46 protein-coding genes, 1 tRNA gene and 3 pseudogenes (1 of these 50 cut by a window edge) are annotated in these 57,266 nt (G+C 70.4%); 28 read left to right on the forward strand and 22 right to left on the reverse strand.

The genetic code is table 11. The annotated features are described in order from the left end of the window. The first annotated feature begins 4 nt into the window (after nucleotides 1-4). The gene (locus BTZ20_RS03525; protein WP_077043459.1) at nucleotides 5-766 is read left to right on the forward strand and encodes an SDR family oxidoreductase; all 762 of its coding nucleotides are present in this window, start codon (nucleotides 5-7) and stop codon (nucleotides 764-766) included. 62 nt (nucleotides 767-828) lie between these two features. On the opposite strand, the gene BTZ20_RS03530 is transcribed toward BTZ20_RS03525, so the two are convergent. Together BTZ20_RS03530 and BTZ20_RS03535 are read right to left on the reverse strand one after the other, a co-directional pair. Continuing rightward, on the reverse strand, nucleotides 829-1,758 hold the full coding sequence (locus BTZ20_RS03530) for a TIGR01777 family oxidoreductase (protein WP_223263612.1): 930 nt from the start codon (nucleotides 1,756-1,758) through the stop codon (nucleotides 829-831). Next, the gene (locus BTZ20_RS03535) at nucleotides 1,755-2,432 is read right to left on the reverse strand and encodes a TetR family transcriptional regulator (protein ID WP_077040397.1); all 678 of its coding nucleotides are present in this window, start codon (nucleotides 2,430-2,432) and stop codon (nucleotides 1,755-1,757) included. Before BTZ20_RS03535 ends, BTZ20_RS03530 begins: the two co-directional genes overlap by 4 nt. Nucleotides 2,433-3,478: 1,046 nt before the next feature. Between BTZ20_RS03535 and BTZ20_RS27085 the strand changes: the two genes are divergently transcribed. The 3 genes from BTZ20_RS27085 to BTZ20_RS03560 all read left to right on the forward strand — a co-directional run bounded on the left by BTZ20_RS27085 (nucleotide 3,479) and on the right by BTZ20_RS03560 (nucleotide 6,174). Continuing rightward, nucleotides 3,479-4,663 carry a hypothetical protein gene (locus BTZ20_RS27085; protein ID WP_077040400.1) on the forward strand — a complete coding sequence of 395 codons (1,185 nt, stop codon included), beginning with the start codon at nucleotides 3,479-3,481 and terminating at the stop codon, nucleotides 4,661-4,663. A gap of 74 nt (nucleotides 4,664-4,737) precedes the next feature. Then, nucleotides 4,738-5,337, forward strand: coding sequence for a DUF6226 family protein (locus BTZ20_RS03555; RefSeq protein ID WP_223263613.1), 600 nt, complete (start codon nucleotides 4,738-4,740; stop codon nucleotides 5,335-5,337). 237 nt (nucleotides 5,338-5,574) lie between these two features. Beyond that, entirely contained in the window at nucleotides 5,575-6,174 is a 600-nt protein-coding gene (locus BTZ20_RS03560; protein ID WP_145982197.1) for a hypothetical protein, read from the forward strand. 249 nt (nucleotides 6,175-6,423) lie between these two features. On the opposite strand, the gene BTZ20_RS03565 is transcribed toward BTZ20_RS03560, so the two are convergent. Further along, a tRNA-Gly gene (locus tag BTZ20_RS03565) sits at nucleotides 6,424-6,494 on the reverse strand. Between the two features lie 77 nt (nucleotides 6,495-6,571). On the opposite strand from BTZ20_RS03565, the gene dcd reads away from it, so the two are divergent. Continuing rightward, complete coding sequence (dcd, locus tag BTZ20_RS03570; RefSeq protein ID WP_077040403.1) at nucleotides 6,572-7,150, forward strand: dCTP deaminase; 579 nt, start codon at nucleotides 6,572-6,574, stop codon at nucleotides 7,148-7,150. 51 nt (nucleotides 7,151-7,201) lie between these two features. On the opposite strand, the gene BTZ20_RS03575 is transcribed toward dcd, so the two are convergent. After that, on the reverse strand, nucleotides 7,202-8,491 hold the full coding sequence (locus BTZ20_RS03575) for an acyl-CoA dehydrogenase family protein (protein ID WP_223263614.1): 1,290 nt from the start codon (nucleotides 8,489-8,491) through the stop codon (nucleotides 7,202-7,204). A 195-nt stretch (nucleotides 8,492-8,686) separates the two neighbouring features. Here BTZ20_RS03575 and BTZ20_RS03580 point away from each other — a divergent pair, with 195 nt between their 5' ends. The 6 genes from BTZ20_RS03580 to BTZ20_RS27640 all read left to right on the forward strand — a co-directional run bounded on the left by BTZ20_RS03580 (nucleotide 8,687) and on the right by BTZ20_RS27640 (nucleotide 14,160). After that, on the forward strand, nucleotides 8,687-9,019 hold the full coding sequence (locus tag BTZ20_RS03580) for a hypothetical protein (RefSeq protein WP_145982198.1): 333 nt from the start codon (nucleotides 8,687-8,689) through the stop codon (nucleotides 9,017-9,019). Further along, nucleotides 9,019-10,737, forward strand: a complete 1,719-nt coding sequence (locus BTZ20_RS03585; RefSeq protein WP_077040405.1) for an alpha/beta hydrolase — start codon at nucleotides 9,019-9,021, stop codon at nucleotides 10,735-10,737. Before BTZ20_RS03580 ends, BTZ20_RS03585 begins: the two co-directional genes overlap by 1 nt. Beyond that, nucleotides 10,734-11,306 (forward strand): hypothetical protein, encoded by a 573-nt coding sequence (locus BTZ20_RS03590; RefSeq protein WP_077040406.1) that lies wholly within the window; start codon nucleotides 10,734-10,736, stop codon nucleotides 11,304-11,306. Before BTZ20_RS03585 ends, BTZ20_RS03590 begins: the two co-directional genes overlap by 4 nt. Before the next feature lie 100 nt (nucleotides 11,307-11,406). Beyond that, nucleotides 11,407-12,729, forward strand: a complete 1,323-nt coding sequence (locus BTZ20_RS03595; RefSeq protein WP_077040407.1) for a UDP-glucose dehydrogenase family protein — start codon at nucleotides 11,407-11,409, stop codon at nucleotides 12,727-12,729. Between the two features lie 148 nt (nucleotides 12,730-12,877). Next, nucleotides 12,878-13,345 carry a hypothetical protein gene (locus BTZ20_RS27635; protein ID WP_223263615.1) on the forward strand — a complete coding sequence of 156 codons (468 nt, stop codon included), beginning with the start codon at nucleotides 12,878-12,880 and terminating at the stop codon, nucleotides 13,343-13,345. Continuing rightward, entirely contained in the window at nucleotides 13,291-14,160 is an 870-nt protein-coding gene (locus tag BTZ20_RS27640; RefSeq protein ID WP_223263616.1) for an Hsp70 family protein, read from the forward strand. The genes BTZ20_RS27635 and BTZ20_RS27640 overlap by 55 nt, the downstream gene beginning before the upstream one ends. A 45-nt stretch (nucleotides 14,161-14,205) precedes the next feature. Here BTZ20_RS27640 and BTZ20_RS03605 read toward each other — a convergent pair whose 3' ends face one another. Further along, nucleotides 14,206-15,495, reverse strand: coding sequence for a YibE/F family protein (locus BTZ20_RS03605; protein WP_077043462.1), 1,290 nt, complete (start codon nucleotides 15,493-15,495; stop codon nucleotides 14,206-14,208). 184 nt (nucleotides 15,496-15,679) lie between these two features. Between BTZ20_RS03605 and BTZ20_RS03610 the strand changes: the two genes are divergently transcribed. The 4 genes from BTZ20_RS03610 (at nucleotide 15,680) to BTZ20_RS03625 (ending at nucleotide 19,855) form a co-directional block, all read left to right on the forward strand. Further along, nucleotides 15,680-16,330, forward strand: a complete 651-nt coding sequence (locus tag BTZ20_RS03610; protein ID WP_223263617.1) for a hypothetical protein — start codon at nucleotides 15,680-15,682, stop codon at nucleotides 16,328-16,330. A 356-nt stretch (nucleotides 16,331-16,686) separates the two neighbouring features. Further along, on the forward strand, nucleotides 16,687-17,211 hold the full coding sequence (locus BTZ20_RS03615) for a hypothetical protein (protein ID WP_083742502.1): 525 nt from the start codon (nucleotides 16,687-16,689) through the stop codon (nucleotides 17,209-17,211). Between the two features lie 8 nt (nucleotides 17,212-17,219). Further along, on the forward strand, nucleotides 17,220-18,443 hold the full coding sequence (locus BTZ20_RS03620) for an MAB_1171c family putative transporter (protein WP_077040409.1): 1,224 nt from the start codon (nucleotides 17,220-17,222) through the stop codon (nucleotides 18,441-18,443). Then, nucleotides 18,443-19,855, forward strand: coding sequence for a cytochrome P450 (locus BTZ20_RS03625; protein WP_077040410.1), 1,413 nt, complete (start codon nucleotides 18,443-18,445; stop codon nucleotides 19,853-19,855). The genes BTZ20_RS03620 and BTZ20_RS03625 overlap by 1 nt, the downstream gene beginning before the upstream one ends. Here BTZ20_RS03625 and BTZ20_RS03630 read toward each other — a convergent pair. The 4 genes and pseudogenes from BTZ20_RS03630 to BTZ20_RS03645 form a co-directional block, all read right to left on the reverse strand. Further along, nucleotides 19,845-20,267 (reverse strand): hypothetical protein, encoded by a 423-nt coding sequence (locus tag BTZ20_RS03630; protein WP_077040411.1) that lies wholly within the window; start codon nucleotides 20,265-20,267, stop codon nucleotides 19,845-19,847. The genes BTZ20_RS03625 and BTZ20_RS03630 overlap by 11 nt on opposite strands. Continuing rightward, nucleotides 20,264-20,944, reverse strand: coding sequence for a helix-turn-helix domain-containing protein (locus tag BTZ20_RS03635; protein WP_077040412.1), 681 nt, complete (start codon nucleotides 20,942-20,944; stop codon nucleotides 20,264-20,266). Before BTZ20_RS03635 ends, BTZ20_RS03630 begins: the two co-directional genes overlap by 4 nt. An 84-nt stretch (nucleotides 20,945-21,028) precedes the next feature. Further along, nucleotides 21,029-21,658, reverse strand: a complete 630-nt coding sequence (bluB, locus tag BTZ20_RS03640; RefSeq protein WP_077040413.1) for a 5,6-dimethylbenzimidazole synthase — start codon at nucleotides 21,656-21,658, stop codon at nucleotides 21,029-21,031. 187 nt (nucleotides 21,659-21,845) lie between these two features. Beyond that, a pseudogene (locus BTZ20_RS03645) lies at nucleotides 21,846-23,152 on the reverse strand (pyridoxal phosphate-dependent aminotransferase). Between the two features lie 116 nt (nucleotides 23,153-23,268). Here BTZ20_RS03645 and BTZ20_RS03650 point away from each other — a divergent pair. Beyond that, nucleotides 23,269-24,663 carry a carotenoid oxygenase family protein gene (locus BTZ20_RS03650; protein WP_077040414.1) on the forward strand — a complete coding sequence of 465 codons (1,395 nt, stop codon included), beginning with the start codon at nucleotides 23,269-23,271 and terminating at the stop codon, nucleotides 24,661-24,663. A 54-nt stretch (nucleotides 24,664-24,717) separates the two neighbouring features. Continuing rightward, complete coding sequence (locus tag BTZ20_RS03655) at nucleotides 24,718-26,667, forward strand: prolyl oligopeptidase family serine peptidase (RefSeq protein ID WP_077040415.1); 1,950 nt, start codon at nucleotides 24,718-24,720, stop codon at nucleotides 26,665-26,667. 108 nt (nucleotides 26,668-26,775) lie between these two features. On the opposite strand, the gene BTZ20_RS03660 is transcribed toward BTZ20_RS03655, so the two are convergent. Together BTZ20_RS03660 and BTZ20_RS03665 are read right to left on the reverse strand one after the other, a co-directional pair. Then, complete coding sequence (locus BTZ20_RS03660) at nucleotides 26,776-27,735, reverse strand: hypothetical protein (protein WP_077040416.1); 960 nt, start codon at nucleotides 27,733-27,735, stop codon at nucleotides 26,776-26,778. Nucleotides 27,736-27,971: 236 nt separating this feature from the next. Further along, on the reverse strand, nucleotides 27,972-31,151 hold the full coding sequence (locus BTZ20_RS03665) for a (Fe-S)-binding protein (protein WP_077040417.1): 3,180 nt from the start codon (nucleotides 31,149-31,151) through the stop codon (nucleotides 27,972-27,974). Between the two features lie 328 nt (nucleotides 31,152-31,479). On the opposite strand from BTZ20_RS03665, the gene BTZ20_RS03670 reads away from it, so the two are divergent. Beyond that, a complete protein-coding gene (locus BTZ20_RS03670) occupies nucleotides 31,480-32,172 on the forward strand; it encodes a hypothetical protein (RefSeq protein ID WP_077040418.1) in 693 nt (230 codons plus the stop codon). 452 nt (nucleotides 32,173-32,624) lie between these two features. Here the strand turns inward: BTZ20_RS03670 and BTZ20_RS03675 are convergent, their stop codons facing one another. The 5 genes from BTZ20_RS03675 to BTZ20_RS03690 form a co-directional block, all read right to left on the reverse strand. Beyond that, nucleotides 32,625-33,923 carry a S1 family peptidase gene (locus BTZ20_RS03675; RefSeq protein WP_077040419.1) on the reverse strand — a complete coding sequence of 433 codons (1,299 nt, stop codon included), beginning with the start codon at nucleotides 33,921-33,923 and terminating at the stop codon, nucleotides 32,625-32,627. A gap of 141 nt (nucleotides 33,924-34,064) precedes the next feature. After that, a complete protein-coding gene (locus tag BTZ20_RS03680) occupies nucleotides 34,065-35,414 on the reverse strand; it encodes a S1 family peptidase (RefSeq protein WP_077040420.1) in 1,350 nt (449 codons plus the stop codon). Nucleotides 35,415-35,514: 100 nt separating this feature from the next. Further along, entirely contained in the window at nucleotides 35,515-36,267 is a 753-nt protein-coding gene (locus BTZ20_RS03685) for a DMT family transporter (RefSeq protein WP_223263881.1), read from the reverse strand. Further along, nucleotides 36,261-36,434 carry a hypothetical protein gene (locus BTZ20_RS27645; RefSeq protein WP_223263892.1) on the reverse strand — a complete coding sequence of 58 codons (174 nt, stop codon included), beginning with the start codon at nucleotides 36,432-36,434 and terminating at the stop codon, nucleotides 36,261-36,263. Before BTZ20_RS27645 ends, BTZ20_RS03685 begins: the two co-directional genes overlap by 7 nt. 32 nt (nucleotides 36,435-36,466) lie before the next feature. Beyond that, the gene (locus tag BTZ20_RS03690; RefSeq protein ID WP_077040421.1) at nucleotides 36,467-38,212 is read right to left on the reverse strand and encodes an Hsp70 family protein; all 1,746 of its coding nucleotides are present in this window, start codon (nucleotides 38,210-38,212) and stop codon (nucleotides 36,467-36,469) included. Nucleotides 38,213-38,382: 170 nt separating this feature from the next. Here BTZ20_RS03690 and BTZ20_RS03695 point away from each other — a divergent pair. The 3 genes and pseudogenes from BTZ20_RS03695 (at nucleotide 38,383) to BTZ20_RS03705 (ending at nucleotide 40,738) form a co-directional block, all read left to right on the forward strand. Beyond that, nucleotides 38,383-39,422 (forward strand): annotated as a pseudogene (locus BTZ20_RS03695) (Dyp-type peroxidase). Further along, entirely contained in the window at nucleotides 39,419-40,222 is an 804-nt protein-coding gene (locus tag BTZ20_RS03700; RefSeq protein ID WP_077040422.1) for a family 1 encapsulin nanocompartment shell protein, read from the forward strand. The pseudogene BTZ20_RS03695 and the gene BTZ20_RS03700 overlap by 4 nt, the downstream one beginning before the upstream one ends. A 3-nt stretch (nucleotides 40,223-40,225) precedes the next feature. Next, a complete protein-coding gene (locus BTZ20_RS03705) occupies nucleotides 40,226-40,738 on the forward strand; it encodes a nitroreductase/quinone reductase family protein (protein ID WP_145982199.1) in 513 nt (170 codons plus the stop codon). 25 nt (nucleotides 40,739-40,763) lie between these two features. Here BTZ20_RS03705 and BTZ20_RS03710 read toward each other — a convergent pair whose 3' ends face one another. The 4 genes from BTZ20_RS03710 to BTZ20_RS03725 form a co-directional block, all read right to left on the reverse strand. Then, nucleotides 40,764-41,231, reverse strand: a complete 468-nt coding sequence (locus BTZ20_RS03710; RefSeq protein ID WP_077040423.1) for an RDD family protein — start codon at nucleotides 41,229-41,231, stop codon at nucleotides 40,764-40,766. Next, complete coding sequence (locus BTZ20_RS03715) at nucleotides 41,228-42,004, reverse strand: hypothetical protein (protein WP_223263618.1); 777 nt, start codon at nucleotides 42,002-42,004, stop codon at nucleotides 41,228-41,230. Before BTZ20_RS03715 ends, BTZ20_RS03710 begins: the two co-directional genes overlap by 4 nt. 106 nt (nucleotides 42,005-42,110) lie before the next feature. After that, a complete protein-coding gene (locus BTZ20_RS03720; protein ID WP_077043466.1) occupies nucleotides 42,111-44,564 on the reverse strand; it encodes a LuxR family transcriptional regulator in 2,454 nt (817 codons plus the stop codon). 617 nt (nucleotides 44,565-45,181) lie between these two features. After that, nucleotides 45,182-46,471, reverse strand: a complete 1,290-nt coding sequence (locus BTZ20_RS03725) for an Hsp70 family protein (protein WP_262982541.1) — start codon at nucleotides 46,469-46,471, stop codon at nucleotides 45,182-45,184. A gap of 367 nt (nucleotides 46,472-46,838) precedes the next feature. Here BTZ20_RS03725 and BTZ20_RS03730 point away from each other — a divergent pair, with 367 nt between their 5' ends. From BTZ20_RS03730 to BTZ20_RS03745, 4 genes and pseudogenes are all read left to right on the forward strand, one after another. Continuing rightward, nucleotides 46,839-48,806, forward strand: coding sequence for an IniB N-terminal domain-containing protein (locus tag BTZ20_RS03730; protein ID WP_077040424.1), 1,968 nt, complete (start codon nucleotides 46,839-46,841; stop codon nucleotides 48,804-48,806). Next, nucleotides 48,773-49,609: a hypothetical protein gene (locus tag BTZ20_RS27650; RefSeq protein ID WP_077040425.1), complete on the forward strand. Its 837-nt coding sequence runs from the start codon at nucleotides 48,773-48,775 to the stop codon at nucleotides 49,607-49,609. The genes BTZ20_RS03730 and BTZ20_RS27650 overlap by 34 nt, the downstream gene beginning before the upstream one ends. A gap of 133 nt (nucleotides 49,610-49,742) precedes the next feature. After that, nucleotides 49,743-51,596 (forward strand): dynamin family protein, encoded by a 1,854-nt coding sequence (locus BTZ20_RS03740; protein WP_077043467.1) that lies wholly within the window; start codon nucleotides 49,743-49,745, stop codon nucleotides 51,594-51,596. Further along, nucleotides 51,593-53,064, forward strand: a pseudogene (locus BTZ20_RS03745) (dynamin family protein). Before BTZ20_RS03740 ends, BTZ20_RS03745 begins: the two are co-directional and overlap by 4 nt. A gap of 25 nt (nucleotides 53,065-53,089) precedes the next feature. Here the strand turns inward: BTZ20_RS03745 and BTZ20_RS03750 are convergent. Beyond that, nucleotides 53,090-53,674: a hypothetical protein gene (locus BTZ20_RS03750; protein WP_077040426.1), complete on the reverse strand. Its 585-nt coding sequence runs from the start codon at nucleotides 53,672-53,674 to the stop codon at nucleotides 53,090-53,092. Between the two features lie 45 nt (nucleotides 53,675-53,719). Then, entirely contained in the window at nucleotides 53,720-54,094 is a 375-nt protein-coding gene (locus tag BTZ20_RS03755) for a hypothetical protein (RefSeq protein WP_077040427.1), read from the reverse strand. A gap of 334 nt (nucleotides 54,095-54,428) precedes the next feature. Between BTZ20_RS03755 and dnaK the strand changes: the two genes are divergently transcribed. The 3 genes in view from dnaK to dnaJ are tightly spaced (at most 34 nt apart) and all read left to right on the forward strand, a layout consistent with a single transcriptional unit that may run on beyond the window. Continuing rightward, nucleotides 54,429-56,273 carry a molecular chaperone DnaK gene (gene dnaK, locus BTZ20_RS03760; protein ID WP_077040428.1) on the forward strand — a complete coding sequence of 615 codons (1,845 nt, stop codon included), beginning with the start codon at nucleotides 54,429-54,431 and terminating at the stop codon, nucleotides 56,271-56,273. Further along, nucleotides 56,270-56,824, forward strand: a complete 555-nt coding sequence (grpE, locus tag BTZ20_RS03765) for a nucleotide exchange factor GrpE (RefSeq protein WP_077040429.1) — start codon at nucleotides 56,270-56,272, stop codon at nucleotides 56,822-56,824. The genes dnaK and grpE overlap by 4 nt, the downstream gene beginning before the upstream one ends. A 34-nt stretch (nucleotides 56,825-56,858) precedes the next feature. Next, on the forward strand, nucleotides 56,859-57,266 hold the beginning of the coding sequence (gene dnaJ, locus BTZ20_RS03770) for a molecular chaperone DnaJ (RefSeq protein ID WP_077040430.1). 795 nt of this gene lie beyond the right edge of the window; the window shows 408 of its 1,203 coding nt (coding positions 1-408); the start codon lies at nucleotides 56,859-56,861; its stop codon lies off the right edge, out of view.

A 57,266-nucleotide genomic window follows, 5' to 3' on the forward strand; every position in this document is an offset into this window, starting at 1 on the left:
TGGCATGAGTGAGGTCGTGGACGTTGATGGTCGGCGGGTTGTCCTGGTCACGGGGGCATCGCGCGGGATTGGCGCCGAGACCGGGCGGGCGCTTGGGGTGGGCGGCGATCACGTGATCATCAACTATCGGGAGAAGTTGAAGCGTGCGCAGGCCGTCGCTGACAGCATCACTCAAGCAGGAGGGACTGCATCGGTCGCCGGTGCTGACATATCAGACGAGGTGGCGGCGAACGGCTTGATCACCGAGGTTGCCGAGGAGTTCGGGCGCGTGGATGTGCTCGTCCTCAACGCGTCTGGTGGCCTCGAACTCGGTGCGGAGCCGGACTATCCGATGAAGATCAACCGCGACGCGCAGCTCAGGCTCGTCCAGTTGGCGTTGCCGCTCATGCCATCTGGGTCTCGGATCGTGTTCGTCACCAGCCATCAGGCGCATTTTCACGGTCGCAAACCTGTGCCGGCCGAGTATGCACCCATCGCGGAGAGCAAGCGGGCAGGAGAAGATGCGCTGCGGAACATGATCCCTCAGCTCTCCGATCACGGAATCACGCTCACCGTTGTGTCGGGCGACATGATCGACGGCACGATCATCGTGCGACTACTCGAACGCCGAAACAGTGACGCAGTTGAAGCGCGTCGAGATCAAGGACCACTGCCAACGGTCGAGGAGTTCGCCCGCGCAGTCGCCGATGCCACTCGCAGCAACGACGCTACGGGTCACACGGTATACGTCGGCGGGCTGGATTACCTCGCGACAATAACCCCATGACCTGTTGCTACCGATCGGCAGCGACATTGGGTCTGTGAAGGTTGATCCGGGCGTGCTGTCGTTCAGCCGAGCGCCACGGGAAGTAGGCCGCGCGGAGTCTCCTGAGCGATCTGGTTCAACGCCGACTCCAGCGTCGGATACTTGAACCGAAAGCCGTTGTCTGCGAGCACACCCGGGGCGACCCAACGACTCTTGAGCACCAGCTCGGCCTCGGTGCGGATGATCCGTGCACCGAGTTCCAGCACCCAGCCGGGTGTCGGCAACCCGCGCTGTCGACCCAGAGCCGTTCGCATCTCACGCATCATCTGGTCGTTGGTCACGGGGAACGGCGCAGCGATGTTGACCGGCCCGGAGATGTCCTGGTGTTCGAAGAGATGGGTGATCGAGCGAACGACATCCTCAATGTGCACCCAACTGAACATCTGCCGGCCGTCGCCCATCTTGCCGCCGAAGCCCAGGCGGGTCAGATTGATGACGGGATTGATCGCGCCGCCGCCGGCGCCGAGCACGATCGACATCCGGAGCGCGACCTTGCGGATGGGTGTCGGTGCTTCGAATAGCTCGTGCTCCCAGGCTCGTGCGACGGCCACGGAGAATCCTGTGCCCAGTTCGCCGGTTATCTCGTCCATCGGTCGATCACGCGCGTCTCGGTAGATCGTGCCGGTGCTGGCGTTTGCCCATAGCGACGGAGGCTGCGGCGTACGGGCTAGGGCGCGACCCAGTAGGGCGGTGGTTTCCACCCGTGAGGAGAAGATCTCATCGGCATTGCGTTTGTTGTATCGGCAGCTCACCGAACGGCCAGCGAGGTTGACGACCAGATCTGCGCCGCTGAGAACATCGACGACCCCTTGCTCATCGGACCAGGTCGCATCGCTCACGCCTCCACGGCCGATTGTCCGCACCGCGACCTTGTCCGCTTCGAGCGAGCGGCGGAGGTACTGCCCGATGTAGCCTGACGCGCCACAGATGACGACGCTGTTCATGGTGCTCATCGCGTTGTGACTCCTTCTCTGGTGCTGACTTTGGCCATCAACTTGGCGACGTCGCCGACCATGCTCCGGGCAACCGGCAATCGGGCGAGCTTGACTGCCTTGGCGACCACAGGGGAAAGGCCGTCGATCAGCGCGCGGGTGCGTGTCTGCTCGGGAGACGAATCGGTGACCCAGTGCAAGGTCACGCCGAGATACGCGAGCCACAGAAGTGTGGGGAGCTCTTTCTCCAATGACGGCGGCGTCTTCTGCCGCGAGGCCACCAGCACATCGCGCATCAGATCGATTGCCATCGCTCGCGCGTCAGTCGACTCGACCGAAAACGGGCTCGATCGCGATGTGGTCGGCAGGGCACTCTGCAGAAATGTGCCGCCGAAGCCGTGATAGGGAGCCATGACATCGAGTCCGGAGTGCAGGACCGTCGTCAGGTTCTCCTCGAGCGAGCCACCCTCACGCAGGAGTGGAAGCGCCCGATCGCGGTGATCGCGCTGGATCACCAGATACAGCTCATGAACGAGCTCGTCCTTGCTGGCGAAGTAGTAGTAGGCATTACCGAGCGAGACGCCTGCCTCCTTCGCGATCCGGCGCATGGTCGTTGGCTGGAAGCCCTCGTCACGAAAGAGCCGCAACGCGGTCTCCACCAGCTTCTCTCGAGTCTCGGTCCCGCGATCGCTCATGGCATCTCCCTATTTGAACGTGTTCAACTTGAGCGTACGCCAGAGTTGAACACGTTCAAATAGGGCGGTCGGTGCTCGCTCGCCAAGCTTGTCGGCTCGCTGGCGGGTGACATGTCGGCCGAATTCGGCGGCCCGCCCTAGATGGTTTGGCCGTGGTGGCCAGTACTGGCACATCGCTCGAACCAGAGCCATACGTCGATCCGATGTCAATAGAACACGCGAGTGATACAACCTTTCGCATGCTCTCGAACGTCGGGACTGCCCCCACTTCGGTTGACTCGTGGGGTTGAGTGGTTCAGGCCGCTGTGCTGACCTCATATCAGGGGCTCCTACTCGGCTTGGCGAGGAAGTCCCTCGTCTTGGGTTCAGGGTCCGTTAAATCGTTCTTCGGAATTGGATAGCAGTGACAGATGCAGGTCAGGTTCGTGAGCGGTGGAGCGCCGCAGTTGGGGTCTACATCGGGTTCCTCGTCGGGGTTTTTCTGTACCTTCCCATCACCATGACCGCTATGCGCGTCCTCGACGTGCCGAGCCCGAACTTGATGCCGCCGCGGGCGATATGGAACGGGCTCCACAAAGGTTCGCCGTCCTACTACGCCAGCTGGGCCGCAGGTGTGCTCGTGTTTCTCGCTCCGGGAATCGTGTGCCTCGCATTCGACCGGTCTCGCCGATTCGGGGTCGGATACGCAATTACCGTGACGGTCGTATCCGCGCTGGCCGCGCTTGCGGTTATCTCACTCGACCTCGGCGGCCCAATAGGACCTGACTAGTACGAAATGGCCCGCGGGGCGGAGAACGTGCGATCAGCCGAGGGTGCAGGCTTCCCGCCGACGCTGCCAGCGATAGCCCGCGCGGATCGGGCCGGCGGACCTTGTGCCCGCCCCCGGCCGGGACGGGCACCCCAGGTAGTCGGTGCTCTTGTCGTCCCAGATCGAACCGACAGGCCCCGAGTCCCAGCAGCTGATCAGCCCCAGTCGAGGGCCCGGTCGACTGTTGAAGTCGATCACCAGCAGGGTGCGCCCGCACGCGGCGTGTCAGGATCGACCGATGAGCAGCGCGAGTCAGATCAGCGTGCAGGCCGTCGTCTTGGCGGTGGACTACGGGCAGTTCAGCATCTCCGGCGGCCTCGGGGACTACGAGGACTATCTCGAACTGCTCGAGCAGGCACAGGCCGCGCAGCCGTCCGCAGGTAACGGCAACGCGCTCGTGGTGCTGAGCCCGCACCAGAACAACTTCGAGATGCCAATCTCCGTGCAGGTGTGGAACGGGCGCCCACCCGCGGACCGGGACGAGTGGCAGCAGGTCAGCGAGGGACGACTCCGGGTCTCCGAGGCGGGGCAGATCATGATCGCCTCACCCACCACCGGTGAGGTGTTCTGCGGGGTCCCCGAGGGGGACTATCTGATCGAGGTCAGCGGCCGCGGGTTCGTCAACTACGGCTGGCCTGGGACCACCACTCCCGGGGATGTGTGGCGGATCCGGCTGTGGCCGAACGATGGAACCGAGCCCGAGCCGGCGCAGATGTGGGACATGCCCGGCTACGGGATCCCCGAGAACACGCCGCTGCCCGAGCATCCGCCGGCGCCGGCGGAATCGGCCGAACCGCAGTGGATCACCGTGTCCGAGCCCGGAGGCGGACACCGCATGGTCAGAACGTCCGAGCTGCGCGCCGAGGCCGCCGAGGCGGAGCGGCGGGCGTGGGGTGGCGGTGACCCCATCCCCGAGCTGCGCGAGTACAACGGCGGGCAGTCTCTCGCCAAGTACGACCGGGCCCTGGTTCTTGCGCTCCTCGAGATGGATGACGAGCGGCTGCGCGAGGTCGCGCGATGGTGCGCGAGCAAGGCGTACGAGTTCGCGGACATCGCCGACCGGCCCTGGGTTGCACCCGCGTTGGCGGCCCTGCACGCCGGCGAGCCGCTGCCGCCGCCGTTCGACACGACCGAGTCTGCGTGGGCGCAGCTAGCTGCCGACCGCGAGGAACAGCCAGGCAGTGCGGACGGCGAGCAGGGAGTGATCGCGGTCTACTCGAGCGGTCGGTTCGATCCGTTCGACCACGGCCCGATCGACCGGACCTCGTATGCACTGCCCACGATCTTCATCGCCGCCGGACCGGACCCGAGGGAGGCTGGTTTCGGGGCGCTCTACTCCGCTTCGGTCACCTTCCAGCGGGATGCGAGGCGGTTGCACACCGAGCTCCGTGACGCGTTAGGGATCGCGGCTCGACCCGTGTGAACGGACGATCGAAGGCTCCCCGAAGTGGCGCACGAAGGTATGCCAGAAACATTCTGGCCCAAGTCCATCCGGCCGTGGGCCAACGACTCGTAGGCTGGCGTCACCCGCACCTGAACGGGAGGACATCGATGGACAGCCCACCTCCTGATGCGTACGACCGCGTGACCAACCCGGAACGATTCGCGGTGCTCCACCCCGCGGCCCGCGCGCTGGCAGAAGACCTCGAGCGACGGTTCGACGTGCAGGTCGAGCGAGGCGAGGGCAGCGGTGGTTACATCACGGGCGCCACCCTTACCGAGTACATCCGGCTGGTCCCGACCGATCCCGCCGCGGCCCCGCTGGTGATCGGCTTCACCAACTTCCCCGGGATCATCCTTCGCGTCGGCGCATGGGCCAAGGTGGCGCTGCCCGCGTGCGGCTGCGACGCATGCAACGACGATCCCGCAGACCTGCTCGAGAAGCTGCATGAGCACGTCGCCGCGACCGCCGCCGGTGCCCTCACCGAACGCATCACCGTCGCGCCCGATCCGTGGCTCGAGACCCACTGGGAGGGTGACGGGTGGAGTAGCGGCAACCGCGGCTCGCTCTCACACGATGCACTGCGCGAGCTCCGCGACCACCCCATCCAGCCGCCTCCGGGTGGCCGTTGGAACCCCTGGCCACCACGCACCTGAACCTGCCCGTACCGGACGTGGGCCGCGGTCTACTGGAGCAGGGGAGATCGACTTCGATGATGGTTCCGTCGGGGCGCGCGGCGATCGCCGGTTAGTCCAATCACTCTAGAGTCACGCCCGCGATCGTGTTGAGTTCGTAGATAAGCGCTCGCGGACCTGAGATCTCGAGCCAGTCGTCGTCGATCCACCACCTGCATCCCACCCGGGCTCATTGAGACGATTCCGATCACCCGCGACATGAGCGCCGCCGACCGTGAACGTGCAGAAGAGCAGCGGCGGCTGCGCAAGCCGTGGGCTTTCCGTCCGCGCGGACCCAGGAAGCCCAACGGCACCCGACGTTTCCGTGGGCCCGCCCTGCCGCCGGCGCAAATCCGGAGTCCACGGGCGCCGCGGTCGATGCGCAAGGGCTACAGAATCCCGACGGCACACTGCGACCTCCTCGGACCCGACACGGAATGTGGGTGCGCGAAGACAGTCACCCTCAGCGACGAGGACTTCCCGAACATCCGGATGCCATTCCAACACGGCTCCGAGGAATGGGCTGCCTCCTATCATCGCAGGGTAGGCATCGAATCGCTCTTCGGCGATCTCAAGACCAACCGGCTGCACGTGCGCCGCGGGTACCTTCGGATCTTCGGCCTCACCCGTCACCAGTTGCTGCTTGGATTCACCCTCGCCGCAATGAATCTGATGATCTTGCGTGAAGGGCGCCGAAAAGGGCAGGGCCCGGACCTGTGGGCCGAACTTCTCGGCGAACCCGAACCACCGCGACAATCCACACAGCGGCGGCGCCGTGCAACGCGGTCAGACGGTGGACACTCCACTGGTGACAGCTAGTTGACTCGCCCCGACCGGGACCCTCGTCCCGGTAGCCATTCGTGGAAATTTCCCCGATACCCGCGATTCATGGGCGCCAACAGCGGCTACAAGCACGTGGTCTGGCGCTCGCGCCGGTAATTGTGGGCATCTGAAAGCCCGCTACCGCCAGGGTGCAGGAATCCGAGCGATTGTCGGCCCGGCCAAGCTTTGGCGGCGCCTATTGGTGAACCCAAACTGCGACCATTGGTGAACACCCTATGGATGCGGAGCCGATGACGGGAATCGAACCCGCGTATTCAGCTTGGGAAGCTGATGTTCTACCATTGAACTACATCGGCATGCAGGGGTTTTGCCACCAATAAGGCAGTGCAAGACCCTGCGAGCGGCAACTCTAGCAGACCGCTAACCTCTAGCTGTGCTGCTATCCGATCGCGACATCCGTTCCGAAATTTCCACCCAGCGGCTGGGCATCGATCCGTTCGACGACTCGATGGTTCAGCCGTCCAGCGTGGACGTTCGCCTGGACCGTCTGTTCCGTGTCTTCAACAACACCCGGTACACGCACATCGACCCTGCTCAGCAGCAGGACGAGCTCACGAGCCTCGTCGAGCCGGCGGAGGGGGAGCCGTTCGTGCTGCACCCGGGCGAGTTCGTGCTCGGCTCGACGCTGGAGTTCTGCTCCCTGCCCGACGACCTGGCCGGTCGTCTCGAGGGCAAGTCCAGCCTCGGCCGCCTCGGCCTGCTCACCCACTCGACGGCCGGGTTCATCGACCCGGGCTTCAGCGGGCACATCACCCTCGAGCTGTCCAACGTCGCGAACCTGCCGATCACCCTCTGGCCAGGCATGAAGATCGGTCAGCTCTGCCTGATCCGGCTGTCCAGCCCCGCCGAGAACCCGTACGGCAGTGCGGCGGTCGGATCGAAGTACCAGGGCCAGCGCGGACCGACGCCGTCGAAGGCGTACCTGAACTTCGTGAAGTCTCCGACGCAGTAGCCTCGCGCCGCCGGAACAGGGCCCGCTGCACCGCAATTGGCCGGGCCCTGTCTAGTGCCCCAGACGCGACAGGACGAGCTGCGAGTCGTGGTTCAGGATGCGGTCGTTGCTGACCATGACCACCGTCCCGTACGCGTCGCGCAGGTGCCGGCTCATCGCGGGCTCGTGACCCGGCACGGACCCGGAAAGCCCGCAGATGGTCAGCGCCCGGCCGACCAGGTCGATGAGCAGCGCCGAGGCGCTCGACTTCACCGCGCTGAACTCCAGCGCCACTTCGACCGTCGACATCGCGGCCGGGTTGTTCGCGAGGAATTCGAACCGGGCCGCCGCCCCGAGGACCGTGTCGACGAGCTGCTGGTGCGCGATCACCAGTTCGGCGAGCCGGATCGCGCTCAGGGGCGCCGGGCCTGCCGAGCGGCGTCGGGCCGTCTGCACCGATCGCCTGGCCCTCAGCAGGGCCGCGTCGGCGATCCCGAGCCAGGCAGCGGACCAGAGCACGTGCGCCGCCGGGAGCATCGTCTGCGCCGAGATCTCCGCGTACGGATCGTCGAGCAGCGCGCCGGAGCCGGTGTCGACGGCGATCCGGAAGCCGGGACTCCTGGTGCCGCGGAAGCCGATCGTGTGCCAGGTACCGACCGGGGTCAGCCTCATCTCCGACCTCGGGCAGGCGAGCACGACCTGATCGTTCGGCGCGCCGGCCGGGGTGCGGCAGGCGGTCACCAGCACCACATCGGCGTACCCGCCGTACGAGATCACCGGCGACGTCTTCGCCAGGCGGACGCGCTCGCCCCTGTGCTCTACCGCGCAACCGCTGGAACGGACGCCGCCGCGGACGTCGATCTCGGTGGTGGCGGAGGTGATCAGCAGCTGGTGCTCGGCGATGGCGGCGAGCAGTGCGCACATCGACTCGCTGCGACCGTGCCGGACGATGCTGAGCACCTGCGTCTGGTGCATCGCGAAGATCATCGCGGACGAGCCGCACGACCGGCCCAGTGCGCGGGTGATCGCGGCGAGCCGGGTCAGCGACAGCCCGGAGCCGCCGAGGTCGGTCGGCACGGCTGCGCCGAGAAGCCCGGCCGATCTGAGTGCGGCAACGGACTCCGCCGGGAACCGCGCCTCGCGATCGACCTCGTCCGCCCACATCGCGGCGACCCGCACGCATTCGTCGACACCGCGGTGGGCGCCGACGGGCGCCGCCGTGTCCCTGCTCCGGACGCTCGGGCGGTGTGAATCCGCCGCTGTCGCAGCGGAACCGATGCCTGTGCGGGGCGAATCACGGTGCGTCGGGTCGAGAACCTCGGTGTCGAATTCGTCCTGCCCGATGCGGATGGATGCCGGCACCGAACCCCCTATCACCTGAACTCATGCCCGCGGCCCGAAATGGACCCCGGCCAGCGCACGATCTCCCTCCGGAGCGCCGCCGTGAACCATATCGATCGGTACCGACCCCGTGTTAGCGCTCGAGCCGGATGTGGTGGAGGTTACGTCTCTCAATGCGCTGCTGGCGCGCGGTCGACTGGGTTAGGGTGCTGGCGGATGACGTGGATTGAATGCTGGGGGCACCATGACGTCAGGGGGATGGCGGTCGACACCGCCGCATTGGCACGGCTCGCGGGGGCGCTGGAGTCGGCGGCCGGGGCCATCGAGACGATCGACACCGCGACCGCGTTCCGGGCTGCGGACGAGGGGCTCGCCGGGTCTGCCACGGCCGCGGCCTACGAGGCCGGGACCGATCGGATCGAAGCCGGTGTGCGCGCGATCGGGTCGAGGGTCCGGGTGATGTCACGGATCGCGGCCACCAACGCCGGTCAGTACGACGACGCAGAGGCCAGGAACGGGAGCCTGCTCGCCCCGGCCGGGGGTGCCTGATGCGTCCCGCGCTCACCCAGCTTCGTGGCTGGAATCCGCAATGCCTCAACGTTTCCGCGGATGAGCTCGCCCGGGCCGCCGCCGAGCTGGACGGGCAGATCGCTCTCGTGGTCCGCGGCGTCGACGGGGTCCTCGACAGCTGGCACGGCGACGCGGCGCGCGGCGCCTGGGACCGCGCGGTCGAGGAACGGTCCGCGGGCAACAAGATCGCGATGGCGTTGCTGGCGACCTCCTCGTCGCTGCGGCGCGGCGCGGCCGCGATCGAATCGGCTGCCGCGCACGCCATCTCGGTGATCGACGGGGCGCTCGGCGAGGGCTTCGCGGTGTCCGAGGACGGCACCGTCACCGCGCCCGCTCCCGGGGCGGGACTGACCGCCGCCGCGGCGGGCGACGCCGCCCTCGCACAGCGAGTGCTCGACGACCGGGCACGGGAGCTCGCCGACGACATCGCCAGGGCGCTGGACGAGGTCGCGCTCGCCGACAGTCGCACCGCCGCCACACTGACCGACTGCCTAGCGGAGTTCGATCAGGTGTCCGGGGAACCGTCGCCGGGCCCGCGCGTCCAGGGCATCGTCGGCGGGCGATCCGCCCTGCCCACCGGCGCGGCGGAGCTCCACGAGCTCTGGACGAGCCTGACCGACGAGGAGAAGGACGCGCTGTTCGCGCACGACAGGGAGGTCGGCAACCGGGATGGCCTCCCGGCCGTCGACAAGGATCGCTACAACCGGATGCACCTCGAGGACCTGCAGACCCGGGCGGCGGCGGCGCTCGACGCGGTGGACGCACGGCATCCCGGATGGGCGGCGGGGGAGCGGGCGCCCACCCGGCCGGCGTCCAACTCCCGCGACCAGAAGGCGTGGAAGGCTTGGGCCGAGTACATCGCCTGGCGGGGCGAACGCGAGCAGCTGCGGACGAAAACCGACGAGTTCGGGGCCGTGTGCCGCGCCATCGACTCGGGGTCGGCGCCGCCGAGACTTCTCATGGGCATCGACGGCGACGGGCGCGCGGCGATCGCCCTCGGCAACCCCGACCTCGCCGACAACGTCGCCACTCTCGTGCCGGGCACCGGCTCGCGCCTCGCAGGCATCGGGGGCGACATCGACCGGTCCGCCCGCATGCTCGACGCCGCGACCCGCGCCGATCCGCTCGCCACGACCGCCGTCGTCACCTGGTACGGCTACAACGCGCCGCAGAGCATTCCCGAGGCCGGGCTCGACAGGTTCGCCGAGCGGGGCGCACCCCGGCTGGACAGCTTCCAGGACGGACTGCGGGCCGCGCACCAGGGGCAGGCGGCGCACCAGGTGATCGTCGGCCACAGCTACGGGAGCACGGTGATCGGTACGGCCGCGGTCGGCGGCCGATCGCTGGACGTCGACGACCTGGTCTTCGTCGGTAGCCCCGGGGTCAACGCGGAGCACGTCTCGGACCTGCACCTCGACGGCGTCAACGCGGGCGACGTCGGCGCGCACGTGTACTCGACCGCCGCCCGCTGGGACCCGGTGCCCTACCTCGGGGACGCGACGCTGGCCGGCAGGCACGTGCACGGCACCAATCCGACCGACCCGGACTTCGGGGGTCGGGTGTTCGCCAGCAACCCGGGTGATCCGGGCCCGCTCCTCGGGACCAATCCCCGCGTCCACAGCGAGTATTGGGACCTGCGGAACCCGTCGCTGGAGGGCATGGGGCAGATCATCGCCGGGGTGGGAGCGCCCTCGTGAGGCCCGAGATCGCATCCGGAACCGGCGTCGCGAGGACGCTGGCGGCGAGCACCCTCGGCGCCGCCGTCTTGCTCGCCGCCTCCTGCAGCTCAGACGAGGAGCCCGACATGGACACCGCACTGACCGAGGGCGCCGCATCCGCCGCACTGGTCGAGCACTTCGCCGAGGCCCTGTCCGCGCTGCCCGCGGGCGCCAGTTTGACTCTGGCGCATCCCAGTTCGCCCGTCGGGGCGTTCAACCCCGGCGGCATCACGCCCTGCGACGACGACGACGGCGACGCCGCAGGCCCGGTCTTCCTCACCCTCAACTACTGGGTGAGCGGGATCCCGGAGGGCGGCGCCGCGCAGGACCTGGATGCGATCGCCGCCCACTGGGAGGGTGGCGACCGGCCGCTCGTCCGCCGATCGACGGGCGAGGGCCGGACCGCGGTCGCGACCATGCCCGACGGATCCGCGATCGTCGCCCACGACAACGGCCGGGGCAGCCTGTCGATCTCGGGGACCTCCGCCTGCTTCCCGCGCGCCAACGCGGGCGCCGCCGGCCAGCCCGAGGTCATCGACCGCCCCTGACCGGGCCCCTCGGCCGCCGTTGCCGGATGTACACCTGCTGTTGCCGCGACCCTTGCGCCGGGTATCCGCTGCGCTAACCCTGGGCGCCTATCAACTACCTATGCGCTGCACCGTTTTCGGAACCGGCTATCTCGGAGCCACGCACGCCGCCTGCATGGCCGAGTTGGGACACGAGGTGCTCGGGGTCGACATCGACCCGGGCAAGGTGGCCAAGCTCTCCGGGGGAGAGGTGCCGTTCTACGAGCCGGGCCTCGCGCAGGTCCTCAAGCGGAACATCGACGCCGGTCGGCTGCACTTCACCACCTCCTACCCCGACGCCGCCGCGTTCGCGGACCTGCACTTCCTCGGGGTGGGGACCCCACAGAAGAAGGGCGAGTACGGCGCCGACCTGCGGCACGTGCACTCGGTGATCGACACCCTCGCCCCGCTGCTGGATCGGCCCGCGGTGATCGTCGGCAAGTCGACCGTCCCCGTCGGCACCGCGGCCGAACTGGGGGCGCGCGCCCGCGAACTCGCGCCCGCCGGCGCGGAGGTCGAGGTCGCGTGGAACCCCGAGTTCCTGCGCGAGGGCTTCGCCGTCGAGGACACCTTGCGGCCGGACCGCCTGGTGCTCGGGGTCGACCCCGCCCGGCCCGGGCGCGCCGAGGCGCTGATCCGTCGGTTGTACGCGCGCCTGATCGAGGACGAGGTGCCGTTCCTGCTCACGGACCTGCCGACCGCGGAGCTGGTGAAGGTGTCCGCGAACGCCTTCCTCGCGACCAAGATCTCCTTCATCAACGCGATCTCCGAGGTGTGCGAGGCGACCGGCGCGGACGTCACCCAGCTCGCGGACGCGCTCGGCTACGACGCCCGGATCGGGCGCCGCTTCCTCAACGCGGGACTGGGCTTCGGCGGCGGGTGCCTGCCGAAGGACATCCGGGCGTTCATGGCGCGGGCGGGCGAACTCGGCGCCGATCAGGCGCTGACCTTCCTGCGCGAGGTGGACAGCATCAACATGCGCCGCCGGACCAAGATGGTCGAGCTGGCGACCAGGGCCTGCGGCGGGTCGCTGCTCGGCGCGAACATCGCGGTCCTCGGCGCGGCGTTCAAACCGGAGTCCGACGACGTCCGGGACTCGCCCGCCCTCAACGTGGCGGGGATGATGCAGCTGCACGGCGCGGTGGTGAGTGTGTTCGACCCCAAGGCGCTCGACAACTCCCGCCGGCTGTTTCCGACGCTGAACTACGCCACCTCGGTCGAGGAGGCGTGCGACAACGCCGACGCGGTGCTGCTGGCCACCGAGTGGGACGAGTTCAAGGCGCTGCGTCCCGAGGGCCTGGCGGAGACGGTGCGATCGAAGGTGCTCATCGACGGCCGCAACTGCCTCGATCCCGCTGAGTGGGCGGCCGCCGGGTGGACCTACCGAGGCCTCGGCCGCAGCTGAGGGGCATGAGCCGGACAGTCGGCCGGATCGTCGTCCAGGGCATCTCCGCGCGGAGGGTGCGACTGGACACTCGTTCGTTATGCTCACGTGGTCCAAGTGCGCGCGATTCGAGCGTCGGCTGCGTGCAACCCCGATTTAAGGCGGCTCGATGAGTGCGGTTCTGGGTGTGTCGGTGGGGTCCAGCGCCGTCCGGATGGCGCGTCCCGACGTCGCCTCCCGCCGCGGACCGGGCGGGGTCGAGGCGTTCCAGCGGCAGGTCATCGCGACGGTGCCGCACCGCGCCGAGGAGACGGCCGCCCAGTCCATCGGGGTGCTGCTCGCACAGGGCGGCGAGACCGTCGGCGCCACCGGCGTCGCGTACGCCACGCAGCGTCAGGCGGACGCGATGCAGCAGGCCATGGCGCGCCAGCGCCTGCACAACTACCAATTGATCCCCGCGAGCACGGCCGCGATCGTGCGGCTGGAGGCCACCGGAGAGCTGTACGACTTCCGGACGCTGGTCCTCTACGACCTTGGCAGCTCCGGGCTGACCGTCAGCGTGGTGGACCGGACCTCGGGGAGGTGCTGGCCACCGAGCGCAGCACCGAGATCGCGGGCGACTACTTCGACTGGCTGATCAGCGAACACCAGGCGGGGGCGCAGGGCATCGTCTCGCCGGTGGGCGCCGACGAGGCGACCGCGTTCAACGAGCGGTGCCGCTTCGCGAAGGAGCAGCTCTCCGCCAGCGAGGCGATCGCCGTGCCGAGCGAGGCCGGGTTGATCCTGCTCTCCCGGGAGACCTTCGAATCGATGATCGTGGTGCCGGTCGAGGGTTCGGCGCGGTTCGCCCGAGGCGTGATCGCGGCGTCCGGCCGTTATCCCGACGCGGTGATCCTGCTCGGCGGCGGCGCGCACATCCCGCTCGTGCAGTCCATCCTGCGTACCTGGCTCAACCTTCCGACGGTGGTGCCCGCCGAACCGGAGATGGTGACGGCGCAGGGCGCGGCCATGCTGGCGACACCGGTCTCGGTGCCGGAGCCCCAGTGGGTCGCCACCGATGCCCCGAGCCTTCGTCGGACCCGCGGCCCGTCCCGGCGTCAGCTCGCGATCGCGGGGGCGGCGGCCACCGGTCTGGTCGTCGTCGCCGGCATCGGCCTGTCCATGGGGCGTGACGGCGCTCCCACCACCCAGGGCGAGGGCCGGGCCACGGCCGTGACGGAGGACCGGGAGACGCCGTCCACGACGTCGGCGCCCCCGACCACCACCACGACACCGCCGTCGTCGACGCCCTCGCGTGCCCCTGCGCTGCCGCCTGCCGCCGAGTCGTCACCGGCGAACCCGGCGCCGCCGCCGGCTCCTGGCCCGCCGCCGCGGCGGTACCTCAACCTGCCGGACCCCATCCAGATCGAGGTGCCGCCGGGCGTCGAGCTGCCGCCTGGATTGGTCCGCTGACGCCCGACGCCGAGCAGGCCGCGAGACCGCGCCCCGGCCGGGGCGTCAGCGCGCGTGCCGTCCCCCCGACCGCACCGTGACCGAGGCGGCGGCGCCGGACCGCGGTGGGCGGGCGAGCATCACCGCGATTGCCGTGGTGAGCGGGACGGAAAGGGCAAGGGCGATGCCGCCGACCGAGGAGCGCACGATCTCGATCGCGACAGCGTCACCGAGCAGCACGTCGTTGATCGAACGGCCGGCGACGCTGAAGAGCAGCAGCAGCGGCAGCGCGCCGCCTGCGTAGGCCAGCACCAGGGTGTAGACGGTGCTGGCAATGTGATCGCGGCCCACGCGCATCGCGGAGCCGAAGATCTGGCGGCGGGTGGCCTCGCGCTCGATGCCCGCGAGCTCGAACGCCGTCGAGGCCTGGGTGATGGTGACGTCGTTGAGCACACCCAACGAGCCGATGATGAACCCGGCGAAGAGCAGGCCGGTGATGCTCACGTGCTCGATGTAGGTCTGCACGTTGGTGTTCTGTTCCTCGGACAGCCCCGTCAGGTGCGTCATCTCGATCGTGACCCACGACAGCAGTGCGGCCAGCAGCATCGACGCCAGCGTGCCGAGCAGGGCCGAACTGGTCCGCAGGCTCACCCCGTGCGCCAGGTACAGCACCGCGTAGAGGATGGCGGCGCCGCCGACGAGGGCGACCGGGATCGCGGGCTTGCCGTCGAGCAGGGCAGGCAGCATGAACCCGACGAGCACGCCGAAGGCGACGAGGAGCCCGAGCAGGGCGCGCACGCCCCGCCAGCGGGCGACCGCGGCGATGACGATCACGAACGCCGCGACGATCAGCAGCAGTGGCAGCCCGCGGGCGAAGTCCTCGAAGGAGTACATGGTGGCGCCGGACGGATCGGTCTGGCGCACGAGCCGGATGCTGTCTCCGACGCGCAGATCCGGCTGCCCGGGGCCGGGCCCGATCTCCAACAGCGTCGTCGTGCCCTCGTTCGGGCCGGATTCGATGTCGATGAGGCTGCGCTGGCAGTGGTAGGAGTCGTTCGGCGGAGGCTGCGGCGAACCCGTGAAGGGCCTACCGGCGGAGGCGCTTCCGCACGGCCCGATGTCCTGCAGCGTGACGGTGCCCGCCTCGGTGACGACGGCGCCACCGCCGGAGGTCTGGAAGGGCAGCGGGATGTCGATGCTGCGGCTGCTCGGCCACAGGATGACCGCGCCTGCGAGCACCGCGATGCCGATCGCGACGAGCAGTCCGACGACCACGCGGGCCGCGACCGGGCCGACCGGGATCGGACCGCTGTGGCCGTGGCCGTGGCCGTGTCCATGTCCGTGGCTGTTTCGCAGCTCTGTCACGTTGGCCTGCTCGCCCGGATGGTGGCCGCGCGGCCCTGTCGACGCATCCGGCCAGGGTACCGACCTCGGGTGGACGGAAGATCGAGCCGCTCCCGCGCACGAGCGTCACCTGGAACGGCTCGGTGTCCGACGGCGATGTACCCGGTGACCGCTGACGACGATGGGGGACCGCACTGTGCACGTAGCCACGCGAACCGGGGTGAGCGCGGTGGCCCTGGTCCTTCCGGCTCTCGTCTTGTCCACCGCGTGTGGGGCGCCGGACGTGGATCACCGTGTCGGCGGGGCGCACGGGTTGCGGTGTCAACAGTTCGAGTCGTTCTCGGGGCAGCTCCTCGTCGGTGATTCGCCGTCGCTGCCGACCGTGCCCGACTGGGCGCCCACCCTGCCCGAGTTGGCGCCCGTCGAACCCGGGGCGCAGCCGCAGCCCGCGCCCGTTCTGCCCACCCTGGATTCGATCGAGATCGAACCGACCGCCGCCGCGGACACCATCGTTTTCGCCCTCGGCGGCGACGGCCCGATGGGTTGGAGCGCCCGCTTCGTGCAGATGCCGCTCCTGCACGGCACCGATGAACCGGTGTCGATCTCGGGTGCGTGCGTTCTGCAGATCGACCTGACCGGCGTTGACTCGAACATCGACTCGTTGCGGCGCGAGGTGCCGATGCGGCTGTCGCCCGAAGACGAGGCGTCTTCCGTGGTCGAGGTTCTTGGCTACCCGAGCAGCAGTGCGCTGGTGCAGTCCTTCGTGGGAACACGGAGCGGTACGCCCACTGTCACGGTCGACGCGTCGATCGACCGCACCGCCATCACCGTCGCGATTTCGTTCTGAGAATGTTGCCTCTGTGTGGCTTTTTGTGGCTTCGTGTGCTTCAATTGTGCCGCGCACACGAAGCGGAACATGTCGAAACGGCGCCGGGGGGCGCGTGCTCGGTGTGGGGAGACCCGGGTGCGCGAGTGGTCAGCGCCAATTCGGGGAAGTTTTGCAGCGGTGGCGGGGAACAGGGGGGTGTGTCCCCGCCACCGACCCGATTGCCCACAGGGGGGGAGGGGCAATCGGGCTTGCTGGACACACAAGGTGTCTGGTGTGAATGTACATGGCGCGGATCTGGCTGTCATCGTGGGGGTAGTCGGCCGTCCAGTTAGCCTCCGGGGTCTGCCGCGAGCCCCGTTCGATAGGGTTCGCCGGTGGCCCGATCACTGGAAGTCGCGCGCAGGCGGGTGGACGCGTTCATGGATGCGCTGCCCATCGAGCGGCCCTGGTCCTTCGACGATTTCATCGGCTGGATGGAGGCCGAGCGCGGACGACCTATCCGGTTGGAGCCGGTCGACGCCGCGGTGATCAGCGGCGCCCCATGCGGACTGTGGATCGGTCGCGAACACGACGATGTCGTGATGTACGCCGCAGGCGCCTCGGTCTACCTGCGAAGACACATCATCTACCACGAACTGGCCCACATCCTCCGCGGCGATTCCGGCCTCAATGTCGACCTGACCGCGCTGCAGAAGCTGGCCCCCGACGTGCGGCCCGAGACGGTGCGCTCGCTGCTCGGCCGGGCCGCATACGACGACGAGGTGGAGCAGGAAGCCGAGCTCCTCGCGACGCGGCTGTTCCTGGCCGACTCGGGCGCGGTGAGCGCGCGATCCGGGGCCGGTGCCAAGCAGTCGGTGCGTGTGTCGCGGCTGAACAACGTGGTCTGGAGCCGAAGCTGACCTCCACCATGCCCGCGGCGATCATGTGGCCGCTGCTGATCGGCATCTGGGTGATCACGCTGATCCGGTTGGCCGTGATGCGGGAGGCACTGGCGCAGCGCCGGATCAACCTGGTCCTGCTCTTCTGGGCGGTGCCGGCGGCCCTGCGGGCGCCGGAGGTGCAGTCCGCCCTCGCGCCACATCTCACCGACGTCGCGGTCATACGGCCGTTGACGCACCTCTGCGTGATGCTCGCAGGCGCCGCCATCCTCGGCCTCGCCACAGCGCTCACCGAGGGTGCGGACGAGCCGTACTGGCGTCAGCCGGCGGTGTACGCGATCACGCTCGCGCTTGGCGTCTCGCTGCTGATGCTGAGTCAGAAGTCCCGGGATGCCGGCCTCACGATCGAGGCGGCGGGCGGGTGGCAGTGCGCGGTCTACTTCGTCCTGTACTCGATCCCGATTGTCGTCGCGGTGTGCGTGGCCCTGGTGATCTGTTACGAGTTCCTGCGGTCCGGACCCGGCCGGCTCGAGTTGGTGGCGACCGTGATCGTGGGCGCGATGTGCGTGTTCTCCCTGGTGGACAACGTCACAAGGCCGATCGCGGCCTTTTTCTCGGCCGCCCAGGTGGACAACGCGTTGACGAGGTGGCGGGCCGGATCCAACGACGTCCTCTTCCTCCCCGAGGTGGCCCTGATCGCCGTGGTCAGCATCGTGCCCGTCGTCGCGATGTGGATGCGCCGACGGGAACTGCGTCAGCTCGAACCGATGTGGTCGACGCTGACGGCCGCGGTACCACAGGTGGTCCTGCCCGCCTCCGGGTTCGAGGAGCGTCTGCACCGGACGGTCGTCGAGATCTGGGACGCCACGATGCAACTGCAGCCGTACACCTCGGCCGCCGTCGACGCGGATCTGGAGGACGAGCTGGAGCGCCGCGGGCTGGACGGCGACACCAGGTCGGCGGTCCGGCGGTCGGTGCAGCTGCTGGGCGCCTGTGAGCGGAAGCGGACCGGGGGTCCCCCGCTGGACGCGACGGCCGCGGGGGAGGCGGACACCCCGCACGACGACCTCGCCGACGAGACACGCGCGCTGCTGCGCCTGGCCCGCAGCTGGCGGCTCGCCGCGACCATCGCGCACCAGATCGGCGCCCGAGCAACCGAACCGAGCGAGGCCCGAGGCCTTCGCCGCACCGACACCCGAGAGAGGAGCGCGGTCCCCGGCCCACCAGTGGTGAGCGCGGGTTCTGCCATCTGATGGAGACACGACCGATCCCGCACCCACCGCGCCGCGTTCCCCTCCTGGGCGACATCCTCGGGATGGACCGCAGCGCCCCCAGTCAGCGCACGCTGTGGCAGCACCAGCGGCTCGGACCGATCTATCAGCGTGTCATCGTCGGCACCAAACTCACATTCGTGACCGGTTCGGAGTTGGTCGAGGAGATCAACGACGAGAAGCGGTTCCGCAAGCACGTCGGGCGGCCGTTGGAGAAGCTGCGGACCATCGTCGCCGACGGCCTGTTCACCGCGTTCCACCACGAGCCGAACTGGTCGAAGGCGCACAACATCCTGATGCCGGGCTTCACACGGGAAGCGATGCGCGGCTACCACCAGACGATGCTGGAGACCACCCGCGAGCTGTTCGGCCGCTGGGACGAGCACGCCACCACGGAGTTCGTCGACGTGCCCGCGGAGATGAGCAAACTGACGCTCGAGATGATCGGCCGCGCCGGGTTCGGGTACAGCTTCGACTCGTTCGGCAGCGCGCACGGCGATCGGGAGGACCCGTTCGTCGGCGCGATGCTGCGGGCGCTGCGGCACGCGGAGCAGACCGCGATCCCGATCCCGTTCCGCGGGCTGTTCGCGGGCAAGGCCGAGCGGCAGAACGACGCCGACATCGCGTACGTGGCCGGGGTCGTCGACGAGGTGATCGCTGAGCGGCGCGCCAGCCCCGACGAGACCCGTCGCCCCGACCTGCTGGACCTGATGCTGGATTCGGCCGACCCCGAGACGGGCGAGCGGCTCGACGAGGTGAACATTCGCAACCAGGTGCTGACCTTCCTCGTCGCGGGGCACGAGACCTCGGCCAACGCCCTCGCGTTCGCGCTGCACTTCCTCGCGCAGAACCCGGAGATCGCGGCCAGGGCGCGGGCCGAGGTGGAGTCGCTGTGGCCCGGCGCCGATCAGCCGGAGGTCTCCTTCGAGCAGGTCGCGAAGCTGCGCTACGTGCGCCGGGTGGTGGACGAGACGATGCGCCTGTGGCCGACCGCCCCCGGCTACTTCCGGGAGGCCGTCGCCGACACGACGATCGGCGGTGACAGCGATGGTGGGGGTTACGGCTTCGCGGAGAACGACTGGGCGTTCGTACTGGTGCTCGGTCTGCACCGCGATCCGGTCTGGGGGCCCGACGTCGAGACCTTCGACCCGGACCGGTTCCTGCCGGAGAACGTGCGGGCCCGCCCCGGCCACGTCTACAAGCCCTTCGGCACCGGGCTGCGGGCGTGCATCGGACGCCAGTTCGCGCTGCACGAGATGGTGCTGGCGCTGGCGCTGCTCGTGCACCGCTACGACCTCGAGCCGGAACCCGGCTACCAGCTCATGGTCAAGGAGCAGCTCACCCTCAAGCCGGATGGGTTCCGGCTGCGGGTGCGCCGCCGGGTCAGTCAGTGAGCCGCGCCAACAACCCGATCAGTTCCTCCATTGCCTGACGGGGCAGCGCCCCGCCGGCCGGGTCGGGGTCGGCGAGGGAGCGCATCGACAGGCTCCTCACCCCGGCGTCGCGGGCGCTGATGCAGAGCCGGACCTGGGTGTCGACGTACCCGTAGTCGCTGCCGGACAGGTACACCCGCGAGACCTCGAAATGGTCGGCGACGGCATCGCGGAGGTCTAGGGGCGGATCGGCGAGGCTGCCGTCGCGGATGGACTCGACCATCTGCGGCTCGACGGGGCGCCGGAGTCGGTCGCCCAGCGCCAGCGCGACCTCCTCGTTCGTCTGCTCGGGGTCGCCGCGCCGGTGTCCCCACTCGAACAACCGGTTGACCCGGGTGGACAGGGGAATCGGCTGTTCGTCCGCGCGCGTCATGCGTCTGCTCCTCGTCGTGCCTGCCACCGTCGGCGGAACCTCGACTCGAGGTCGGCATCCGCGTCGATCGGCCGGCCGGCCAGCCACCGGCGGTAGAGCCGTTCCTCGGCGTCGGCCGGATCATCACCGACCGGTTCGTCGAGGTGGTGGCCGAAGGCGAACTCGATCAGGGCGGGCACCGGGATGCCAGGGCCGCCGTTGCGTTCGAGTAGGTCGGTGACGTACACGCCGGTGATCCGGGAGATGGACGCGTTGAGCGCGTCGGTGGCCTTGTCGAACTCGGCCTCGCTGACCTCGGACCACCGGCCCCGGAACGAATTGAGCGTGGCGTGCGGCGTCAACAGGTCGGCGATCAGCTCGACGGGCACCGCGACGGAGTCGGGCCCGAACTCGGTGGCGCCGCGCGGCCTGCCCGCGGCGCGGTCGGGTTCGGCCTCGAGCGGGTCGGGTACGCCGCCAAGCAGTGTGCGGGCCGCGCTGCCCGCGGCCCAGTTCAGGCCGGTGTCGAGTCGCCGGAGCGTGCGCTGGCTCGGCTCGGGGCCGGTGCCGTTCTCGGCCCGCGTCTGGGCCGCGTCGGACGGGCCACCCGCGGCCCGGACCTCGTCCTGGGTCAGGTTCAGGGCGCGGCGGCGTTCGGAGACGAATCTGCCGAAGCGCGCTCTGCTCTCGGAGACCATGGGGTCACCCTATGTTGTCTGGGTCACCCAACCAACATCGAGACCATGGCTTTGTCGCTTGTTTGTGGCTTTTGGCGGCCTGATTCAGAAGCTCTCGCGGTGCACGGCGTCGGAGAGCGGCCTGCCGTCCCGCCAGCCGAAGCGCACCAGGTCGGGGGTCTCCTGGAACTCCGACACCGGGCCGACGCACAGCCAGGCGATGGGCCGCACCGGGGACGGGATCCCGACCAGCTCGGTGAGGTAGTCCTCCTCGTAGAACGAGACCCAGCCGACGCCGATGCCCTCGGCGACCGCGGCCAGCCAGATGTTCTGGATCGCGAGCACCGCGGAGAACACGCCGGTGTCCTCGACGGTGTGCCTGCCGAGCACGTTGGCGCCGCCGCGGCTGGCGTCGTAGGTCACCACCACGCCGGTGCCGGACTCCTGGATGCCCTCGATCTTGATCGGGTCGAAGGTGGCGCGGCGCTCCGGCGGCAGCGAGTCGGCGAAGTTCCGCCTGCAGCCCGCGACGTGCTCGGCGAACGTGTCGAGCGTCTCGGGCTTCTGCACGACGACGAAGTCCCATGGCTGGGTGTTGCCGACGCTGGGCGCGCAGTGCCCGGCCTGCAGGATCCGGGTCAGCTGCTCCTCGGAGACCCGCTCACCCGTGAACTCGGCGCGGACGTCGCGGCGCATCCGGATGGCATCGTAGACCGAGAGCGGCTCGCCGGTCATGCGATCTGTCCTGCTGGGAAAATCCGAGGTGCGCACACCCCACTGACGGTAGCCGATCGAAGGCCCCGGTCGCCGTCGCGCACCCTCGACGCGTACGCACACCCGCTGACGAGATCGCACAGGTTCTGGGCGCCGAAACCGTGTGCGATCTCGTCAAGACCTGTGCGACGCCGGTGGCGCTTCGCGCCTACTGGCTGTAGCCGGCCAGGAAGTTGCCGAACCGCTCGATCGCGACCGCCAGGTCACGGGCCCACGGCAGCGTCACGATCCGCAGGTGGTCATGGTTGGGCCAGTTGAACCCGGTGCCCTGGACCACCAGGATCTTCTCCTGCAGCAGCAGGTCGAGGACCAGCTTGGCGTCGTCACGGATCTCGTAGACGTTGGGGTCGAGCCGGGGGAAGGCGTACAGCGCGCCCTTCGGCCGCACGCAGGTGACGCCCGGGATCATGTTCAGCCGCTCCCAGGCGACGTCGCGCTGCTCGAGCAGCCGGCCGCCGGGCAGGATCAGCTCCTCGATGCTCTGGTGCCCGCCGAGCGCGACCTGGATGGCGTGCTGCGCGGGCACGTTCGGGCACAGCCGCATCGAGGCGAGCAGGTCGATGCCCTCCAGGAAGCTCGCCGCGTGGTCCTTCGGGCCGGTGATGGCCAGCCAGCCCGAGCGGTACCCGGCCACCCGGTAGGCCTTGGACAGGCCGTTGAAGGTCAGGCAGAGCAGGTCGGGGCGAGAGTCGCCAGCGAGATGTGCTTGGCGTCGTCGTAGAGGATCTTGTCGTAGATCTCGTCGGCGAGGAGCAGCAGCTGGTGCTTGCGGGCCAGCGCGACGATCTGGCTCAGCACCTCGGCCGTGTAGACCGCGCCGGTCGGGTTGTTCGGGTTGATCACCACGATCGCCTTGGTGCGCGGGGTGATCTTCGATTCGATGTCGGCGATGTCCGGGTTCCAGCCGTCGGACTCGTCGCACAGGTAATGCACCGGGGTGCCGCCCGCGAGACTGGTCGTCGCGGTCCACAGCGGGTAGTCGGGAGCCGGGATCAGCACCTCGTCGCCGTTGTCGAGCAGCGCCTGCATCGTCATCGTGATCAGCTCGGACACCCCGTTGCCGAGGTAGACGTTGTCGACGTCGAGGTCGGGGAAGCCCGGGACCAGCTCGTAGCGGGTGACGATGGCGCGGCGGGCGGACAGGATGCCCTTGGAGTCGGAGTAGCCCTGCGCGGTGGGCAGCGCGGCGATCATGTCGCGCATGATCACGTCGGGCGCCTCGAAGCCGAAGGGGGCCGGGTTGCCGATGTTCAGCTTGAGGATGCGGTGGCCCTCGGCCTCGAGCCGGGCGGCGTGCGCGTGTACCGGTCCACGGATCTCGTACAGCACGTTCTGCAGCTTCGCGGACTGGTTGAGCACGCGCGGCTGGATGTGGGTGTGGTGGGAGGGCTCCGAGACGGTCACCGGTCCATGGTGCCACCCCGGTTCAAGCGGATTTCTCCCGCTACCCCGCATGTGGCGCAGGTAACGGGCTGATCGGACGCGGTCAGCGCCGCCAAATCGTTGTTCGGCGGCACCCGGGAAGAGGACCCTGAAAGACGGAACGAACTCCGCACGGAAGTGGCATTCCCATGAACGCACCGAGCTTTCCCCGGCCCGCGCCCGTCGACATCGCGCACCACTCGCACCTGACGGGGATCTTCGAGCCGCAGCGCGAGGAGGTGGACGTCCGCGGCCTCGAGATCGTCGGCGAGCTGCCGTCGGACCTGCACGGCGCGTACCTGCGCAACGGGCCCAACCCGCGGTTCGACCCGATCGGCCGGTACGTCTACCCGCTCGACGGCGACGGCATGGTGCATCGGATCGAGCTGGCGGACGGCGTCGCCCGGTACACCAACCGGTTCGTCAGGACGCCGATGGTGGTGGCGGAGGAGAAGGTCGGGCACGCGATATGGGCAGGCGTGACCGACCTGTACACGCCGAGCGAGGCCGAGGTCGGGCCCGAGCTGGCCGGGACACCACGCGAGCTGCCGGACATCAACGTGGTCCGGCACGGCGGTCGGCTGATGGCGATGGCCGAGACCACCAGGCCCTACCTGCTCGACCCGGCCGACCTGCGCACCCTCGGGCCGGAGAGCTGCGACGGCGCGATGGCGGTCGGCAGCACCGCGCATCCCAAGATCGACCCGAGGACAGGGGAGCTGGTGCTGTTCAACTACCTGCTCGACCCGCCCTACCTGACCTGGTCCGTGGTCGCGGCCGACGGCTCGCTCGCCCGCCCGCCCGCACCGGTTGCGGGGATGGACAGGGCGCTGATGATCCACGACATGGCCCTGACCGAGCGCTACATCGTGCTGTTGGTGTGTCCGCTGGCGTTCGACATGGCCGGCCTGCTCACCGGCGGGTCGGTACTGGACTGGCGGCCGGACGACGGCACCAGAGTGGCCCTGATCCCGCGCGACGGCGGTCCGGTCCGGTGGGCGAGCTGCGAGGCGTTCTGGGTGTGGCACTTCGCGAACGGGTTCGACCTGCCCGACGGGCGGGTGAGCGTCGACTACGCGCAATGGTCGTACCCGGGCGGGTTCGCGGACGCCGATCACCCGAACGTCGGCACGCTGATGCGGGCGGTGATCGATCCGGAGACAGGCGCGGTGCAGCGAACGGCCCTGTCGGACAGGGACGTCGAATTCCCCCGCATCGACGACCGCAGCCTCACCAGGGGCCACGGCACCGTTGCGACCGTGGGCAAGCTCGCCGGCCGAGAGGGTCCGATGGATTCGCTGTGGTTCTTCGGCCCGTCGGGTTCCGAGGCGCACTGGGATCCGGGCAGTCTCACGGTGGGCGAACCGGTCTTCATGCCCGGCGCGGAACACGATTACTGGGGGATGATCGGCACCGACCGCGCCGACATGTCGTCGTGGTTCTGTGTGCTCCCCGCGGAGGACCCCGGATCGGGCCCGCTCGGCAGGGCGCGGTTGCCGCTCCGGGTGCCCGCCGGGCTGCACGGGGCGTGGTTACCCGCGTGACGCGGCTCGCGCGCCGAGCCCGCGATGTCGGCGACTCGGCCTAAGTTGGACCGCATGCCACAGCGCGCACCCTACGGTTCCTGGCTCTCGCCGATCACCGCCGCGGACCTCGCCTCGAGCGGGCACCCGGTCGACGCCGGCCACTTTGTCGGCGAGGAGATCTGGTGGTCCGAGCTGCGTCCAAGCGAGGGCGGGCGGACCTCGATCCGACGCGCGGACAGGCGCGGGGAGCCCGAGGACGTGCTGCCGCCGCCGTGGAACGCCCGCACCCGGGTGCACGAGTACGGCGGTGGCGGGTGGACGGTCACCCACGACGGTCGGCTGGTGTTCGCGGAGTTCAGCGACCAACGCGTGTACGCGCTCCGTCCGGGCGAGCACCCGATCCCGCTCACGCCGCCGCCCGCGGTCCGCGCGGGGCTGCGGTACGGCGAGCTGAGCGTCGTCGGCGACGAGGTGTGGTGCGTGCGCGAGACCCATTCGGCCGACGGCGAGGTGCGCCGCGACATCTGCGCCATCCCGCTCGACGGCTCCGGCGGCGGCGATCCCGCACGGCTGCGGTCGGTGGTGTCGGGCTCGCACTTCCTGGCCTACCCGCGGCTCTCGCCCGACGGCAGGCGACTCGCCTGGATCGCCTGGGACCACCCGCAGATGCCCTGGGACGGTACCGAACTGCGGGTCGCCGAGCTCGACGAGAACGGTGTCTGCGGCCCGGGTCGGGTGCTGCTCGGCGGGCCCGAGGAGTCGGTGCTGCAGCCGCAGTGGTTCGACGACGGTTCCCTCTACGCGATCAGCGACCGCAGTGGCTGGTGGAACCTGTACCGGGTGGACCTCGGTGCGCAGCCGCCCCGGCCCGTGTGCCCGCTCGACGCGGACTTCGGCGCGCCCCTCTGGCATCTCGGCGTCCGCTGGTACACCGAGCTGGCGGACGGTCGCCTGCTCACCACCCGCACCGTCGGCACGGACACGCTGGCACTGGTCGACCCGTCCGACGGCTCGATCGAGGACCTCGACCTCGGCGACCTCACCTCCCTCGGCATCACGGACGTACGCGGCGATCGGGTGTTGCTGCGCAGCGGCGGCGCGCAGACGCCTGGCGGGCTGCGGCTGCTGGACCTCGGCACAGGTGCGGTCACCGATGTCCGGCTCGGCGTCGACGATCTGCCCGACGTCGCCTATCTGCCCACCGCGCAACCGATCACGGTCACCGGGCCACAGGGACGTGAGGTGCATGCGTACACCTATGCGCCGCGCAACCCCGCCTACACGGGGGTGGACGGGGAGCTGCCGCCGTACGTGGCGTTCGTGCACGGCGGCCCGACCGCGCACGTCGCGCCCGCGCTGAGCATGGTGTTCGCGTACTTCACCAGCCGCGGGATCGGCGTGATCGACGTGAACTACGGCGGGTCGAGCGGATACGGCCGCGAGTACCGCAACCGGCTGCGTGGGCAGTGGGGGATCGTGGACGTCGAGGACACCATCGCCGCCGTCCGAGGGTTGGCCGACGTCGGGCTGGCCGATCCTCGGCGGCTCGCGATCGAGGGCGGCTCGGCCGGTGGCTGGACGGTGCTGGCGGCGCTGACGACCTCCGAGGTGTTCGCATGCGGTGCCTCGTATTACGGCGTCGCGGAGCTGGAGCTGTTCGTCCAGGAGACGCACGATTTCGAGTCCAGGTACATCGACGGCCTGATCGGTCCGCTGCCGGAGAGCAAGGAGCTCTACGCGCGGCGGGCGCCGGTGAACAACGTCGACGGGCTCTCCTGCCCGGTGCTACTGCTGCAGGGCCTCTCCGATCCGATCGTGCCGCCGTCGCAGGCGGAGCGGTTCCGGGACGCGATGGTCCGCAAGGGGATACCGCACGCGTACCTGGCCTACGAGGGGGAGGCGCACGGCTTCCGGAAGGTGGAGACCATCGTCAGCTCACGCGAGGCGGAGCTGTCGTTCTACGGCCAGGTGCTCGGCTTCGAGACGCCCGGGATCCCGCGGCTCGAGCTCTGGCGTCCCTAGCCGTCGTCGCCGCTTCCTCTTGCTCGCACACCCTTTGACAAGGTCGCACGGGTTTTCCGGTGCCAGAGGGTGTGCGATCTCAGGAGAGGGTGTGCGGGGGAGCGGGAGTCACGGCTTCGGCGTGCACACCACCCGGCCGCGGGGCGGCGGGGACAGGCGGGCGCGCTCGATGGCGTCGAGGATGCGGCCGGCCACCACGCGCGGCGTCGCCAGGTCCTGCCAGGTCCACCGCACCACCTGCCAGCCCGCGGCGCGAAGGGCGTCCTCGCGTTGCTTCTCCGCCCACAGCACGTCCGCTGGGGTCTGCCCCTCCGGCACCAGGCGGCCGTACTTGACCTGGCCGTCGAATTCGCCGACGACGCCGAGCTCCTCGAACAGGAAGTCCACCCGGCCGAGGTGGGCGCCGTCCGGGGCGTACAGGTCCGGCCGACAGTCCGGAACGGGGAGTTGCTCTCTGACCATCAGCACTCGGCTGCGTGACTCGCCGACGCTCTCCGATCGACCGTCGAGCAGGTCCACGACGCGGTGGGCCTTGCGGCGGCCCGAGCGCTCGGGCAGGCCGCCGACGGCCTCGCCGAGTTCGGCGGAGGTGAGCGCGGTCGCGTGCAGCGCGTGATCACCCGCGATGACGGCCTCCTCGAAGGGGAGCGAGCGCGCCAGGTCCAGGACGGTTCGGGCGAGCGTGGTCACGAGCAGTCCGTCGATCTCGGTTGTCTCGTGGTCGGCAAGCTCCGCCACGTGCACGTGGCGGAGCCCGGTTCTGCGCCCGCCGCCCGTGCGGTTGCGGGTCAGGTGGACTCGACGCAGGGGCGTGTTCCACATCTCGAGGCCGTGTACCGCCGCGGCGGACTGGTGGCTCAGCACGGCGTCCGGCGACGCGACCCGCAGCGCGGCCTCCGCCCGCAGCCGGTGAACCGCAACGGGATCGAGCGTGTCCAGGTCGTCGCGGGGCGCATACGTTCCCGGCCGCAGCCGCTCCCAGGCCCCGGTGCGGCACTGGCGCTGCAGTTCGTGGTCGGTGGCGCCGCGTTGCAGCGCCTCCTGGCGTCGGATGATGTGTGCCCCCATGCGATGAAGGCTGCACCTCGGCTCGGGGTTTCGGCGCTCGGAGCGCTGGGTGAACCAGCAGCCTGTGCACGGGTCGGGGGTTGTGCACAGGCGGCCGGTGTCGCGTCGGGCGCACACCGGTTGCCAAGGTCGCACAGGGTTTGGGCGCCCACAGGGGGTGCGACCTTGCCAAAAGGTGTGCGGCCAAACAGAACGCGCCCCCACCGAGAGTCGGTGGGGGCGCGTTGCTGGTGTTGCTACTTCTTGCGGCCCGGGGCCTTGGCGCCTGCCTTGAACCCGAGTCCGCCTGCCTTCGGCTGGGGCAGCGGAGCGGCCTCAGCGGCAGGTGCACCATTGGCCTCAGGTGAACCGTTGGCGGAGGGAGCCTCGTCGGCGGGTGCACTCTCGACGGCCGGTGCGGCCTCGACAGGTGCACTCTCGGCGGCGGGAGCAGCCGGGGCCGGAGCCGCGGGCGCGGCGGCGGCCGGGGCTGCCTTGCGTGCACCCGGGGCCTTGGCGCCCGCCTTGAACCCGAGCCCGCCCGCCTTCGGCTGCGGCGGTGCGGCCGGAGCCTTGGCGGCGGGGGCCGGTGCCTCCGCAACGGGAGCCTCGGCCGGAGCCTCCGCAACCGGTGCCTCGGCGGCAGGCGCCGGTGCGGCGGCGGCCGGAGCGGCAGCCTTCGCGCCGGGAGCCTTGGCCCCACCCTTCATCTGCAGACCCTTACCGGGCGCCTTGGCGCCGGACGCGAGGCCAAGTCCCTTCGGCTTGGCGGCGGGAGCAGCGGCCTCGGCAGCCGGTGCCTCGGCGGCGGCCGGAGCGGCCTCGGCGGTGGGAGCGGCGGCGGCAGCGGCGGGCTTGGCGCCCGGAGCCTTGGCCCCACCCTTCATGCCCAGACCCTTGCCCGGTGCCTTCGCGCCACCCTTGAGGCCGAGGCCCTTCGGAGCGGCGGCCGGAGCCGCGGCGGCCTCGGCGGCCGGAGCAGCCTCGGCGGCCGGAGCGGCGGCGGCGGGCTTGGCGCCCGGAGCCTTCGCACCGGGGGCCTTGGCGCCCGGCGCCTTGGCCAGACCCTTCATGCCCAGACCCTTGACCGCGGGCTTCGCGGCGGCGGGAGCGGCGGCCGGGGCCTCTGCAGCCGGTGCGGCCGGGGCTGCCTCGGCGACCGGGGTGGCCTCGGCGACGGGCGCCGCTGCCTTCTCTCGGGGCTCGACCTTGATGTTCGCGGTGAGCTCCGCCGGCTCGAGCCGGGTGATGGACTCGAGCATCATCTGCGCGACGTCCACGACCTCGACGCCCTCGCCCTGGCCCGATTCCTGGCGTGCGGTGACGCCGTCGGTGAGCATGACGCGGCAGAACGGGCAGCCGGTCGCGATCTTCTTCGGATCGGTGGACAGTGCCTCGTCGACGCGGTCGACGTTGATGCGCTTGCCGATGTTCTCTTCCATCCACATGCGCGCACCGCCGGCGCCACAGCACATGGACCGCTCGCCGTGCCGCGGCATTTCCTTGAGGTTGCTGCCGGTGGCCGCCATGAGCTCGCGGGGCGCGTCGTAGACCTTGTTGTGGCGACCGAGGAAGCACGGGTCGTGGTAGGTGACGTCCTCGTTGACCGAGGCGACCGGGATCAGCTTCTTCTGGCGCACCAGGCGGTTGAGCAGCTGGGTGTGGTGGACGACCTCGTAGTCGCCGCCCACCTCCGGGTACTCGTTGCCGAGCGCGTTGAAGCAGTGCGCACAGGTGACGACGATCTTGCGCTTGGACTGCTCGACGCCGTCGAAGACGGAGTTGAGCGTCTCGATGTTCTGCATCGCGAGCTGCTGGAACAGGAACTCATTGCCCGCGCGGCGAGCGGAGTCACCGGTGCAGGTCTCGTCGGCGCCCAGGACCATGAACTTCACGCCCGCGGTGGCGAGCAGCTCGGCGACGGCCTTGGTGGTCTTCTTGGCGCGGTCCTCGTATGCGCCTGCGCAGCCGACCCAGAACAGGTACTCGTAGTCCTCGAAGGTGTCCGCGTCCTTGCCGTAGACGGGGATCTCGAAGTCCATCTCGTTGATCCAGTTGAGACGGTCCTTGGAGTTCTGGCCCCAGGGGTTGCCCTTGTTCTCGAGGTTCTTGAACAGGCCGGCCAGCTCGGACGGGAACTCCGATTCGATGAGTACCTGGTAACGGCGCATGTCGATGATGTGGTCGACGTGCTCGATGTCGACGGGGCACTGCTCGACGCAGGCGCCGCAGTTGGTGCACGACCACAGGGTCTCGAGGTCGATGACCGGAGCCAGCTCGCCCTCGACGGTCTCGCCGACCAGCTTGCGGCCGGCCTCGGTGAGCGCGGCCTCGGGGATCTTTGCCAGCGCGGCCTCGTCGACGTTGCCGTCGGCATCGACCAGGCCGACCTCGTCGCCACCCATGTCCTTGCGGCCGCCGGCGAGCAGGTAGGGCGCCTTGGCGTAGCCGTGGTCGCGCAGCGACATGATCAGCAGCTTCGGCGAGAGGGGCTTGCCGGTGTTCCAGGCGGGGCACTGTGATTGGCAGCGGCCGCACTCGGTGCACGTGGTGAAGTCGAGCCAGCCCTTCCAGGAGAAGTCCTCGATCTGGCCTGCGCCGAGGGTGTCGGTGTCGGGGTCGACGTTGTCCATGGTCAGGGCCTTGCCCTTGGACATCATCGGCTTCGCGGCGCCGAGGGCGACGCCGCCGTCGTCCTCACGCTTGAAGTAGATGTTCGGGAACGCGGAGAAGCGGTGCCAGGCGACGCCCCAGGTGATGTTGCGGCCGACCATGTACAGCCAGATCATGCCGGACATCAGCTTGACGAACGCGAAGATCGAGACCATGACCGCGCTGGCGGGCAGCAGCTTGGCGACGTTCATGGTGAAGAAGTCGGTCCACGGATTGGCGTGGCCATAGGTGGCGATCTTGCCCGCCTTCACCATGACCATGCCGAGGCCCTCGACGAACACGACGATCTCGACGAAGTAGGCCGGGCCGAACTTCGAGCCGCCGAAGCGCGAGAGCCGCTCCGGGATCCGAGGGTGGTTGAGCTGGCGGATCACGATCAGCACCGTGATGCCGACGATGGTGCCGATGCCGAGGAGCTCGTCCCAGAGGTGCCACATCCAGGTGTCGCCGAAGATCGGCCAGTGGAACTCCGGGTTGAAGGTCTGGCCATAGGCCTCGAACCACAACAGGGCGCCGCCGAGGAAGCCGATCATCACGAGCCAGTGCGCCCAGCCCACGGTGCGGAACTTCTGCATCCGGGTGTGCGCGATGAACTCGATGATCATCTGCTTGAAGCGGGGGACGAACGGGCGCCAGCGGTCCGGGGCTGGTTGACCGAGCTGCACCGTCTTCCCCATGGTCCAGGCCCCACTCAAGAATGAGGCCCAACACACAAGGCTGAGCAGTGCGCCGATCGTGCCCAACGTGATCGTCAGGGCGTTCATGTCACGGCCTTTCCTTCTACGACGGCAACGCCAACACGGGTCAAGTTACCCGTCGGTAGCATCCCGAGCCAACGTCGAGTCCATGGTCGCATCGGCCGGAGGTCGACGCGAGGCACAGGTGTTCTCACGCTCACCGTAATTTGTGCCCCTTTGGAGGGTTCAGTGCAGGTCAACCTAACTTCGCCGGATGACCTGCGGAGAAGTGAGCGGAACGAACGGGTCGGCGGGCAATTGCTGCGCCTTGTTCTCAGAAGAATCACAGATTAGTGTCCACCGAGACTGTGTTGTGACCCATGTGTCAATTTTGGTTTCCAGAGGGGATTTGTAGATGAGGCTGAAGAAGTTCGCGGCGACGTCGCTGATGGCGATCGCGGCGCTGGGTGTGGGTGCTGGCACCTCGTACGCGGCACCGGCTGCGCCCGAGACCATCGACTGGAGCTCGAAGATCGAGGGACAGTCGGTCGTGACCACCATCGACGCGGGCGGCTTCAAGGTCTCCGGTGACGGCAAGAACATCGAGCTGCAGGACAACGCGGGCAAGGCCGTCGTGAGCCTGCCGCTGGCGTTCCAGCTCAACTCGCTTAAGTTCCCGATGGAGCAGAAGATCAGCGAGGACGGCAAGACCGTCACCATGACGCCGGTCTTCGACCTCGGCAAGGCCAAGCCCGTCACCCCGGCCGATCGCGGCGACCGCACCGTCGGCAACATCGCGATCAAGGACATCGCCTCGCCGGCCGAGAACCTGAGCGCGCAGCAGACCTTCAGTGCGCAGCTCGCCGTGGCCACCGCGACCGGCGGTCTGACCGGCACCATCATCGGTTGTGTTGTCGGCCTCGTCCCGGGTCTTGCGGCGGGCATCATCGGCGCGCTGCCGGGTTGCGTCACCGGTGCTGGCATCGGCGCGATTGTCGGCACCATCGCCGTCGGTGGACCGACCCTGATCGCCGCGGGCATCGGCCTGGGCCAGACCCTGCTCGCCGAGCCGGGTACGACCATGTACGCCGAGCACCTGCAGAAGTAGTACTCGCAGAGCCACGAAAGCGGCCCGTCACCTCTACGGAGGGGACGGGCCGCTTTTGTTTGTCGTGGCCTCGTGGATGGCGCCGCCCGAGTGGGGTCGCCGAGGCCGCGAGCGTGGAGGGTGCGGACCAGCGGTCCGCACCCTCTCAGTCGCTCAGGACGCGGTGCCCGCGTTCGTGGCGATCTTGACGATGTAGCCGATCGAACTCATCAAAACTGGCAGCAATGCCTCCATGGAACTTCCTTCTGTACGCCGGCGCGAGTGCCCGGCAACGTTCTGACTGGGCCCCCAGTCAGGTGTGTCGCTGGCGCGCAATCCTCCCCGCCCCAGGAACAACGGGATTCTACCGTCAACCCGCGGTTCGGTGGGACGTTACCCCGGAATGCGAAAAGGGGCCTCGGACGCGAAAGTCTGCGTCCGAGGCCCCTTTTCGTGAGCCGTGAGTCCTCGATCTAGCCCGTGCGGACCTTCAGGCCCGGGTTGTCCGCGAGGATCGCGTTGATCGGCGTCCCGTACAGCTGGGGGCTGTCACCGACCAGCGTGGTGACCACGGAGGCCACCTCGCAGTACATCATGTCGCCCACGTTGGAGGCGCTCGAGATACCGAGCGCCCTGGTGCCGGTCACGATGGCGCCGCCGCTGTCGCCCTGCAGCGCACAGATGTTCGCGGTGAAGCCGTTCTTCAGGGTGCGGGTTCCGACGTCCACGATCTGGTTGACCGAGTTGATGGTGCCGCAGCTGAAGCCGGTGGTGAGGCCGGACTTGCACACCGGCGCCCCGACCACGGGATCGGCGGTGCCGGTGATCGGCACCGGGTTCGCGCCGGGGGCGCGGACGAAGTTGTTCTCGAAACGCTTGGTGGCGGCGTCGTCGATCTTGATCACCGAGTAGTCGAGACCCTCGACGGTCGACTTGGCGAAGGTGCCGAAGCGATCACCGAACGCGGCGCCGTGCGTCTCGAATGCGATCGAGGCGGCACCGGTGCCCGCGGCATCGCGGTTCGGGTCGCAGTGTCCGGCGGAGATGTTCACCGCGCGGCCGGAGCCGTCCGTGCCGTTGAAGCCGAGCGAGCAACGGAACGCACCGTCCGCGTTCTCGGCGGCGTAGGCGTCACCACCGAGGCGGGCATCGGCGGCAACGGGGCTCTCGGCGACCGGCGGCGCGGACGAGCCGAGCGCCGGGGCAAGCACGACGCGGGCGGACTCGAGGAAGTCGGGCAGCTGCAGGCCCTGGCCCTCGGCGGTGTTCTGGACGCGCAATACGACGTCGTTGTTGACCGTGTCGATCGCGGCGCCGCTGATGAGACCGGACAGCGGTGCGGGGAGCTTCTCGATCCAGCTGTTCATGTGGCCCAGCTGGTCGCGCAGCGCGCGCTCGCTACGGGGCAGGTCCTTCACCTTGTAACCGGCGGCCTCGACGGCCGCGCGGGCGGCTGCCTTGTCCGGTCCGTCCGCCAGGCCGATCAGCGGCGAGCCTGCCGGGTCGAGCCACGCGCCCGCGAAGGACTCGGGGAACTTCCCGCGCATCGTGTTGGCGAACTCCACCAGCTTCTGCCCGGCCTCGGCCTTGTCGAGGTACTGGGCGGGGCTGAGCCCGAGATCCCGCTGGATCGCGGCAACCAGGTCGGCGGGCAGCGCGGTCGCGGGCGCCGGAGCGGAGGGCTCCGCGTGTGCGAGGGCCGCGCCGGGCGCGATCAGGAGGAGGGCCGCAGAGCCGATCATCGCGGCACGGCGGGCGCGAACGCTACGCATGGGGACCTTTCGGATTGAGGGCATGCGGGCATGACCCATCCGTTGAGTCCGGGTCAGTTGTAGCGACTATATGGGTTACGCCCGCCGTTGCCTACCGGAAACTGTCGGATGATTCGGCGCCGCGGCGGCGCCGATGAGGTATCAGGGGCGCGGGTTTCCGGCCCGGACCTGCAGGTCGAGGCCGAGAGTCGCGTTCGCGTGGTTCACGATCTTCTCGATCGGGATGCCGATGCTCGCGGTGCCGCCCTCGGGCGCCAGCACGAGGTTGGCCTCCGTGCAGTTCGGGGCGCCGCCGGAGTTGGAGCCGCTGGTGATGCCGAGGGCCCTGGTCCCGGTCAGGATGGCGCCGCCGCTGTCGCCGCCGAGGGTGCAGGTGGAGCCCGCGAACCCGCGGACCAGGCGGGTGCTGCCGTCCGCCATGTGCAGCGGGGCGTCGACGCTGTCGGCGAGGACCATGCCGCAGGTGAACGTGGAGGTCTGGCCGGACTTGCAGATCGGCGCGCCGATGACCGGACGTGCCGTGCCGGTCACGGTGACGGTGGTGCCGTTGGCCCCGCGGACGGTCGGCTTGTCCAGCCCTGCGGCGGTGCCCGCCTCGTTGAGCTTGATCACCGAGTAGTCCAGGCCGCCCGCGGCCTCACCCATCGCGGAGTGCCGGAAGGCGCCGATCTGCGCGCTGCGGGAGACATCGGCGAAATCGGGCAGGTAGACCGGGGCGCCCGCGGGCACCTTCGCGTTCTCCTGCGAGGGATCGCAGTGGCCCGCGCTGAGGTTGTAGGGGGCACCGGCGGCGTCGACGGCGTTGAAGCCGAACGAGCAGACCCCGATCTCGCCCGGGTCGATGTCGCGGGTGATCGGGCGCGGAGTGGTGATGTAGGTGTCGCCGCCCTGCGCGTGCGGGTCGACGGGCGGCTGGCCGCCGGGGCTCAGCACGACCTTCAGTCCGGCCAGCAGCGTCGGCAGGTTCAGGGCCCGGCCGATGGGGCTGTTCACCACGTCGATGACGACCCGGTTCTCCAGCACGTCGATGGAGGTGGAGTTGATCTGCGAGGAGACGTCCTTCGGCAGACCGAGGATCCACTTGTTGACCTCTGCCAGTGAACCCTCGAGATCCTTCGCGGACACCGCGGCGAGGTGGGTGGCATAGCCGTCGCGGGCCACCCGCTGCGCTTCCGCGGTGGTGGTGACCGCGACGACGGGGACGCCGTCGACGCCCATCCAGGAACCGGCGTAGGTGGCGGGGCTGCCCTCGCGCAGGGTCTGGGCGTAGCCGGCCAGTCGTTGCGCGGCCTCGGCGCGCTCGATGTACTGCTGCGGGGTCAGCTTCAGGTCGCGGGCGATCGCGTCGACGAGTTCTGCGGGCAACTGCTGCGCGACCTCGGCGGGCGAATTCGACTGGGGTTCATGCGGTTCGGCCTGTGCGATAGCGGAGAGCGGGAGCAGGGTGGCCGAGGCGAGGATTGCGGCGCGGAACGCCAGCGGGAGACGCATGAAGACCCTTCGTCGAGAGCGCGGATGTATCAGCGCTCCACCTTAGGGCAAGTGTGGCTCGGCCGCCCGTATGCCTGATAGACCGGTTGGGGAACCGTTCCTATGCCGTATCGACGCTCTCGGCCGGAGCCTTCGAGGGCCTGGGCCTGGGCCGGGAGCGCGAGACGGCCACGCCCGCCAGGCACAGCGCACCGCCCGCGAGCGTGAGCAGCCCCGGCAGCTCGCCGAGGAACAGCCAGGCCATGACGACGACCAGAGCGGGCACGGCGTACGTCGTCGCGCCCATGCGGCCCGCTGTCGTACGGGCCAGGGCGTAGGCCCAGGTCGTGAAGGCCAGGGCGGTCGGGAACACCCCGAGGTACACCATGTTCATGGTCGCGGAGAGCGGCGCCCGGCTCGCCTCGTGCACGAGCTGACCGGCAAACGGCAGACACGCGACCGCGCCGACGAGGCACCCGAAGGTGGTGATCTGCAGGGCGCTGCCGTGTGCAAGGGCGGGCTTCTGTGCGACGACGCCGCCCGCGTACGCGGCGGCCGCGAGCATGCAGAGCAGGACACCGAGGACCGAGGAGTGCCCTTCGCCGGACATCGACAGCCCGACGGCGATCGCACCGGCGAAGGACACCGCCATGCCCGCGATCAGTCGGGGCGGCAGCGTCTCGCCGAGGAACCGGGCGCCGAGCAGGGCGATCAGGATGGGCCCGATGTTCACGATCATCGCGGCCGTACCCGCGTCGACCTCCCGCTCACCCCAGTTGAGCGCCACCATGTAGACGCCGAACCACAGGAGGCCGGACACCACGATCCCCGTCCAGGCCGCCCGCGGCGGCAACCCCTCCCGCCGGATCAGCAGGACCGCTCCGAGGACGAGAGCTCCGGAAAGGAGCCGGCCGAGGGCGAGCGCGCCGGGGAGTAGGCGGCCCCGGCGCTGCGGATCGAGACGAAGGCGGAGGCCCACAGGACGACGGTGACACCGGCGGCGGCGAGCGCCAGACGCGTGGTGGCACGGGTGTTGGTCATGGGGTGACCGTAGGCAATTCACGCCCGGCGCGTCAGGCGACGGCCGCTCCGTCCGCGGGGGTGGTCGCGGTGGTCGTCTTCGTGGTGGTCGTTGTCGTTGTGGTGGTCGTCTCGGTCGTGGTGGTGGGCTCGGTTGTGGTCGTCGTCTTCGTAGTGGTCGTGGTCGGTCGGTGGGATGGGCTCGGCTGCGCGGGCGGCGTCGTGATGACCGGCGGCGGGGCTTGGGTCGTCGGGGCGACGGTGGTGGTGGGCGCGGTCGAGGCGGGGCTCGACGTCTTGGTGCTCCTGGCCGTCGTGGACGCGGGCGCCTTGGTCGTCGTGGTGGTCGGTCTCGACGAGACGGTGACCTTGGGCGTCGCGGACGGGGCGATGACGGGGACCGCGGTCGCGGGGGCATCGGTGGAGCGCAGGCTCACCACCAAACCGACCAGCGCGACGGCCAGGATCACACCGGCCGCCGCAGTGATCGCCGTGGTGCGTTGGAACCGGAAGCGGGGCGCCGCGGCGATCGGCGTCGCAGCGCCAGCGGCGAGCGGCACCGGGTCCGGGTCCAGCAGGACAGGGAGCACCGGACGGCCGGGACCGGCCTCGGTGAACGCCGTCGGCGGGCCCGCGACCGAGACCGCGGGCATGGTCACGGTGTCGGCGTCGCCATCGATGTCGGTGTGGACCGCCGCGACGGTGGCCGCGACGGCCGCCGTGGTGATGGCCTCGCCCGCCGCACCGCCCGGCTCGCCGCCCGCCGCGATGATCGCGGCGCCGTGCGTGCCCGTGCATCCCGGCCGGGGCGACAGCACCGTCGGCAGGCCGATTGCCGACTCGGCCAGTCGCGACACCAGCGGCATCGCGGATCCGCCGCCGGTCAGCAGCAGGGCGCACACGTCCGACAGCGCCAGGTCATGGGCGCTGATGGTCTGCTCCACGAGGTCGAGCGATCCGGTGATCGACGACTCCAGCAGTTCCTCGAGCTCGCTGCGCAGCAGGGTGACGGTGGCGGTGGCGCCCGCGAGCTCGACGGCGATCTGCGTCTCGGCCGCCGTGGACAGTGCTTCCTTGGCCTCGGCGCATCGGCGCCGTAGCACCGGCAGCTCGGACCTGGTGGCCGGATCGCTCAGGTCCACCGGCCCGAGATCACCGGCGGCCGAGCCCAGTACGTGCTCGAGGATCGCCTGGTCGAAGGTGTCGCCACCGAAGCGGGTGGTGAAGGTCGACGGCCGGAGCAGCCCGGCATCCGTGCCCGTGCGCACCAGCGAGATGTCGAGCCCGGTGCCGCCGAGGTCGTAGACCGCGACGATCGCGTCGCCAAGCGTGCCGTGCGCCGCCTCGAGCCAGGCGACCGCGGCCACCGGCTCGGGGACCAGCGTCACCCCGGCCAGCCCGACGTGTGCGAGGGCGTCCCGCATCGACTGCGCGGTCGCGTCGGACCAGCGCGCGGGGTGGGTGGCGATGATCTCGGGCTGTTCGGACAGACCGGGGAAGGCCTCGGCCGCCTCGTGCACGAGGCTGTGCATGGCGGTGGCGACCAGGTCCTCGGCCAGGTATGCGGAGCCGTCGCCGATCACGAGTCCGGCCGGTTCGCCTGCGTGCGCGGCGAACCCGGAGATGACGTCGGGCGCATCGAGGGGTGAGCCGAGTATCGCCTCGCCCGCCGCCGTCAACTGCAATGTCGCGCGACGAGCGATGGTGGCCGGCTCGGCGCCGGTACGAGGACTTTCGGTGGTGTGGAGGACCGCAACGGCGTTGGTGCCGCCGACCCCCAGCCCAAGCCCCGCGGCCATGTCTGTCCCCCATCTCATTGCTGCCGCGCTCGCCGGGGTTCGCGCGTCGCGCTGCCGGACCGACGCGCGATCTCGGGCGACAGCCTATCTATTCGCCTACGCTCGATCCGGAGAGCATCGACGCAAGCGGGGTGGTGATCCTTGGCCCTGCGCGAGGTACGGGGAGAAATATGACCGATCCCGAATCGCCACCGGTGCCGCAGCCGGTCCTCGAGCCGCTCAGCGCGGCGGCCCTCTTCCTGGTGATGACGGCAGGCCCTGGCGACGGGGACGCGGTCACGCTCCGCGACGTGGCCTCGGATGTCGGGTCGCTGGTCAGGGCGGTGGGATTCCGGGAACTCGCCGGCTCCCTGTCCTGCGTGGTCGGTTTCGGTTCGGAGTTCTGGGATCGGGTGGGGCCGAGCGCCACTCCGGCAGGGCTGCACCCCTTCGTCCCGTTGCGAGGCGAGGTGCACAGCGCGCCGGCCACCCCGGGGGACGTGCTGTTCCACATCAAGGCCTCCCGTGCGGACCTGTGCTTCGAGCTGGGGCGCCTGATCCTGACGGCGCTCGGTGACGCGGCGACCGTCGCGGACGAGGTGCACGGATTCCGCTACTTCGACGCCCGCGACCTGCTCGGTTTCGTCGACGGGACCGAGAACCCGACCGGGGCCGGCGCCGGCGCGGCGGCCCTGATCGGGGCGGAGGACCCCGCGTTCACGGGTGGCAGCTACGTGATCGTCCAGAAGTATCTGCACGACATGGCCGCATGGGCCGAGCTGAGCACCGAGGAGCAGGAGCGGGTGATCGGGCGGACGAAGCTCGAGAACGTCGAACTCGACGACGCGGCCCTGCCGAGCAACTCACACGTCGCGCTCAACACCATCGTCGACGACGACGGGACCGAGCACGAGATCCTGCGCGACAACATGCCGTTCGGTTCCCTCGCCGCGGGCGAGTTCGGTACCTACTTCATCGGTTACGCGAAGGACCCCGCCGTCACGGAGCTGATGCTGCGGCACATGTTCCTCGGCGATCCCCCGGCAACCACGACCGGATCCTGGACTTCTCCCGGGCGGCGACAGGGACCCTGTTCTTCGTGCCGAGCCAGGACCTGTTGGAGGCGTTGGCCGACATCCCCGTGCCGGACGTCGAGGAAGCGGAGTCGGAAGAGGTTGCACCGCGCGACCTGTCCCTGAAAATCGGTGATCTCAAAGGAGTGTCGCAATGACTGATTCGAGCAATCTGCACCGGAACCTGGCGCCGGTGACCGAGGCCGCGTGGGAGCAGATCGGCGAAGAGGCCGCACGCACCTTCAAGCGTCACGTCGCCGGGCGCCGGGTCGTCGACGTGGCCGGGCCGTTCGGATATTCCTATTCCGCACACAACCTCGGCCGGGTGCGCTCGATCACCGCATCGGACAGCAGGATTCGGGCACAGCTCCGCGAGGTGCACCCGCTCGTCGAGCTGCGTTTCCCGTTCACGCTCAGCCGCGCGGAGATCGACGACGTTGCCCGCGGGTCGCTGGACTCCGACTGGCAGCCGGTCAAGGACGCGGCCAAGGCGATCGCGTTCGCCGAGGACCGCACCGTGTTCGCCGGCTTCGAGGAGGCAGGCATCGTCGGCCTGGGGCCGTCCAGCAGCAACCCGCCGCTGTCGCTGCCCGAGGACCCGCTGCTGGTTCCCGACGCCGTTGCCTCCGCGCTGTCGGCGCTGCGGCTGGCAGGCGTGGAGGGGCCGTACTCCCTGGTGCTCGACGCGGATACCTACACCGCGGTGAGCGAGACCAGGGACGAGGGCCACCCGGTGTTCCATCACCTCAAGGACCTCGTCGGCGACATCATCTGGGCCCCGGCGGTGGCGGGCGGCTACGTGCTGTCCACCCGCGGCGGCGACAACCAGCTCACCCTGGGGACGGACCTGTCGATCGGGTACGACAGTCACACCGCCGAGACGGTGACGCTGTACCTGGAAGAGACGCTGACCTTTTCGTCGTTGACGGCGGAGGCCGCCGTCGTGCTGGGACGCTGACCGGTGCCGGGGTCGTCGAGGTACCGAGACGTCAACCCGCTGTACCGGGTGATGCGCGACCTTGCCGGGACCAAACCGATGGCGTGGTTCTTCGCCCGCACACTCCACCACGTCGACGGCCCCGTCTACCGGCTGACCAAGGGGCGCAACACCCTTACGACGCTCCTCACGGGACTGCCGCTGGTCATGCTCACCACCACGGGGGCGAAGAGCGGGGCGAGACGCACCGTCCCCCTTGTGGGGATGCCCGACGGGGACCGGATCGTGGTCATCGCCTCGAACTACGGGCAGCATTCGAACCCGGCCTGGTACTTCAATCTGCGCAAGCATCCCGAGGCCACGGTCACCGTCGCGGGCGGTGAGCCCCGGCAGGTGGTCGCCTACGAGGCGGAGGGGGAGGAGCGGGAGCGACTGTGGCGCATGGACCTGGAGGTCTATCCCAGCCGCGCCGCCTACAAAGAACGCGCCACTGACAGGCGGATCCCGGTGATGGTGCTCGAACCCGCCGGCGGCTGAGCCCGACGACGCGACGGCTCACCACTCAGCCGATCAGCTCGCTCGATTCCTTCCTCCAGTCGTAGACGACCCGGGTCCGCAGGACGATGTCCTGCAACGACCGTCGCCGGGGGTCGACCGCCGCCCACAGCAGGCCGACGGCGAACAGGACGCAGAGCACGGCCCGCACGGCGGCGCGGGGCAACCGGAGCAGCCGGCCCTTGGCGGTGACGACCCGCAGCCCCATCGCCAGCGCGCCGACGGTGCGCCCGGTCGTCGCCCAGCAGCCGGTCAGGTATACGACCGACACGGTGAGGGTGGCGGTCGCGGAGGCCAGCACGGCAGGCTCCGGGAACCGGAAGTTCTGCGGGGAGTACAGCAATCGCACCAGGGCCAGGCCCAGGTAGGTCACGCCCATGATCGCGAGGACCACCCCGAGGTCGATCACGGCGGCGGTCGCGCGGGTGACGATCCCGGCAGGCCGGTGCGGAGGCTGATCGAGGTGCTCGGTCACGGTGCCTGGTCCCCTGGGTGATCGCCGCCGCCCATCGGCAGTTCGTCGTTCGGGCCTGCGCCACGGCCGAACAGCTTGCCCACGAAGCCGGCGACGGCGTCGTCGGCCTGCATGCCCTGGCTCCGGACCCCGCGAACCGCCTCGGAGGACAGCGAGCCCGTCGACTCCCGGATGATTTCCGGCAGGTCCACGCCCTCGATGATGTCGTTGGCGAGGCCGACGAGGTCCATCCTGGCGATGATCGCGTCGATGTCGATCCGGCGCGCCACCTCGTCGAGGTCCACCCGCGCGATCTGCCTGCCGAGGTCGACGGAGTCGACGATGCCGTCCAGGTCGAGCTTGCCGATCACGGCGTCCACGTCGAGCCGGGCCGCGATCCGGTCGACGTCGATGGTTGCCGCGATCTGGTCCAGATCGAGGGACTCGGCGATCAGGTTCAGGTCGACGTTCTCGCGCACGAGGCGGGTGAGGTCGACCTCGAGCAGGGCCGCCGCGATCACCTCCCGGATCACCAGGCGCAGCAGGTCCCGAACGGTCGGGGCAGCCGTCCGCGCGACCTCCTCGCCGCGTGCCCGCAGCGCGTCCGCCGTTGCGTCGAGGCGCCGGGCCAATCCGGGCACCCGGCGCAGGGTGTCGAGGGCGAAGCGGGCCGTCGCACCCACCACTTCGGCCGCGGTGACCGCGGCTCCGATCGTCACGAACACCACGTCGGCGCCGGGAAGGCTAGCCAACGGCCGGTTCGCCGCGGGCGTGACTTGCTCGTCCGGTGACATGGTCCCTCCCAGATCGGGTCTGACGCGAAGAGGTCAGGTCGTGATCATAGGTGTCACAGGTGGGTACGACGCCGGTTGTGTCGGGGTCGTGACCCGGGCCCGGCGCTCAGCTCTCCGTGCCGTGACCCATCGCGCGCAGCATCGACAGCATGTCCGCGCGGGAGGTGGCGTCGAGGCGACGGCGGATCCGGGCTACGTGGTGCTCGACGGTCTTCGCCGAGATGAACAGCCGGGCGCCGATGTCCCGGTAGGTCAGGCCCATCACCAACAGGTTCGCCACCTCGGCCTCGCGGTCGGTCAGGCCCGCGCTGAGTTCGCGCTCGGTCCCCGCGACGGCGCCGGGCATCGACGACGAGGCGGGTCGCAGGGAGCGCGCGACCTGCAGCAGCGTGGTCGCGGTCCTGGTGTCGGAGGCGCGGAGCGCGGCCTCGCTGGCGAGACGGGCGCCGTCCCATGGCAACCCGATGCGGTCCAGGGTGCGTGCGGACTGTTCCACCACGGTGGCGTCGATCTCGCCCTGCAGCACCCGAAGCCACGCGCGGCCCGCGGCGGCGAGACCCGCCGCGTACGGGCTGGTCTCCGCCGCGACACCGAGGGCGTTGGCGTGTGGAAGCAGTTCCGCCGGGCTCTCGGCCAGTATCGCGGCCTGCACGCCGTACCAATGCAGAGGCGAGCCCCACAGCGTGGGTTCGCCGAGCCGGGTGAGCAGCTCGTTGGCCTGCTCGATGAGGTGCGCGAGCCGGTCGGTGTCCCGCAGTCTGGCCGCACCCAGCCACAATTCGCCGAGCGGGAGCAGGCTGAAGAGATCGGCCGAGTGCTCCGCGATGACGCCGTGCGCCCGCTCCCACGAGTGGGTGAGGGCGCCGATGTCCCCGACACGTCGGGCGAGTCCGACCCGCAGCGCCGCGATGAACAGGGCATCGCGCGGGGTGGGCTCGGCATCCGCTGGCATCGCATCGAGCCGGGCCGTCGCGGCATCCAGATCGCCGCGGATCATGGCGATCCAGGTCAGCAGCAACTCGTGCCGCTGACGGGTGATGCTCTCGCGAGGCTCGGTGTCCAGCGCCCGCTGCAGCACGGCCTGTGCGCCCGCGAGTTCGCCGCACGCGATGCCGGCCAGTGCGGTGATGGCGGCGCCACTGTCAGGGAGCAGTCGGGGACGGGAACCGTTGGCGGACAGGGACAGTCCACGGGTCAGCGAGTTGACCGCAATCGCGACCTGGCCGTCGATCGACTGTCGCAGGCCCTGCGCGAGCAGCGCGGCGCCAGCGGACGTCGACGTCGGGGGCGCGCCCGCCTGGCGCTCCGTCATCGCCTCGGCCTGCTCCGGCCGTCCCGCGGCCAGCAGGACAGTGGCCGCGACGGGAGCGTCGGAGCCGACGCGGGCCGGGCCGAGCCATTCGTAGAGATCTGCGCTGCGGCCGAGCATGCCCTGCTGCGCCGCGACGCTCGCCGCGATCCGAACGGCCGCAGCGAGTTCGGTGTCGGTCAGGTCCGCCGCCCGTTCGAGCAGGCCGTCGGTGAGCCCGACCGCTGTGTCCAAGTCCGCGCTCAGTGCCGCCGCCTCGGACCAGCGCAGGGCGAGGGTGTTCCGATCGGCGCCCGCGCGGACGGCCTCCGCATACAGGCTCGCGGCCAGCGGCGGCTCGGCGTGTTCGGCGGCGCCGCAGAGGAACTCGGCCAGCTCGGGATCCGTCACGCCCGCCTCGGTGTAGGCACGGGCCGCGGGGAGATCGAGGGTGCCGTCCGCCAGCTTCGCGCGCAGCGAGTCGGCGTGCAGCCGGGCCAGCCGCTGCGCTCCGAGCACGGCGGCCAGCGGATCGCGGGCGACGGGTAGGAGGGTGTGGGTGACCAGTCCGGTGCCTCGGGCCCGGTCGATCAGGTCCTGGGCCACGTCCGGGTCGACGGACAGCACCCGGACGAGTTCGACGGGGTCGGGCCCCGAGCCGATCGCGGCGATCGCCAGGGTGCACAACAGGTCCGAATCGAGTTCCCCGAGCCGGGCGCGCAGGTGTGCGGCCGTCGCGGCGTCGAGGGCCCGTTCCAGTGCGGGCTGGGTACGGGGCTCGGTGGGGTCGAGGCGGGACAGTGCGCCGAGCGCCGCGTCGACGCTCTGCACGCCGCCCCCGGTGATCCGCAGGATCGCGGCGGCGAGACCGATAGGAAGTCGTACGCCCAGTGTCGATTCCGCGCGGACGACGATGTCCCGTGCGGTCATCGGGTCGAGGGTCAGCGAGCCGAGCGCATCGCCGAGCGAGCGAAGGGTGCGGCTGTGCGGCCGCGGTTCGGTGGCGACGATCACGGTGATGTCCTGGCGGTGCGCGGCCAGGGTCAGCGCGTCGACCGCGGCGTCCGGCAGCCGATGGGCGTCGTCGACGACCAGCGCGCCGCCGGGTTCGACATCCGCGCCCGCCGCCGCGGCGACGGCGGTCCCGTTGGCCCGCAGCTCGTCTCGGATCGCGGCGAGCAGAGTCGATTTGCCACTCCCCGCAGCGCCGCGGATCAGCATGTGCGGATTGCCCGTTCGCGCGGCGGCGAGGAACGCCTGCGCGCCAGGCATTCCGGCGAGCGTGGCCGCAGCGGTGCCGGTGGGTTCGGAGGTCAGCACGGTCACGGGTCCTACTGCCCGCCGCCGAGCAACCCGCCGACGCCCTGGCCGACGCCGCCGACGACGCCGCCCAGGCCGCCGAGCACGCCGCCGACGCCGTTGCCGACACCCTCCACCACGCCGCCGACGCCGTTGCCGACACCGGCCGCGGCGCCGCCGACGCCGTCGACGAAGTCGTTCGCGATCTGGCCGCCGCCGTCACCCTGCGGGGGCGCGGGCGGCGGCGTGTACCCGCCGCCCGCAGGCGGTGCGGGTGGGGGCGGGGGCGTCCCGCCGCCGACGGGTCCCGGTGCAGGCGCCGCCGGGGCGGGTGCGGGTGCGGCGGCGGGGGAGCCGGGTGCAGGGGCGGGAGCCGCGGCGCCCCCGAATTGGCGGAGACCTGCCGCGCGGTCGAACCGGCGTCGGATCGGACGGGCGCGCCGGTGGGGTCAAGACGGACGGGGGAGTCTGCGGTGGTCGGGCTGACCACGCCGTCGACGACGGGCAGCACTGTGCCGTCCGGTGCGACCGTGGTGGTGACGCTGTGGCCGCTGGTCGTGGCCCCCGGCTGGTGTCCGCGTTGGACGGCGTCAGCGCGCCGGTACCGAGCGAGAGCCCGCCCGCGGCCAGGACGGCGATCGCGGCGGCCGCGGCGGCGACGATCGCGGCCTTCTTGGGGTGGAGAGCGATGAGCCCCTGGACGCGGGCCGGATGCCGGGACGCGGACCCGCGGACGCGGGCAGCACCGGCGCGACCTCCACAACGGTGGTCGCGGCGGCCGCGGCGGCCGGAACCGCCGCGAGCGGCACCGTGTGGGCGCCCTCCGCGGCGGCGATGAGAGCGGCGCCCTGTGCCGCGGTTCGCTCGGGATGGGCGTCGGCGACGACGGGCAGCCGCAGTTCGGCGGAGAGCAATTCGGCGACCAGCGGCATCGCCGAGCTGCCACCGATGAGCAGGACCTGACCCACGTCGGACAGGTCGACGCCCGCGTTGCGCAGTGTCTCCCGGACCAGTTCGACGGAATCCGCCAGCGGTTCCCGGATCAGGTCCTCCAGCTCCGCACGCACCAGTCGGACATCGCTGTGCACGCCAGGCAGGTCGATCCCGATGACCGTCTCGGTGTCCGAGGACAGTGCCTCCTTCGCGGCGCAGCAGCGGGCCCGCAGCTGGGCGAGGGCGTTCATCGTGTCGGGGTCGAAGGGGTCGAGTTCGCCGGCCTCGCCCACGACGCCGTCGAGCATGTATCGCAGCGTCAGGTGGTCGAACTCGGATCCGCCGAAGTCCTCGGACCGCATCGGCTTCCCGATGATCCGGGGAGTGTCGCCTGCGTGGACCAGCGTGACGTCGAGGCTGGTCCCGCCCAGGTCGTAGACGAGCACGAGGTCATCGGAGGCGCCTGCGTCGTCGCGGGATCCGTTGCGCTGCAGCCATGCGACCGCCGCCTCGGGTTCGGGGACGAGCGCGACCCCGGCGAGACCTGCGCGGTCGAGCGCGGAACGCAGCGCGTCGACCGTGTGGCTCGGCCAGACGGCCGGATATGCCGCCGCCACGGCGGGGAACTCGGCGAGTTCGGCCGAGGACGCCTCGATCAGGCACTGCATCGCGGTGACGACGAGGTCCTCGCCGGTGTGGGTCGAGCCGTCGTCCGCGACGAGCGCGACGGGGTCGCCGACGCGGGTGGCGAAACCGGAGATGACGGTTCCACGTGGAACGTCCCCCTCGTGCCTGCTGGGCACGCCGAGAACCGCGGGGGCGTCCCCGCCGAGCGCCAGGGTCGAACTCGCCGTGATCGACGGTCCCTGCGCGTCCGCGTCGTGCTCGAGGGCGGTGACCGCCACCGAGTTCACGGCGCCGACGGTGAGTCCGAGTCCAACAGTCATCGAAGTGTTCTCCCGTGCTCGCCCCGCGGCTTCCGCCGCCGGAGTGGCTGACAATTCTCCCGTTGGCCGGAGCCAGGGGCGGGTGACGATTTCCCGGGTTCTGCGCCGGGGGTGGGGCCGAAGGTGGCCCCCGCTGTTGCCCACTGTGTCGGGTCACGCGCGTGAAGCGTTACCGATTCGGTGACAAACGCGCAGATGGGGGAGGTATCCCTATCGGGCGGCGATCCCCTATCGGCCCCACCCCCACGCGCTCCGCGAGGCAGGGGAGTTCACCCCGTTGGGGCGGGGTGTCCGCGTACCTAGCGTTGAGGGCAATCGTTTCGCGTCGTCTATCGCGATCCGTTCGACCAGACCTCAGGAGATCGACATGACCACCAACGCTCTTCTCGACTTCATCCTCAGCCTCCTGCGTGATGACGAGGCGAGGGCGCTGTACTGCCAGAACCCGGACGCGGCGTTGGCCGCCGCCGGGCTGGGCGGCGTGTGCGCAGCGGACATCTCCGCAGTGGCCCCGCTGGTCGCCGAGTCGGGTCTGTTCGCGGGCGCCGCGGGTGAGTTGACGAGCATCGTGAACGCGGGGCTCGACACGGCCGTCGGCGGTGCACTCGGTGGCGGTCTCGGTGGCGGCCTCGGTCTGGGAGGTGGCCTCGGTCTGGGTGGCGGCCTGGCGGCAGGCGCAGGCGCGGGTCTGGGGCTCGGTGGCGGCCTCGGTCTCGGCGGTGACATCGACCTGGGAGCCGATCTGGGTGCGGCCCTGAGCGCAGCGCTTGGGGCTGCCCTGCAGATCGGCGGCCAGATAGGTGCCGATCTCGGTGCGGCCATCGGTGCGGCCCTCGAGGCCTCGCTCGGCCTGGGTGGCGCCGTGGACGTGAACGCGGACCTGGGTGGTGCGCTCAGCGGTGCGCTGGGTGGCGCGCTCGGAGTCGGCGGTGGCCTGGTGGCCGAGCTCGGCGGCGCGCTGAACGCCGCGCTGAGCGGGGTGACCGACCTGGACCTGGGTGGTGCACTCGATCTCGGCGCGGTCCTGGGCGGCGCACTCGAGGTCGGCGGCGACATCGGCGCCGACCTGGGTGTCGCGCTCGGTGGGGTGCTCGGTGCCGCGTTCGGTGCGGAGGGCGGACTCGGTGCCGCGTTGTCCACCGCGCTCGAGGGCGGACTCGATCTCGGCACCGCGCTGGGCGGCACCCTCGGCGGCGCACTCGGCCTCGGCGGAGAGTTGACCTCCGGTCTGACCGGTGCGCTCGACGCGGCGCTCGGTGCCGGCGGTGGCCTGGACCTCGACGGTGTGCTCGGCTTGGGTGGCGGCCTGACCTCCGGTCTGACCGGTGCGCTCGACGCGGTGCTCGGTGCGGGTGGTGGCCTGGACCTCGGCGGCGCACTCGGTCTCGGTGGCGGCCTGGCCTCCGGTCTGACGGGCGCGCTCGACGCGGTGCTCGGTGCAGGCGGTGGCCTCGGTGGCGGACTGGATCTGGGTGGCGGACTGGACTTGGGCGGCGACCTCGGCGCCACGCTGAGCGCGGCGCTTGGCGGCGCGCTCGGGGCGGGCGGCGATGTCGCCGCCGACCTCGGTGGCGCGCTGGGCGGCACTCTCGGCGCCCTGGTAGATGCGGGCGCGGGCCTGGATCTGAGTGGGGTTCTCGGCGCGGGCGGGGAGATCGGTGGGGACCTCGGCGCCACGCTGGCCGGTGCGCTCGGTGGCGCGCTCGGGGTGGACGGCGGTCTCACGGCCGGACTCGGTGCGGCGCTGGACGCGGCGCTCGGCGCCGCGGGCGGCCTCGACCTCGGCGCTGAGGGTGGCCTCGGCGGATCGCTGAGCACCGCGCTCGAGGGCGTGCTCGGCGCGGGCGGGGAGATCGGCACGGACCTGGGGCTTCACTCGGCGGGGTGCTCGGCGCGGCGCTCGGTGCGGGCGGCGACCTCGGCGGGGAACTGGAGGCGGCGCTCGGTGGCGCGGCGGGTGGCACCGGCGAGATCGACCTCGGCGGTGCGCTCGGCACGGTGCTCGGAACCGCTCTCGATCTCGACGGCGGCCTCGCAGGCGGGCTGGGCACGGCCCTCGAGGGTGCGCTCGGCGCGGGCGGCGCGCTCGGCGGAGACCTCGACCTCGGTGGTGCTCTCGGGGGTGCCCTCGGTGGCGGCCTCGACCTGGGCGGCACGGTCGACGGACTTCTCGGCGCGGGCGGCGCCCTCGATCTGGGCGGCACGCTCGGCGGCCTCCTCGGCGCGGGCGGTGGGCTCGACCTCGGTGTCGGCGCGGACCTCGACGCCGGTCTCGACGCGGCGGCGGGCCTCGGCGGCGGAGTGGACGCGGTCTCGGGCCTCGGTGCGGGCCTGACCAGCGGCCTGGCGGGCGGTCTCGGTGGCCTGTTCGGTGCCGGCGCCGGCCTCGGCGGCAGCCTGACCGGCGCGCTGGATGGTGCCGCGAACGCGGGTGCTGACCTCGGCGGCGCGCTGTCGGGTGCGGCGAATGCGGGCGCGGAGCTCGGTGGCGGCCTGACCGGCGCGCTGGATGGTGCTGCCAACGCGGGCGCGGAGCTGGGTGGCGGCCTGGCCGGCGCGCTGGATGGCGCGGCGAACGCGGGCGCGGAGCTCGGTGGCGGCCTGACCGGCGCCTTGGACGGTGCGGCCAACGCGGGCGCGGACCTGGGTGGCGCCCTGTCGGGTGCGGCGAGCGCGGGCGCGGAGCTGGGCGGCGCACTGTCGGGGGTCGCGAACACCGGTGCGGAGCTCGGTGGTGCCCTCTCGGGCGCCGCGGGCGCGGCCACGGACCTGACGACCGGCCTGGACGCCGTCGCGGACCTCGGCGGCGCGGTCACCGGTGCGGTCGATGCAGGCATCGGGGCGGGCGTTGGCGGCGCGACGTCGGCGGGCGGCGAGCTCGGCGGCACCTCCGACCTGGTCGGCGGGATCAGCTCCGGCCTCACCGGTGCCACCGCGGCCACCGGGAACGCGTGGTCGTCGCTGGACGCCTCGAACGCCTTCGGCAGTGAGGTCACCACGACCCACGAGGCGGACGGCGGCTTGTTCGGCGATGGGCTCGGCGGCATCGGCGGCGGACTCTTCGGAGACGCGGATGCGACCGGCGCCGCCGAGGTCGGCGGCGAGGCGGCCGCGCACGCGGACCCGCTGCTGCCCTGATCGATCTGTAACGGAGCCGGCCCCGTACGCGTTATTGCGTGTGGGGCCGGCTCCGTGCTGGATACAGTGAAATCGCTCGCCGCGAGCGCCCGTTCGGGCGCCCGCGGCGCAGATTGGATTGTGGGTCGGGTTCATGGACAACGCAGCTGCTTCGGCAGTCGAACGCACCGCCGCGGGACAGGCAACGGCCGCGGACATGGTGGCACTGCTCGAGCGGACCGGGGGCATCGCCCGGACCGCCGGGCGAGCCGATCTGGTTGACCGCCTGGAGCTGGCCAAGACCAGGGTGCTGGACCCGCGGATGCGGATCGTCGTGGTCGGCCCGCTCAAGCAGGGCAAGAGCCAGTTGGTGAACTCGCTGCTCGGCCTGACCGTGTGCACGGTCGGCGACGACGAGACCACCGCGGTGCCGACGGTCGTGCAGAACGCGCAGACGGCGAGCGCGGAGTTGGTCCTCGCCGAGCCGGGAGCCGACGCCGTCCGGGTGGCGGTGCCGCTGGAGGAACTGGGTGCCGTCACGCCCTCGACGCCGCTGGCCGGCGGACGCGAGGTGCTGCGGGTCGAGGTGAACGTGCCGAGCCCGCTGCTCGCGGACGGGCTCGTGCTGGTGGACACCCCCGGCGTCGGCGGACACGGAAACCCACACGCGGCAAGCACTCTCGGCCTCCTTCCCGCTGCCGACGCGGTCCTGGTGCTCTCGGACGCCAGCCAGGAGTTCACCGAGCCGGAGGTCGCGTTCCTTCGACAGGTCCTCGGCCTGTGCCCGGCCGTGGCCTGCCTGATCAGCAAGACCGATCTGTACCCGCACTGGCGGGAGATCGTTGAGGCGGACCGCGGGCACCTCGGCCGCGCCGGGCTCAGCGTGCCGTTGATCCCGGTGTCGTCGGCGCTGCGCTCGCACGCGGTGCGACTGCAGGACGAGGAGCTGAACGTCGAGTCGGGGTTCGCCGACCTCTACGCGTTCCTGCGCGAGCAGGTGGTGGCCAGGGGAGACCTCACCACCCGCCGCGCGGTCGCGCTGGACGTGCACTCGGTCACCGAACACCTGACCCTCGCGCTCGGCAGCGAGCTTGCCGCGCTTCGTGACCCGGCCAAGGGTGCGGCGGCCGTTGCGGAGCTGCAGAAGGCCAAGGTCGCGGCCGAGGAGCTGCACAAGCGCACCTCGCTGTGGCAGCAGACCCTGTCCGACGGCGTCACCGACCTGGCCGCCGACATCGACCACGACCTGCGGGACCGGCTGCGCCGGGTCACCCGCCAGGCCGAGGAATCCGTGGACGAGGGCGACCCTGGCAAGGACTGGGCGGAGCTCGGCGAGTGGCTCGAGCAACAGGTCGCGACCTCGATCGGCGACAACTTCGTCTGGGCGCACGACCGCGCGATCTGGCTGGCCGAGGTTGTGGCCGGGCACTTCGCGGAGTCCGGGTCGGTGGACCTGCCGCACCTCGACGTCGCCGACCTCGGCGGGGTCCTCGAGCCCGTCAGCTCCCTCGCCGACCTCGAATCGGGGAGCATCGGCATCACCCAGAAGATGCTCGTCGGCATGCGCGGCTCGTACGGCGGCGTGCTGATGTTCGGGCTGATCACCACGCTGATGGGGATGGCCCTTGTGAACCCGATCTCGGTGGGCGCCGGGCTGGTGCTGGGCACCAAGGCCTATCGGGAGGACCGTGAGCAGCGGATCCTCAAGCGCCGCAGCGAGGCGAAGGTCGCGATCCGGCGGTTCGTCGACGACGTCAGCTTCCAGGTGAACAAGGAGTCGAAGGACCGGCTGCGGTTGATCCAGCGACTGCTGCGCGACCACTTCACCGCCATCGCCGAGCAGACCCTGCGCTCACTCAACGACTCGCTGCGCGCCGCGCAGGAGGCCGCGAACCTGGCCACCACCGAACGTACCCAGCGCGCCGCCCAGATCGAGCGGGACATGCGCGCGCTGAGCGAGCTCAAGGAGCTTGCGGCACAGATGCTCCCGGTGGAGATCGAACGGTGAGCGCGGGCGCGCTGGCGCAGGCGCGGGCACTGATCGGTGCGGCACGTGAGATCTATGCGGGCGATCCCGCGGTGCGCAGGCAACTCGACGAGTGCGCCGAGCGGATCGATCAGCCGCTCCGCGTCGCGCTTGCCGGGTCGTTGAAGGCCGGTAAGTCGACCCTGCTCAATGCGCTTGTGGGACAGGACATCGCACCGACCGACGCCACCGAGTGCACCCGTGTCGTCACCTGGTACCGGCAGGGCCCGACGCCGACTGTCACCGCGTGGCACCACGGCGACCAGTCCTTCAACGTGCCCGTCCAGCGGCGCGAGGGCAGCAGCCTCACCTTCGATCTCGGTGCGATGACGGCCGCGGAGGTGGACCGGCTGGACGTGGAGTGGCCTGCGCGGGCGCTCACCAACACCACCATCATCGACACCCCCGGCACGTCCTCGCTCTCGCGTGACGTCTCGGCCCGCACGCTGGAGATGCTGACCCCGGAGGACTCGGCCTCCGGCGCGGATGCCGTGGTGTACCTGCTGCGCACCCTCGCCGCCACCGACGTCGCATTCCTCGGTCAGATCGGCTCGCACGTCGGCGGGGAGTCCGGACCCCTCGGGTCGTCGGAGTGGTCTCGCGCGCGGACGAGGTGGGGGCGGGCCGCCTCGACGCGATGATGTCGGCCAAGGAGGTCGCGTCGCGCTTCGCCACCGAGTTGGAGCTGACGGGGCTGTGTCAGGCGGTGGTCCCGGTCGCGGGCCTGCTGGCGCTCGGCGCGCGCACGCTACGGCAGCGCGAGTACGAGGCCTTTCGCGCGCTTGCCGAGGTGCCGCCCGAGGACCTGCAGTTGGCGATGCTGTCCGCGGACCGGTTCGCCCGCCCGGACAGCCCGCTGCCGGTGGACGCGCACACCCGCGCCCAGTTGGCGCACCGGTTCGGGTTGTTCGGAATCCGGTTGGCGGTCACGCTGATCAAGCTCGGCACGCCCGATTCGCCCAGTCTCGCAACACAGCTTGTCGAGCGCAGCGGCCTCCACGAGCTGCGGCAGGTGATCGACGTGCAGTTCGGTCAGCGGGCGGATCAGCTCAAGACACACTCGGCCCTGCTCGCGCTCACCCGCGTGCTCTCGGCTCACCCCCGCGCCGAGTCCGCGCCGATCCGCGCCGCGGCGCAACGACTGCTCGCCGATGTGCACGGCTTCCAGGAGCTGCGGCTGCTCGGGCGATTGCGCTCGACCCGGCCGAACCTGTCCGACGATGACGTCGCGCAGCTGCAGCGGCTGGTCGGCGGGTTCGGCATCGGGCGCAGCGAGCGGCTCGGGCTCCACCCCGACGACGGCGTCGACGCGGAGCGGGCAGCGGCCCTCGCGGCGGTGCGCAAGTGGCGGACCTGGGCCGAACATCCGCTGCTGGATCAGTTCACCGCGCGCGCCTGCGGGATCGGCGCACGCAGCGCGGAGGGCGTGCTCGCCGAGCTCTCGGGCTAGGCGTCCGGCAGCGAGGTCGCGGCGGTCAGTGCCGCAGCCAGCGGCTCATCCCGGGCGCGAAAAGCGCTGCGACGCCGATGATCACGAGTCCGGCGTAGACGAGCGGGGCCCACTCGAGCACGCCGCCGGAGGCGTCGCCCGCGTCGACCATCAGCGACCAGAACACGATGGCCGCGGCGACGGAGACGACGCCGACCACGGCGAGGGCGATTCGGGCGGCGCTGCGACGCCCACCGAGCAGGTGCAGACAGATCAGTCCGGCGACCAGCAGCAGTGCGGCGGCCGACGCGCAGCCCAGCAGGGTGACCGAGACGGTGTCGGCGATGTCGCGGTGGGAGGTGCCCGGCCGTTCGGCGGACAGTGCGGACTCGAGCGCGTCGCGGACCGCGGTGAGCTCGAGCGCGGTGGCGGCGCCGATGCCGATCAGGACGGCGAACGAGCCGATCCAGGCGGACCGGGCGACGGTGAGCGCACGCGGCGGGGCGTCGGTGGGCGCCGGGCGCAGCGGGGTGGCGGCGAACTCCGGGCGCGGCGGCTGCGGGCGGTGCGGCGGCTGCGGGGGTGCGGCCTGGGACGGGACTCCGAACTCCTGCTCGCCTGCGTTGTCCATGCCTGGATCGTAGGCGTCCGGGTCGGGGTTCCCGCGGATCCCGGACTAGGCGCCGTACTGCCACTGGTGATCGGCGGGTGTGCACATGATCTCCCTGCCCTCCGGCGTCTGCGACCTCTCGTCGAGCGCGGGGTCGCACGGCGATCCGAATTCGTGGACGCCGACGATCCTTCCGTCGGTACCCGACCAGACGCCCCCGTCGGGGCCGCGTCGACAGGAGAGCTGTTCGCCGGTGTCCCCGTCGACGCCGACCCGATTCTCCGAACATCCCCCGCCCTCGGATCCGACGATCGGATCGGCGGCGGGCGGGTGCGGGCCGGGGTGTGCGACGGCGGCGCCCGCGAGCCCGAGCGCGGGCAGGCCGATCAGTGCGGCGACAGCGGCGGCGCGGATGGTCGCGGTGATTCGGTTGGTGGGCATGACGACAGACCGTTCGTGTGGTGGTTGGTGCGGCAGGAGCTCGCCGGACACCTTCAACGCTATGACCGGACCCTTCGCCGCACCATCACCACACGGGACGGGAACTTCCACGAGAAAGATGCGGGCGCCCGGGAACAAAACGCGAACCGCCCCCGTTGACCACTTCGACAGCCTTGAGTGAACCAGGCTCAAGTTCAGGCTTGACTACCACGCCGATGGGTTGCAAACTTGAGCGTGTAGCACTCACTTAGGGTGAGATGGCCAAGAAATGCCAGCACAACCAGCCCCGGCGCCTTATGTCGCCGGGGGTGCTGCGACAAGTAGGAGGAACACTATGGCTCGTGCGGTCGGAATCGACCTCGGGACCACCAACTCGGTCGTGTCTGTGCTCGAAGGCGGCGAGCCCGTAGTGGTCGCCAACTCCGAGGGCTCGCGCACGACCCCGTCGATCGTCGCCTTCGCCAAGAACGGTGAGGTGTTGGTCGGCCAGCCCGCAAAGAACCAGGCGGTCACGAACGTCGACCGCACCATCCGCTCGGTCAAGCGCCACGTCGGCACCGACTGGAACGTCGAGATCGACGGCAAGAAGTACACGTCGCAGGAGATCAGCGCGCGCACGCTCATGAAGCTGAAGCGCGACGCCGAGGCGTACCTCGGTGAGGAGATCACCGACGCCGTCATCACCGTGCCCGCGTACTTCGAGGACGCGCAGCGTCAGGCCACCAAGGAAGCCGGCCAGATCGCAGGCCTCAACGTGCTCCGCATCGTCAACGAGCCCACCGCGGCCGCGCTGGCGTACGGCCTGGACAAGGGCGAGAAGGAACAGACCATCCTGGTCTTCGACCTCGGCGGCGGCACCTTCGACGTGTCCCTGCTCGAGATCGGCGACGGCGTCGTCGAGGTCCGCGCGACCTCCGGCGACAACCACCTCGGTGGCGACGACTGGGACGAGCGCATCGTCTCCTGGCTCGTCGACAAGTTCAAGGCGTCCAGCGGCATCGACCTGACCAAGGACAAGATGGCCCTGCAGCGTCTGCGCGAGGCTGCCGAGAAGGCGAAGATCGAGCTGTCCTCCTCGCAGAGCACCTCGATCAACCTGCCGTACATCACCGTGGACGCGGACAAGAACCCGCTGTTCCTCGACGAGCAGCTGACCCGCGCCGAGTTCCAGAAGATCACCTCCGACCTGCTCGACCGCACCCGTGCGCCGTTCCAGGCCGTGATCAAGGACAGCGGTATCTCGGTCAAGGACATCGACAACGTCGTGCTCGTCGGTGGTTCCACCCGTATGCCCGCCGTCTCGGACCTGGTCCGCGAGCTGACCGGTGGTCGTGAGCCCAACAAGGGCGTGAACCCGGACGAGGTCGTCGCCATCGGCGCCGCCCTGCAGGCCGGCGTCCTCAAGGGCGAGGTCAAGGACGTGCTGCTCCTCGACGTCACCCCGCTCTCCCTCGGCATCGAGACCAAGGGTGGCGTGATGACCAAGCTCATCGAGCGCAACACCACCATCCCGACCAAGCGCTCGGAGACCTTCACCACGGCGGACGACAACCAGCCGTCGGTGCAGATCCAGGTGTTCCAGGGTGAGCGCGAGATCGCTTCGCACAACAAGCTCCTGGGATCCTTCGAGCTCGCGGGTATCCCGCCGGCCCCGCGCGGCGTGCCGCAGATCGAGGTCACCTTCGACATCGATGCCAACGGCATCGTGCACGTGACCGCGAAGGACAAGGGCACCGGCAAGGAGAACACGATCAAGATCCAGGACGGCTCCGGCCTGTCCAAGGAGGAGATCGAGCGGATGGTCAAGGACGCCGAGGCGCACGCCGAGGAGGACAAGGCCCGCCGCGAGGAGGCCGAGGTCCGCAACCAGGCCGAGTCGCTGGTGCACCAGACCGAGAAGTTCATCAAGGACAACGAGGACAAGGTGCCCGCGGACGTCAAGGAGAAGGTCGAGGCCGCCATCGCGGAGGCCAACACCGCCCTTGCCGGCAGCGACATCTCCGCGGTGAAGTCCGCCGTGGAGAAGCTCGCCACCGAGTCCCAGTCCCTTGGCGAGGCGATCTACAAGGCGCAGGCCGATGAGGCCGCGGCAGGCACCGACGGCGCAGCCCCCAGCCAGGGCGACGACGTCGTCGACGCCGAGGTCGTGGACGAGCCTTCCGATCAGGACAAGAAGTGACCGAACGGGACGCCGACCGCGAACCAGTAGTCGACACCGAGACCCCGGCCGCCGTTGATGCGGCGGCCGGGGCCGCGGCCGACACCGAGGACACCGTGGACGAGCTGCTCACGCTGACCTCGGAGCTCGAGAAGGCCAGCACCGAACTGGGCTACGCGAAGGCGGAGATCGCGAACATCCGCCGGAATTCGCTCGTCCGTATCGACCAGGCGGTCGCGGCCGAGCGGGCAACGGTGGTCGGCAAGTTCCTCGATGTCGTGGACGACCTCGACCGGGCTCGCGCGCACGGTGACCTGGAGTCGGGCCCGCTGAAGGCGCTGTCCGACAAGCTCGCCGGGGTGCTGGAGGGTCTCGGTCTCGCGGCGTTCGGCGACGAGGGCGACGCCTTCTCCCCGGAGCTGCACGAGGCCGTGCAGGTCGAGGGCGACGGCGACCATCCGGTGCTCGGGACGGTCCTTCGCAAGGGCTACCGCCTCGGCGACCGGATCCTGCGGACGGCGATGGTGACGGTCACGGACGGCGCGCCTGCGCCCGACGGGGCCTCGGAGTAGTTACACAGGAAGCAACGAGAGGAGGAGACGCCCGGTGAGTGAGCGGGAGTGGATCGAGAAGGACTTCTACAAGGAGCTGGGCGTCTCCTCTGATGCTTCGGCTGACGAGATCAAGAAGGCATACCGGAAGCTGGCGCGGGATCTGCATCCCGACGCCAACCCCGGTGACACGGCGGCCGAGGAGCGGTTCAAGGCCGTGAGCGAGGCGAACGCCGTGCTCTCGGATGCCGCCAAGCGCAAGGAGTACGACGAGGCCCGCCGGCTGTTCGCCAGCGGCGGCTTCGGTCGCGGTGGTTTCCGCCCCGGCGCCGAGTACAGCACGGCCGGCGGCGGATTCGGGGGCGGCGAGTTCAACATCGGCGACCTGTTCGGCGGTGGCACCAGCTACACCTCCACCGGTGACGGCGGCATCGGCGACATCTTCGGCGGCCTGTTCGGCGGC

The organism is Rhodococcus sp. MTM3W5.2 (genome assembly GCF_001984015.1).
GTDB classification, from domain to species: domain Bacteria; phylum Actinomycetota; class Actinomycetes; order Mycobacteriales; family Mycobacteriaceae; genus Rhodococcus_G; species Rhodococcus_G oryzae.

Excerpts from the sequence above, each read along its gene's own strand:
- dnaK (WP_077040428.1), top strand. The coding sequence starts at position 54,429 with ATGGCTCGTGCGGTCGGAATCGACCTCGGGACCACCAACTCGGTCGTG.
- BTZ20_RS03580 (WP_145982198.1), top strand. The coding sequence starts at position 8,687 with ATGACGTGGATTGAATGCTGGGGGCACCATGACGTCAGGGGGATGGCG.
- BTZ20_RS03740 (WP_077043467.1), top strand. The coding sequence starts at position 49,743 with ATGGACAACGCAGCTGCTTCGGCAGTCGAACGCACCGCCGCGGGACAG.
- BTZ20_RS03755 (WP_077040427.1), bottom strand. The coding sequence starts at position 54,094 with ATGCCCACCAACCGAATCACCGCGACCATCCGCGCCGCCGCTGTCGCC.
- BTZ20_RS03585 (WP_077040405.1), top strand. The coding sequence starts at position 9,019 with ATGCGTCCCGCGCTCACCCAGCTTCGTGGCTGGAATCCGCAATGCCTC.
- BTZ20_RS03530 (WP_223263612.1), bottom strand. The coding sequence starts at position 1,758 with ATGAGCACCATGAACAGCGTCGTCATCTGTGGCGCGTCAGGCTACATC.
- bluB (WP_077040413.1), bottom strand. The coding sequence starts at position 21,658 with ATGACCGGCGAGCCGCTCTCGGTCTACGATGCCATCCGGATGCGCCGC.
- BTZ20_RS03655 (WP_077040415.1), top strand. The coding sequence starts at position 24,718 with ATGCCACAGCGCGCACCCTACGGTTCCTGGCTCTCGCCGATCACCGCC.
- BTZ20_RS03675 (WP_077040419.1), bottom strand. The coding sequence starts at position 33,923 with ATGCGTAGCGTTCGCGCCCGCCGTGCCGCGATGATCGGCTCTGCGGCC.
- BTZ20_RS03635 (WP_077040412.1), bottom strand. The coding sequence starts at position 20,944 with ATGGTCTCCGAGAGCAGAGCGCGCTTCGGCAGATTCGTCTCCGAACGC.
- BTZ20_RS03690 (WP_077040421.1), bottom strand. The coding sequence starts at position 38,212 with ATGGCCGCGGGGCTTGGGCTGGGGGTCGGCGGCACCAACGCCGTTGCG.
- BTZ20_RS03525 (WP_077043459.1), top strand. The coding sequence starts at position 5 with ATGAGTGAGGTCGTGGACGTTGATGGTCGGCGGGTTGTCCTGGTCACG.
- BTZ20_RS03730 (WP_077040424.1), top strand. The coding sequence starts at position 46,839 with ATGACCACCAACGCTCTTCTCGACTTCATCCTCAGCCTCCTGCGTGAT.
- BTZ20_RS27645 (WP_223263892.1), bottom strand. The coding sequence starts at position 36,434 with ATGACCAACACCCGTGCCACCACGCGTCTGGCGCTCGCCGCCGCCGGT.
- BTZ20_RS03625 (WP_077040410.1), top strand. The coding sequence starts at position 18,443 with ATGGAGACACGACCGATCCCGCACCCACCGCGCCGCGTTCCCCTCCTG.
- BTZ20_RS03670 (WP_077040418.1), top strand. The coding sequence starts at position 31,480 with ATGAGGCTGAAGAAGTTCGCGGCGACGTCGCTGATGGCGATCGCGGCG.
- BTZ20_RS03620 (WP_077040409.1), top strand. The coding sequence starts at position 17,220 with ATGCCCGCGGCGATCATGTGGCCGCTGCTGATCGGCATCTGGGTGATC.
- BTZ20_RS03715 (WP_223263618.1), bottom strand. The coding sequence starts at position 42,004 with ATGTCACCGGACGAGCAAGTCACGCCCGCGGCGAACCGGCCGTTGGCT.
- BTZ20_RS03650 (WP_077040414.1), top strand. The coding sequence starts at position 23,269 with ATGAACGCACCGAGCTTTCCCCGGCCCGCGCCCGTCGACATCGCGCAC.
- BTZ20_RS03725 (WP_262982541.1), bottom strand. The coding sequence starts at position 46,471 with ATGACTGTTGGACTCGGACTCACCGTCGGCGCCGTGAACTCGGTGGCG.
- BTZ20_RS27085 (WP_077040400.1), top strand. The coding sequence starts at position 3,479 with ATGAGCAGCGCGAGTCAGATCAGCGTGCAGGCCGTCGTCTTGGCGGTG.
- BTZ20_RS03680 (WP_077040420.1), bottom strand. The coding sequence starts at position 35,414 with ATGCGTCTCCCGCTGGCGTTCCGCGCCGCAATCCTCGCCTCGGCCACC.
- BTZ20_RS03720 (WP_077043466.1), bottom strand. The coding sequence starts at position 44,564 with ATGCCTGGCGCGCAGGCGTTCCTCGCCGCCGCGCGAACGGGCAATCCG.
- BTZ20_RS27635 (WP_223263615.1), top strand. The coding sequence starts at position 12,878 with ATGAGTGCGGTTCTGGGTGTGTCGGTGGGGTCCAGCGCCGTCCGGATG.
- BTZ20_RS03560 (WP_145982197.1), top strand. The coding sequence starts at position 5,575 with ATGAGCGCCGCCGACCGTGAACGTGCAGAAGAGCAGCGGCGGCTGCGC.
- BTZ20_RS03750 (WP_077040426.1), bottom strand. The coding sequence starts at position 53,674 with ATGGACAACGCAGGCGAGCAGGAGTTCGGAGTCCCGTCCCAGGCCGCA.
- BTZ20_RS03665 (WP_077040417.1), bottom strand. The coding sequence starts at position 31,151 with ATGAACGCCCTGACGATCACGTTGGGCACGATCGGCGCACTGCTCAGC.
- BTZ20_RS03660 (WP_077040416.1), bottom strand. The coding sequence starts at position 27,735 with ATGGGGGCACACATCATCCGACGCCAGGAGGCGCTGCAACGCGGCGCC.
- BTZ20_RS03535 (WP_077040397.1), bottom strand. The coding sequence starts at position 2,432 with ATGAGCGATCGCGGGACCGAGACTCGAGAGAAGCTGGTGGAGACCGCG.
- BTZ20_RS03595 (WP_077040407.1), top strand. The coding sequence starts at position 11,407 with ATGCGCTGCACCGTTTTCGGAACCGGCTATCTCGGAGCCACGCACGCC.
- BTZ20_RS03630 (WP_077040411.1), bottom strand. The coding sequence starts at position 20,267 with ATGACGCGCGCGGACGAACAGCCGATTCCCCTGTCCACCCGGGTCAAC.
- BTZ20_RS03700 (WP_077040422.1), top strand. The coding sequence starts at position 39,419 with ATGACTGATTCGAGCAATCTGCACCGGAACCTGGCGCCGGTGACCGAG.